At 65.8% G+C, this 53,390-nt stretch carries 61 protein-coding genes and 1 tRNA gene (1 of these 62 cut by a window edge); 14 read left to right on the top strand and 48 right to left on the bottom strand.

Features of this window, described 5'->3' with window-relative positions:
* The first annotated feature begins 62 nt into the window (after positions 1-62).
* The gene (locus P73_RS25640) at positions 63-1,061 is read left to right on the top strand and encodes a nitroreductase family protein (protein ID WP_043869692.1); all 999 of its coding nucleotides are present in this window, start codon (positions 63-65) and stop codon (positions 1,059-1,061) included.
* 144 nt (positions 1,062-1,205) lie between these two features.
* On the opposite strand, the gene P73_RS11710 is transcribed toward P73_RS25640, so the two are convergent.
* From P73_RS11710 to ctaA, 3 genes are read right to left on the bottom strand one after another with little or no spacing between them, the layout of a single operon-like run.
* Positions 1,206-1,628 (bottom strand): PaaI family thioesterase, encoded by a 423-nt coding sequence (locus P73_RS11710; protein WP_043869691.1) that lies wholly within the window; start codon positions 1,626-1,628, stop codon positions 1,206-1,208.
* Positions 1,628-3,112 carry a carboxypeptidase M32 gene (locus tag P73_RS11705; protein WP_043869690.1) on the bottom strand — a complete coding sequence of 495 codons (1,485 nt, stop codon included), beginning with the start codon at positions 3,110-3,112 and terminating at the stop codon, positions 1,628-1,630. Before P73_RS11705 ends, P73_RS11710 begins: the two co-directional genes overlap by 1 nt.
* A gap of 1 nt (position 3,113) precedes the next feature.
* On the bottom strand, positions 3,114-4,259 hold the full coding sequence (ctaA, locus tag P73_RS11700) for a heme A synthase (protein WP_043869689.1): 1,146 nt from the start codon (positions 4,257-4,259) through the stop codon (positions 3,114-3,116).
* 222 nt (positions 4,260-4,481) lie between these two features.
* Between ctaA and P73_RS11695 the strand changes: the two genes are divergently transcribed.
* Positions 4,482-4,904 carry an SH3 domain-containing protein gene (locus tag P73_RS11695; RefSeq protein WP_043869688.1) on the top strand — a complete coding sequence of 141 codons (423 nt, stop codon included), beginning with the start codon at positions 4,482-4,484 and terminating at the stop codon, positions 4,902-4,904.
* Between the two features lie 31 nt (positions 4,905-4,935).
* Here the strand turns inward: P73_RS11695 and P73_RS11690 are convergent, their stop codons facing one another.
* Complete coding sequence (locus tag P73_RS11690; RefSeq protein WP_043869687.1) at positions 4,936-5,685, bottom strand: RNA methyltransferase; 750 nt, start codon at positions 5,683-5,685, stop codon at positions 4,936-4,938.
* A 123-nt stretch (positions 5,686-5,808) separates the two neighbouring features.
* Between P73_RS11690 and P73_RS11685 the strand changes: the two genes are divergently transcribed.
* On the top strand, positions 5,809-6,435 hold the full coding sequence (locus P73_RS11685) for a thiamine phosphate synthase (protein WP_043869686.1): 627 nt from the start codon (positions 5,809-5,811) through the stop codon (positions 6,433-6,435).
* 7 nt (positions 6,436-6,442) lie between these two features.
* Here the strand turns inward: P73_RS11685 and olsA are convergent, their stop codons facing one another.
* The 3 genes from olsA to P73_RS11670 all read right to left on the bottom strand — a co-directional run bounded on the left by olsA (position 6,443) and on the right by P73_RS11670 (position 8,394).
* Positions 6,443-7,288, bottom strand: a complete 846-nt coding sequence (olsA, locus tag P73_RS11680; protein ID WP_052453215.1) for a lyso-ornithine lipid O-acyltransferase — start codon at positions 7,286-7,288, stop codon at positions 6,443-6,445.
* Positions 7,285-8,064 (bottom strand): L-ornithine N(alpha)-acyltransferase, encoded by a 780-nt coding sequence (olsB, locus tag P73_RS11675; protein ID WP_043869685.1) that lies wholly within the window; start codon positions 8,062-8,064, stop codon positions 7,285-7,287. Before olsB ends, olsA begins: the two co-directional genes overlap by 4 nt.
* A 150-nt stretch (positions 8,065-8,214) precedes the next feature.
* A complete protein-coding gene (locus P73_RS11670; protein ID WP_043869684.1) occupies positions 8,215-8,394 on the bottom strand; it encodes a DUF3553 domain-containing protein in 180 nt (59 codons plus the stop codon).
* Positions 8,395-8,438: 44 nt separating this feature from the next.
* Here P73_RS11670 and P73_RS11665 point away from each other — a divergent pair, with 44 nt between their 5' ends.
* Positions 8,439-9,038 (top strand): histidine phosphotransferase family protein, encoded by a 600-nt coding sequence (locus P73_RS11665; RefSeq protein ID WP_043869683.1) that lies wholly within the window; start codon positions 8,439-8,441, stop codon positions 9,036-9,038.
* 27 nt (positions 9,039-9,065) lie between these two features.
* Here P73_RS11665 and P73_RS11660 read toward each other — a convergent pair whose 3' ends face one another.
* The 8 genes from P73_RS11660 to P73_RS11625 all read right to left on the bottom strand — a co-directional run bounded on the left by P73_RS11660 (position 9,066) and on the right by P73_RS11625 (position 15,829).
* The gene (locus P73_RS11660) at positions 9,066-10,334 is read right to left on the bottom strand and encodes a glutamate-5-semialdehyde dehydrogenase (RefSeq protein ID WP_043869682.1); all 1,269 of its coding nucleotides are present in this window, start codon (positions 10,332-10,334) and stop codon (positions 9,066-9,068) included.
* Positions 10,331-11,431 carry a glutamate 5-kinase gene (gene proB, locus P73_RS11655; RefSeq protein ID WP_043869681.1) on the bottom strand — a complete coding sequence of 367 codons (1,101 nt, stop codon included), beginning with the start codon at positions 11,429-11,431 and terminating at the stop codon, positions 10,331-10,333. Before proB ends, P73_RS11660 begins: the two co-directional genes overlap by 4 nt.
* Positions 11,419-12,465 (bottom strand): GTPase ObgE, encoded by a 1,047-nt coding sequence (obgE, locus tag P73_RS11650; protein WP_043869680.1) that lies wholly within the window; start codon positions 12,463-12,465, stop codon positions 11,419-11,421. Before obgE ends, proB begins: the two co-directional genes overlap by 13 nt.
* Positions 12,466-12,490: 25 nt before the next feature.
* Positions 12,491-12,727 carry a hypothetical protein gene (locus tag P73_RS11645; protein WP_043869679.1) on the bottom strand — a complete coding sequence of 79 codons (237 nt, stop codon included), beginning with the start codon at positions 12,725-12,727 and terminating at the stop codon, positions 12,491-12,493.
* Positions 12,728-13,022: 295 nt separating this feature from the next.
* The gene (locus P73_RS11640; protein ID WP_052453214.1) at positions 13,023-13,571 is read right to left on the bottom strand and encodes a GNAT family N-acetyltransferase; all 549 of its coding nucleotides are present in this window, start codon (positions 13,569-13,571) and stop codon (positions 13,023-13,025) included.
* A 226-nt stretch (positions 13,572-13,797) separates the two neighbouring features.
* A complete protein-coding gene (gene rpmA / locus P73_RS11635; RefSeq protein ID WP_043869678.1) occupies positions 13,798-14,067 on the bottom strand; it encodes a 50S ribosomal protein L27 in 270 nt (89 codons plus the stop codon).
* A 22-nt stretch (positions 14,068-14,089) separates the two neighbouring features.
* The gene (locus P73_RS11630) at positions 14,090-14,674 is read right to left on the bottom strand and encodes a 50S ribosomal protein L21 (protein ID WP_043869677.1); all 585 of its coding nucleotides are present in this window, start codon (positions 14,672-14,674) and stop codon (positions 14,090-14,092) included.
* Between the two features lie 270 nt (positions 14,675-14,944).
* Positions 14,945-15,829 carry a DUF2059 domain-containing protein gene (locus P73_RS11625; protein WP_052453213.1) on the bottom strand — a complete coding sequence of 295 codons (885 nt, stop codon included), beginning with the start codon at positions 15,827-15,829 and terminating at the stop codon, positions 14,945-14,947.
* Positions 15,830-16,013: 184 nt separating this feature from the next.
* On the opposite strand from P73_RS11625, the gene P73_RS11620 reads away from it, so the two are divergent.
* A tRNA-Ser gene (locus tag P73_RS11620) sits at positions 16,014-16,103 on the top strand.
* Here the strand turns inward: P73_RS11620 and P73_RS24965 are convergent.
* From P73_RS24965 to P73_RS11605, 3 genes are read right to left on the bottom strand one after another with little or no spacing between them, the layout of a single operon-like run.
* Positions 16,065-17,723 carry a recombinase family protein gene (locus P73_RS24965; protein ID WP_074743233.1) on the bottom strand — a complete coding sequence of 553 codons (1,659 nt, stop codon included), beginning with the start codon at positions 17,721-17,723 and terminating at the stop codon, positions 16,065-16,067. The genes P73_RS11620 and P73_RS24965 overlap by 39 nt on opposite strands.
* Positions 17,720-18,106, bottom strand: coding sequence for an HVO_A0114 family putative DNA-binding protein (locus P73_RS24410; protein ID WP_052453212.1), 387 nt, complete (start codon positions 18,104-18,106; stop codon positions 17,720-17,722). The genes P73_RS24965 and P73_RS24410 overlap by 4 nt, the downstream gene beginning before the upstream one ends.
* Positions 18,107-18,125: 19 nt before the next feature.
* Positions 18,126-18,437: a hypothetical protein gene (locus P73_RS11605; RefSeq protein ID WP_043869674.1), complete on the bottom strand. Its 312-nt coding sequence runs from the start codon at positions 18,435-18,437 to the stop codon at positions 18,126-18,128.
* Positions 18,438-18,814: 377 nt separating this feature from the next.
* On the opposite strand from P73_RS11605, the gene P73_RS11600 reads away from it, so the two are divergent.
* Positions 18,815-19,798: an SDR family NAD(P)-dependent oxidoreductase gene (locus tag P73_RS11600; protein ID WP_043869673.1), complete on the top strand. Its 984-nt coding sequence runs from the start codon at positions 18,815-18,817 to the stop codon at positions 19,796-19,798.
* Between the two features lie 50 nt (positions 19,799-19,848).
* Entirely contained in the window at positions 19,849-20,358 is a 510-nt protein-coding gene (locus P73_RS26320; RefSeq protein WP_074743235.1) for a TetR/AcrR family transcriptional regulator, read from the top strand.
* Between the two features lie 87 nt (positions 20,359-20,445).
* Here P73_RS26320 and P73_RS11590 read toward each other — a convergent pair whose 3' ends face one another.
* The 15 genes from P73_RS11590 to P73_RS11520 all read right to left on the bottom strand — a co-directional run bounded on the left by P73_RS11590 (position 20,446) and on the right by P73_RS11520 (position 34,754).
* Positions 20,446-20,679 carry a DUF2274 domain-containing protein gene (locus P73_RS11590; RefSeq protein ID WP_043869671.1) on the bottom strand — a complete coding sequence of 78 codons (234 nt, stop codon included), beginning with the start codon at positions 20,677-20,679 and terminating at the stop codon, positions 20,446-20,448.
* A 2-nt stretch (positions 20,680-20,681) separates the two neighbouring features.
* Complete coding sequence (locus P73_RS11585; protein WP_043869670.1) at positions 20,682-21,821, bottom strand: TraB/TrbI/VirB10 family type IV secretion system protein; 1,140 nt, start codon at positions 21,819-21,821, stop codon at positions 20,682-20,684.
* A complete protein-coding gene (gene trbG, locus P73_RS11580; RefSeq protein WP_043869669.1) occupies positions 21,818-22,837 on the bottom strand; it encodes a P-type conjugative transfer protein TrbG in 1,020 nt (339 codons plus the stop codon). Before trbG ends, P73_RS11585 begins: the two co-directional genes overlap by 4 nt.
* Positions 22,834-23,523, bottom strand: a complete 690-nt coding sequence (gene trbF / locus P73_RS11575; protein ID WP_043869668.1) for a conjugal transfer protein TrbF — start codon at positions 23,521-23,523, stop codon at positions 22,834-22,836. The genes trbG and trbF overlap by 4 nt, the downstream gene beginning before the upstream one ends.
* Positions 23,520-24,893: a P-type conjugative transfer protein TrbL gene (gene trbL, locus P73_RS11570; RefSeq protein WP_043869667.1), complete on the bottom strand. Its 1,374-nt coding sequence runs from the start codon at positions 24,891-24,893 to the stop codon at positions 23,520-23,522. The genes trbF and trbL overlap by 4 nt, the downstream gene beginning before the upstream one ends.
* 3 nt (positions 24,894-24,896) lie before the next feature.
* Complete coding sequence (trbK-alt, locus tag P73_RS11565; RefSeq protein WP_043869666.1) at positions 24,897-25,184, bottom strand: putative entry exclusion protein TrbK-alt; 288 nt, start codon at positions 25,182-25,184, stop codon at positions 24,897-24,899.
* A 14-nt stretch (positions 25,185-25,198) separates the two neighbouring features.
* On the bottom strand, positions 25,199-25,972 hold the full coding sequence (gene trbJ / locus P73_RS11560) for a P-type conjugative transfer protein TrbJ (RefSeq protein ID WP_052453211.1): 774 nt from the start codon (positions 25,970-25,972) through the stop codon (positions 25,199-25,201).
* Entirely contained in the window at positions 25,969-28,503 is a 2,535-nt protein-coding gene (gene trbE, locus P73_RS11555; RefSeq protein WP_043869665.1) for a conjugal transfer protein TrbE, read from the bottom strand. The genes trbJ and trbE overlap by 4 nt, the downstream gene beginning before the upstream one ends.
* 10 nt (positions 28,504-28,513) lie before the next feature.
* Positions 28,514-28,795, bottom strand: a complete 282-nt coding sequence (locus tag P73_RS11550; RefSeq protein WP_043869664.1) for a VirB3 family type IV secretion system protein — start codon at positions 28,793-28,795, stop codon at positions 28,514-28,516.
* The gene (locus P73_RS11545) at positions 28,795-29,127 is read right to left on the bottom strand and encodes a TrbC/VirB2 family type IV secretion system protein (protein ID WP_043869663.1); all 333 of its coding nucleotides are present in this window, start codon (positions 29,125-29,127) and stop codon (positions 28,795-28,797) included. Before P73_RS11545 ends, P73_RS11550 begins: the two co-directional genes overlap by 1 nt.
* Complete coding sequence (gene trbB, locus P73_RS11540; protein ID WP_476727301.1) at positions 29,124-30,071, bottom strand: P-type conjugative transfer ATPase TrbB; 948 nt, start codon at positions 30,069-30,071, stop codon at positions 29,124-29,126. Before trbB ends, P73_RS11545 begins: the two co-directional genes overlap by 4 nt.
* A gap of 194 nt (positions 30,072-30,265) precedes the next feature.
* On the bottom strand, positions 30,266-30,727 hold the full coding sequence (locus P73_RS11535; protein WP_043869661.1) for a ribbon-helix-helix domain-containing protein: 462 nt from the start codon (positions 30,725-30,727) through the stop codon (positions 30,266-30,268).
* A gap of 11 nt (positions 30,728-30,738) precedes the next feature.
* On the bottom strand, positions 30,739-32,718 hold the full coding sequence (locus P73_RS11530) for a conjugal transfer protein TraG (RefSeq protein ID WP_043869660.1): 1,980 nt from the start codon (positions 32,716-32,718) through the stop codon (positions 30,739-30,741).
* 119 nt (positions 32,719-32,837) lie between these two features.
* Positions 32,838-33,920, bottom strand: a complete 1,083-nt coding sequence (locus tag P73_RS11525) for a LysR family transcriptional regulator (protein ID WP_245629160.1) — start codon at positions 33,918-33,920, stop codon at positions 32,838-32,840.
* A gap of 18 nt (positions 33,921-33,938) precedes the next feature.
* The gene (locus P73_RS11520; protein WP_043869659.1) at positions 33,939-34,754 is read right to left on the bottom strand and encodes an NAD-dependent epimerase/dehydratase family protein; all 816 of its coding nucleotides are present in this window, start codon (positions 34,752-34,754) and stop codon (positions 33,939-33,941) included.
* Between the two features lie 242 nt (positions 34,755-34,996).
* Here P73_RS11520 and P73_RS11515 point away from each other — a divergent pair, with 242 nt between their 5' ends.
* A complete protein-coding gene (locus P73_RS11515) occupies positions 34,997-35,602 on the top strand; it encodes a TetR/AcrR family transcriptional regulator (RefSeq protein ID WP_043869658.1) in 606 nt (201 codons plus the stop codon).
* A gap of 51 nt (positions 35,603-35,653) precedes the next feature.
* On the opposite strand, the gene P73_RS26115 is transcribed toward P73_RS11515, so the two are convergent.
* The 9 genes from P73_RS26115 to P73_RS11470 all read right to left on the bottom strand — a co-directional run bounded on the left by P73_RS26115 (position 35,654) and on the right by P73_RS11470 (position 42,618).
* Positions 35,654-36,775, bottom strand: a complete 1,122-nt coding sequence (locus P73_RS26115; RefSeq protein WP_245629281.1) for a DUF3363 domain-containing protein — start codon at positions 36,773-36,775, stop codon at positions 35,654-35,656.
* Positions 36,776-38,021: 1,246 nt separating this feature from the next.
* Positions 38,022-38,930 carry a lytic transglycosylase domain-containing protein gene (locus P73_RS11505; RefSeq protein ID WP_043869359.1) on the bottom strand — a complete coding sequence of 303 codons (909 nt, stop codon included), beginning with the start codon at positions 38,928-38,930 and terminating at the stop codon, positions 38,022-38,024.
* A 4-nt stretch (positions 38,931-38,934) separates the two neighbouring features.
* The gene (locus P73_RS11500; protein ID WP_043869360.1) at positions 38,935-39,279 is read right to left on the bottom strand and encodes a DUF736 domain-containing protein; all 345 of its coding nucleotides are present in this window, start codon (positions 39,277-39,279) and stop codon (positions 38,935-38,937) included.
* Positions 39,280-39,346: 67 nt separating this feature from the next.
* The gene (locus P73_RS11495) at positions 39,347-39,892 is read right to left on the bottom strand and encodes a S26 family signal peptidase (protein WP_043869361.1); all 546 of its coding nucleotides are present in this window, start codon (positions 39,890-39,892) and stop codon (positions 39,347-39,349) included.
* The gene (locus P73_RS11490; RefSeq protein ID WP_043869362.1) at positions 39,889-40,407 is read right to left on the bottom strand and encodes a DUF2840 domain-containing protein; all 519 of its coding nucleotides are present in this window, start codon (positions 40,405-40,407) and stop codon (positions 39,889-39,891) included. Before P73_RS11490 ends, P73_RS11495 begins: the two co-directional genes overlap by 4 nt.
* Complete coding sequence (locus tag P73_RS11485; protein WP_043869363.1) at positions 40,404-40,658, bottom strand: hypothetical protein; 255 nt, start codon at positions 40,656-40,658, stop codon at positions 40,404-40,406. Before P73_RS11485 ends, P73_RS11490 begins: the two co-directional genes overlap by 4 nt.
* Complete coding sequence (gene parA / locus P73_RS11480; RefSeq protein WP_043869364.1) at positions 40,655-41,308, bottom strand: ParA family partition ATPase; 654 nt, start codon at positions 41,306-41,308, stop codon at positions 40,655-40,657. The genes P73_RS11485 and parA overlap by 4 nt, the downstream gene beginning before the upstream one ends.
* On the bottom strand, positions 41,305-42,345 hold the full coding sequence (locus P73_RS11475; RefSeq protein ID WP_043869365.1) for a replication initiator protein A: 1,041 nt from the start codon (positions 42,343-42,345) through the stop codon (positions 41,305-41,307). The genes parA and P73_RS11475 overlap by 4 nt, the downstream gene beginning before the upstream one ends.
* Positions 42,346-42,618 carry a helix-turn-helix transcriptional regulator gene (locus P73_RS11470; protein WP_043869366.1) on the bottom strand — a complete coding sequence of 91 codons (273 nt, stop codon included), beginning with the start codon at positions 42,616-42,618 and terminating at the stop codon, positions 42,346-42,348.
* 469 nt (positions 42,619-43,087) lie between these two features.
* On the opposite strand from P73_RS11470, the gene P73_RS11465 reads away from it, so the two are divergent.
* Entirely contained in the window at positions 43,088-43,375 is a 288-nt protein-coding gene (locus P73_RS11465) for a DNA -binding domain-containing protein (protein WP_043869656.1), read from the top strand.
* Positions 43,376-43,410: 35 nt separating this feature from the next.
* Here the strand turns inward: P73_RS11465 and P73_RS11460 are convergent, their stop codons facing one another.
* The 4 genes from P73_RS11460 to P73_RS11445 all read right to left on the bottom strand — a co-directional run bounded on the left by P73_RS11460 (position 43,411) and on the right by P73_RS11445 (position 46,420).
* Positions 43,411-44,049 carry a DUF2285 domain-containing protein gene (locus tag P73_RS11460; RefSeq protein ID WP_082033209.1) on the bottom strand — a complete coding sequence of 213 codons (639 nt, stop codon included), beginning with the start codon at positions 44,047-44,049 and terminating at the stop codon, positions 43,411-43,413.
* A complete protein-coding gene (locus P73_RS26485; protein WP_043869654.1) occupies positions 43,976-44,191 on the bottom strand; it encodes a transcriptional regulator domain-containing protein in 216 nt (71 codons plus the stop codon). Before P73_RS26485 ends, P73_RS11460 begins: the two co-directional genes overlap by 74 nt.
* 313 nt (positions 44,192-44,504) lie before the next feature.
* Positions 44,505-45,701: a hypothetical protein gene (locus P73_RS11450; protein ID WP_043869653.1), complete on the bottom strand. Its 1,197-nt coding sequence runs from the start codon at positions 45,699-45,701 to the stop codon at positions 44,505-44,507.
* A gap of 401 nt (positions 45,702-46,102) precedes the next feature.
* Positions 46,103-46,420 carry a DUF736 domain-containing protein gene (locus P73_RS11445; protein WP_043869652.1) on the bottom strand — a complete coding sequence of 106 codons (318 nt, stop codon included), beginning with the start codon at positions 46,418-46,420 and terminating at the stop codon, positions 46,103-46,105.
* 781 nt (positions 46,421-47,201) lie between these two features.
* Between P73_RS11445 and P73_RS11440 the strand changes: the two genes are divergently transcribed.
* From P73_RS11440 to P73_RS11430, 3 genes are read left to right on the top strand one after another with little or no spacing between them, the layout of a single operon-like run.
* Positions 47,202-47,543, top strand: coding sequence for a type II toxin-antitoxin system TacA family antitoxin (locus tag P73_RS11440; RefSeq protein ID WP_043869651.1), 342 nt, complete (start codon positions 47,202-47,204; stop codon positions 47,541-47,543).
* Positions 47,531-48,061, top strand: a complete 531-nt coding sequence (locus tag P73_RS11435; protein ID WP_043869650.1) for a GNAT family N-acetyltransferase — start codon at positions 47,531-47,533, stop codon at positions 48,059-48,061. Before P73_RS11440 ends, P73_RS11435 begins: the two co-directional genes overlap by 13 nt.
* Positions 48,062-48,078: 17 nt before the next feature.
* Positions 48,079-49,038: a hypothetical protein gene (locus P73_RS11430; RefSeq protein WP_074743507.1), complete on the top strand. Its 960-nt coding sequence runs from the start codon at positions 48,079-48,081 to the stop codon at positions 49,036-49,038.
* 242 nt (positions 49,039-49,280) lie between these two features.
* Here P73_RS11430 and P73_RS11425 read toward each other — a convergent pair whose 3' ends face one another.
* Together P73_RS11425 and P73_RS11420 are read right to left on the bottom strand one after the other, a co-directional pair.
* Positions 49,281-49,697 carry a hypothetical protein gene (locus P73_RS11425; protein ID WP_043869648.1) on the bottom strand — a complete coding sequence of 139 codons (417 nt, stop codon included), beginning with the start codon at positions 49,695-49,697 and terminating at the stop codon, positions 49,281-49,283.
* A 182-nt stretch (positions 49,698-49,879) separates the two neighbouring features.
* Positions 49,880-51,982, bottom strand: coding sequence for a ParB/RepB/Spo0J family partition protein (locus tag P73_RS11420; protein ID WP_043869647.1), 2,103 nt, complete (start codon positions 51,980-51,982; stop codon positions 49,880-49,882).
* A 391-nt stretch (positions 51,983-52,373) separates the two neighbouring features.
* On the opposite strand from P73_RS11420, the gene P73_RS25630 reads away from it, so the two are divergent.
* Together P73_RS25630 and P73_RS11410 are read left to right on the top strand one after the other, a co-directional pair.
* Positions 52,374-52,802 (top strand): hypothetical protein, encoded by a 429-nt coding sequence (locus P73_RS25630; RefSeq protein WP_139267242.1) that lies wholly within the window; start codon positions 52,374-52,376, stop codon positions 52,800-52,802.
* Between the two features lie 232 nt (positions 52,803-53,034).
* Positions 53,035-53,390, top strand: partial view of a gluconokinase gene (locus P73_RS11410; RefSeq protein ID WP_043871647.1) — the 5' portion only. 172 nt of this gene lie beyond the right edge of the window; only the first 356 of its 528 coding nucleotides appear in the window; the start codon lies at positions 53,035-53,037; its stop codon lies off the right edge, out of view.

The raw sequence follows: 53,390 nt of genomic DNA, 5'->3' as shown, positions 1-53,390 counted from the left end.
TCTCTTGCGAGTACGCTGAACAATTCACAGACTCCGCCTCATATCAGAACGGAGTCTCAACCATGCCCCGGACCTTTCCCGAACGCCGACCGCCCTTTCGCGAGCGCTTACGCCTTCTTACGGAACTGATTGGCAACAACCTGTACGACGCAGGCCGGTTCTGGCGCGCGTCCTTTACCGATGCGGCCAAGACGCGGGAAAACCTGCGGGCGCGCATTGCCATCGGTCTGCATTTCCTGGAATACGGCATGTCGCTTCGTGATACGGTGCAGGGCCGGGGGCTGGACCGGGCACAGCAACTCGCCGAGGATGTCGACACCTATCTGGCGAGCTTCGGACCCGACGCCACGACTGAAATCGCGCTGCGCACGCTGGAAAGCTACCTGCGACACAACGCGGGCGCCGAACTGGACCTGAGCCGCCTGACGGAGGTGGTGGAGGGATATGCAGCGCTCGAACGCAACGGGCTGCGCGGCGGCAGCGAAGAGGTGAGCGCCGAAGACATCCGGGCCCGCGGCAGGATGGACTTCCTGAGCTTTGCCGAGGCCCGCCACTCCATCCGCAACTATGCGCCCGGCCCCGTCCCCGCCGATTCCATAGAACGCGCGGTGCAGGTAGCCCAGCAATCGCCGTCCTCCTGCAATCGCCAAACCTGCCGCGCCCGCATCTGGACCCGGCCGGACGCCTGTGCCCGCATCCTCGCATTGCAGTCCGGCAATCGCGGCTTCGGAGACCAGCTTGGCGGCGTGGCGGTCATCACCTCCGACCTGGCGCACTGGGAGCAGGCGACGGAGCGCTACCAGGGCTGGATCGATGGCGGTCTGTTCGCCATGAGCTTCGTCTACGGGCTTCATGCCGAAGGACTTGGTGCGGTCATGCTCAACTGGTCGGAGTGCAAGGGACGCGACCGCGAGCTCCGCCGCCTGATCGGTCTGCCAGAGAGCGAACTGATCGTCACGCTGATCGGTTTCGGCAACCTGCCCGATACACTGCGCGTGCCGGTCTCGCAGCGCAAACCCCTGTCATATGCGGCCAGCTTCGATCAGCCGCTTGCGGAATGATCCGGATGTGCGGGAACTTCCGTATCGGAAATCTCCGACGGGCAATGGCTTCATTCCTCCGCACAAATGACAATGGTGGCGATGTCCTGGCGTACCGCGGCAGGTCCGCCACATCCACGTTCCGAAGATGCCGGGACCGAACGCCTAACGCACCGGCGGGATCGAATAGGTCATCGAGGCATGGGCGAGGATCGCCGCCTCGTCCGGATTGCGGATCGTCGCCTGCCCCACCGCGAGGCTCCGCCCGAGCTTCATGAGCCGCGCCTCGCCCAGTAGCGGCACCCCCGCGGCGGGCTTGCGCATGAAGTCGATATGCGCGTTGGTCGTGACCGCGAGCGCGACCGGGCCGAGTTTCGCGAGGATCGCGAGGTAGATCGCCACATCCGCGAGCAGGAACATCGACGGCCCCGACACGGTGCCGCCGGGCCTCAGATGCCGCGCATCCGGCGTGAGCCGCAGCGTCACCGCCTCCTCGCTCACCGACTCGACGCCGAGAATGTCGGCGACCTCGCCGAACTCCGCGGCGAGGAAGGCGCCAAGCGCCGCCCTGTCCGTCACGTTCTTCATCAGACCCCGTAGATCGCGCCGAATTTCTCCTCGAGATAGTCGAGGAGCGGGAGTTCCGAGGGTTCGAAGCCGCAGGCGTGCACGACGGTCTCGCGCGGCGCGCGCAGCCCGCCGTACTGCTGGAGGTTGTCCCTGAGCCAGCCGGTCGCGCCCGTCGTGTCGCCGCGCGACAGCTGCGCGTCGAGATCGGGCACATCCGCCCGCAGCGCCTTGTGAAGGCATCCGGCATAGACATTGCCGAGGCTGTAGGTCGGGAAATAGCCGAAGAGCCCCACCGGCCAGTGCACGTCCTGAAGGCACCCGTTGGAGATCCGGTCCACCGTCACGCCGAAATCCGCCGCGAACCGCGCGTCCCACGCCTCCGGCAGGTCGCGGATCTCGAGCGTTCCGTTGACGATCTCGCGTTCCAGATCGAAGCGCATGAGGACATGCAGGTTATACTGCACCTCGTCGGCCTCGGTGCGGATGAAACCGGGGGTGACGCGGTTGACGGCGGCAAAGAACGCCTCCGCGCTGTCGATGCCGAAGTCGCCGAAGGTCTCGCGCATCTGGCCGTAGAGATATTCGGTGAAGGCGCGCGACCGGCCGAGCTGGTTCTCGTAGATCCGCGACTGGCTTTCATGCACCCCCATGGAGACGCCCGCGCCCAGCGGCGAAAGCAGGTAGTCGGGCGAGATGTTCTGTTCGTAACAGGCATGCCCGGTCTCGTGGATCGTGGAATAGATCGAGTTGAGCGGGTCTTCGGGATTGGTCCGCGTCGTGATGCGCACATCGAGGCCCGAGCCGGAGGAGAAGGGATGCACCGCCTTGTCGATCCGCCCGCGGGAGAAATCGTAGCCGAAGACGCCCGCGAGCCCTTCGGTCAGCGCCATCTGCCGGTCCTCGTCGAAGCTGCCGGACAGCGCCTTCGGTGCCTCCGCGCCGAGGATGCGGTCGCGGAGCGCCACGAGACGCGGGCGCAGCGCGCCGAACATCGCCTCGAGCGCCGCGCCGGAGGAGCCCGGCTCGTAATCCTGATGCAGCGCGTCCCAGAGATCGGCATGATCCGTCCCCTCCCTGAGCGCCGCCGCCTCCTCCCGGCGCAGGCGCACGACCTCCTCGAAGGTGGGGGCGAAATGGGCGAAATCATCGCGGGCGCGGGCCTCCGCCCAGATCCCCTGCGCGACCGAGGTGACGCGCGCGATCTCCGCGGCGAGCCGGGCGGGCACCTTCGTGTTGCGCGCGTAGTCGCGGCGGATGTGGCGCATGTAGGCGCGCCCGAAATCGTCGAGCGACGCCTCGTCGATCGCCGCGATCCAGTCGCCCAGCCGCGGATCGACCCGGCGGGCGTGGAGCACCGCCTCGAGCGCGGCCATCTCCTCGCCGCGCTGCTCGGCCGCACCGCGCGGCATCACCGTCTCCTGGTCCCAGGACAGCCGCCCCATGATCGCCGCGAGCGCCTGCGTCTCCCGGTCATAGGCCATCAGATCGTCGAAATGTGCCATGTCAGCGGGCCTCCCGGACGGATTGGGATTTCGGATACTGGCTGAGGAAGCGTGCGTGCAGGATCGCGACGAACAGCGCCACCGCCCCCACCTGATGCGCGAGCCCGAGCGCCAGCGGCGCGCCGTGCAGCACGGTCATGATCCCGAGCACGACCTGAAGGAACAGCACCGCTCCCATGAGCGTGAACGCCCCCGCCGTCACGCGATAGGCCGATTTGCGGCCCTTGAGCATGACGACGATCCCATAGGCGAACAGAAGATAGCCGACGCAGCGGTGGATGAACTGCACCAGCGCGGGATTCTCGAAGAAATTGCGCCAGACCGGCGCGAGGTCGAACGGATCGGGCGGCAGCACCTGCCCGCCCATCAGCGGCCAGTCCGTATAGCCGCGGCCCGCGTCGATGCCGGCGACGAGGGCGCCGAGGAGGATCTGGAGGAAGGCGAGGTGCAGCATGCCCGTGGACATGCCGAAGAGCTTGCCGTCGCGCGCGCGCCGGGCCTGCATCAGCTCCGGCTCGCTGCGCCCCAGAAGGAAGACATACCAGGCGATGAACCCGAGGATGACGAAGGCGAGGCCGAGATGGGTCGCCAGCCGGTAGGAGGCGACGTCGAGCCTTTCGCCCTCGAGCCCCGAGGACACCATCCACCAGCCGATCGCGCCCTGAAGCCCGCCGAGCGCGCCGATCAGGATCAGGCGCCTGTGCCAGCCCGCCGGCACCCGGCGCGCCAGGGCGAAGCCGGCATATCCGACGGCCCACACGAGGCCGATCACCCGGCCGAGCTGGCGATGGCCCCATTCCCACCAGTAGATCGACTTGAACTCCGACAGCGTCATGCCCGCGTTCTGGATCTGGTATTCGGGGATTTGCTGGTATTTCTCGAATTCCGACTGCCAGGCGGCCTCGTCCATCGGCGGGATCGCCCCGGTCACGGGCTTCCATTCGGTGATCGAGAGGCCGGAATCGGTGAGCCGCGTCAGCCCGCCCACCGCGATCATCGCCATGACGAGCGCGAAGATCACCAGAAGCCAGAGGCGGATGCCCCGGCGCGCGCCGCCGCGGCCCTTTTCGATGAGTCCGCCCCGCGGCGCGGCGGCGGGTTTCTCATCCGTCGTCACCTCCTCGAAAATGCTGCGTTTCTGCGCCATGTGCGATCCCTTCTGCGAACCCCGCGTTGCTGCGGCAGACCCTAGGCAGGCGGCGCGCGGAGGGCAAGCACTCATGGTGGCGCACCGGCCTGCGACGGCGTGCGGGAGGCGCCGCGCGGCGTCACGAAATCGTGGGAGGCGGCCGGGGAACGCGCGGGCGGGGTCGCGGCGTTCTTCCGTCAGACCGGCTCCGCACGAGCCCCATGCGAAAAGGAGGTCGACATGACCCGACTGACCCGCAAGCTGACCGCCTGTGCCCTCGGCGGGGCGCTTCTCGCCGCCCCCTTCGCCGCCGGGGCGCAGAGCGTGAACCAGAACTACATCGGCTCGAACGCGCCGCAGGCCTATCAGGACGCGGCCAATCCGCAGGGCGACTATGTCGTGCGCGGCGTGACGCTCAACGCCCGGTCCGGCCCCGGCACCGGATATTCTGCGGTGCGCACCTTCGCGCCGGGCACGGTGCTCTACGAGCTCGACCGCCAGGGCAACTGGGTGCAGGTGGTGCCGACGCCGAACGCGAACCCGCTCTGGGTCTCGGCCTCCTACCTCTCGCCGGTGACGGCCCCGCGGGTGGTGACCCCGCGGCCGCTCGACCAGGGGCGGCCCTATGACGGGCCCTATCCGCTGGTGATCCAGAACAACTGACGCGGGCCATTGCCCTGGCCGGGAGCAGGTGTCATCCCCGCTCCTTCCACCGCCTCATCTGGCGCATCATGCCGTGGAACACCTGCACGTCCGATTTCGTGAGCGGCATCCGGCTCCAGAGGTTGCGCAGCACGAGCTTCATGCCCTCGGCCTTTTCCGGCGGAAAGAAGAATCCCGCCTGCTCCAGCGCCTCCTCGTAGTGATCCCCGAGCTTTTCGACCTCGAGATGACCGGCCCAGTCGGTCTTGGCCATTTCCGTCACCTCGGGCGCGGCCTCGCTCGTCTGCCGCCCCCATTCATAGGCCATCAGCAGCACCGCCTGCGCGAGGTTGAGCGAGGGAAAGAGCGGGTTGACCGGCACGGTGACGATCGCATTCGCCTCCACCACATCCTCGTTCTCGAGGCCCGCGCGTTCCGGGCCGAACATCACGCCGACCCTGCGCCCCTGCGCGGCGAGCGCGCGGGCATGTTCCATCGCGCGTTCGGGCGTCATCACGGGTTTGGTAATCCCCCGCATCCGCGCCGTGGTGGCAAAGACATAGTCGCAATCCGCCACCGCCTCGCGCACGGACCCGAAATGCCCCGCCTCGTCCAGAAGCCGCCCGGCGCCCGAGGCCATCGCCACCGCCTTCGGGTTGGGCCAGCCGTCGCGCGGCGCCACGACGCGCATCCGGTCGAGACCGAAATTCCACATCGCCCGCGCGGCCCCGCCGATATTCTCGCCCATCTGCGGACGCACGAGGATGAAGGCGGGCGCAGGCCCCGCGAGCGGTTCGGACATGAGGATCTCCCGGACAGACGGCATTCGGCCCGCGTGATAGGCGCAAATGGGCAGGGCGGCAAGGCTTCCGCCCGCCGCCCGGCTGCGCTATAGGGGGCGAAACCCTTCGAGGACCGACGAGAAATGCCCGAGCCGGGAAAAGACCTGCCGCAGATCTACCTGCTGACCCCCACCGCCTTCGACCCCGAGAGCTTCGCCCCCCGGCTCGCCGCCGTGCTCGAGGCCCATCCCGTCGCCTGCGTGCGCCTCGCGCTCGCCTCGAAGGACGAATACGAGCTCGGCCGCGCCGCCGACGCCTGCCGCGAGGTCTGTCACGCCCGCGACGTGGCCATCGTGATCGAAAGCCACGTCGGCCTCGCCGAACGCCACGGGCTCGACGGCGTGCACCTCACCGACGGCCCCCGGTCGATCCGCAAGGTGCGGAAGGTCCTGGGCGAGGATGCCATCGTCGGCGCCTTCTGCGGCGCATCGCGGCACGACGGCATGACCGCGGGCGAGATCGGCGCGGATTACGTCGCCTTCGGGCCGGTGGGCGAGACCGGTCTCGGAGACGGCACGCGGGCGGATCGCGAGCTGTTCGAATGGTGGTCGGCGATGATCGAGGTGCCGGTAGTGGCCGAGGGCGCGCTGTCGGCCGATCTGGTGCGCGATCTCGCCCCGGTGACCGATTTCTTCGCCATCGGGGACGAAATCTGGTCTCAGGACGATCCGGTCGGGGCCTTGGGCGCGCTGATCGCCGCGATGGGATGAACGGCCCTCAGGCGTCGCGATAGGGCGCGGGAACCTCGGGCAACCCCGCGCGCACCGCCGCCTCGCAGCGCGCCGCCATCTCCTTTCGCCCCGCCACGTCCTTCACCGCGATCGGATCGTGGAAGATCACCTCCACCCGCCCCTGCGGCGCCGCGCGCAGCACCTGCATGAGCGACGGGCCGAAGGCCATGTCTCCCCACCAGCCGTAGAAGCGGGGATCCTCCCCCGCGGGCGCGACATAGCGCACCGTCACCGGCTGCACCCAGACCTCCTCGCGCAGCTCCGGGGCGAAGAAGGCGGCGAACAGCGTCGGCTTGAACGGCAGGACGCGCAGGCTGTCCGAAGACGTGCCCTCCGGGAAGAACAGCAGCTTGTGGCCGAGGTGCAGACGCTCCTCGAACAGCGCCTTCTGTTTGCCCGCCTCGCGCGGATCGCGGGTGATGAACACCGTGCCCGTCGCCCTCGCGAGGGGGCCGATACCGGGCCAGCCCGCGACCTCCGCCTTGGAGACGAAGAACACCCGCTCCACCGCGTTCAGCACGAAGATATCGAGCCATGTGGAATGGTTGGCGACGACCGCGCCATGTTGGCGCATCGGGCGGCCCGTCACGGTGAGCCCGATCCCCATGAGGCGCAGGGCATTGCGCGAGACGACGCGCGGAAACACCGGGGACCAGGGTCGCCGCCGGCCCACCAGCAGCGCCTCGACCGCGCGGGTCGCGAGCATCGCGAGGAGGCAGAGGAGGATCATCAGAACCACCGGCAGGCCCCGGCGCACCGCCCGCCAGGTGCCGAACCGCACCGCGCGCGGCGGCGCGGGCGGGATCGGGCTCTCCCAGGAGGGTGCGCTCATGCGAGCGCCTCCTGCGTGTAGAGCGCGCGCTGGCGCGGGGAGATCTGCGCCGTGTCGAGGATCAGGAGCACGTCGACCGTGTTGAAGGCCCGGTCGACATAGGCGCCCTCGCCCACCGTCCCGCCGAGGCGCAGATAGGCCTTGATCAGCGGCGGGATCGCGAGCATGGCGCGCCTGCGGTCGATCTCCGCCTCGGGCACGAGGTCCATCCTCTGGAAATGCTGCGGCAGGGCGCGGGCGCGCAGCGCCTCGGGCGCGAGATGGCGGTGATGCAGCAGCGACAGCGCCTCCGCGTGCCGCGCCACATCCGCGCCGAAGAAGGAAGCCGTGCCGAAGAGCACGTCATAGCGTTCCTCGATGACATAGCGCGCAAGCCCCGCCCACATCTGGAACAGCGCCGGTCCGCCGCGATAGTCCTTCGCCACGCAGGAGCGCCCGAGCTCGAGCAGCCGCTTGCCCGACCGCTTGAGCGGCGTGAGATCGTATTCGCCTTCGCTGTAGAACCCGCCGAGCGCCTCCGCCTTGTCCTGCGACAGGAGCCGGTAGACGGCGACGCAGGTGTCGAGCGGATCCGCCGAACGCGCCGGATCGACGAGCATCAGATGCCGGTAGGCCGGGTCGAACCGGTCCGCCTCGAGCTGTGCCGCGTGATCGACCATCTCCCCGTCCGAGCCCAGCTCCTCGACGAAGACGCGGTAGCGCAGACGTTGCGCCGCCCGCAGCTCCGCCTCGGTCTCGGCGAATTTCAATCGAAATCGCGGCTGCTCCAAACTCATTCTCGCGCCGGTCCTTTCTCATCGGTGGACGGGTTTTAAGGTTTTGTTGATCTTGATGCAACAAAATGGGAAAAGCGCAGCGCCGCCTCGCGTCAAGGTTGATCTGACATCACGGCTCAGCGACCATGAGGCGAAAAGGGGTTTCGTGCCTCACCCGAACACAGGAAGGAGCGCCACCCGACGGCTGTCGAGCACGACCTTGCCGGCATGCTGGAACATCACGGTGATCTTGCCGCCGATATTGGACTGCACCTGCCCGAGGCCCCAGTCGCTTTGGGTCGGATGGCGGACCATCTGCCCCGGCTCCAGCATCGCGTTGAGATCGTCCATGGCCATCCCGCCTTTCCCAGGTCATCCCCGAACGAGGAGACAAAATGACTGACACACTTGCCCGCGACATCGCCGCCATGATCGGCTCCCGCATCTGCCACGACCTGATCAGCCCGGTGGGCGCGATCTCGAACGGGGTGGAACTGCTCGCGATGTCCGGCGCCGCCGCCGGTCCCGAAATCAGCCTTATCTCCGAAAGCGTGGAGAATGCAAATGCCCGCGTGCGATTCTTTCGCATCGCCTTCGGCATGGCCTCTCCCGGACAGATGACCTCGCGCAGGGAGATGGCCGGCGTTTTCAAGGGGATCGCCACCCCGCGCCTCACATATCGCTGGGAGGTGCCGGAGGACATGCCGCGCGAAGAAGTGAAGCTCGCCTGCCTGATGACGATGTGCGTGGAGACCGCCCTGCCCCGCGGCGGCGAAATCCGGATCGGACGGACCGGAGGGCAATGGAGCGTGTGCGCCCAGGCCGAGCGGCTTGCCCCCGCGCCCGATCTCTGGGCCCGGCTCGACGCCCTGTCCCCGGCGGAGGGCCTGCGCCCGTCCGAGGTCCAGTTCCTGCTCGCCCCGATGCAGGCGGCCGCCCTCGGGCGGCGCATCGGCCATGCGACGGGCGAAGGACAGCTCACGCTGACGGCCTGAGCCGTCCCGCCCGCGCGCCGCTCCGCCTCAGGATCGCGTCGCGCCCTCGGAGGTCACGAGATACTTGAAGCTCGTGAGCTGTTCGGCCCCCACCGGTCCGCGGGCGTGCATCTTGCCCGTGGCGATGCCGATCTCCGCCCCCATGCCGAATTCGCCGCCATCGGCGAACTGGGTGGAGGAATTGTGCATCAGGATCGCGCTGTCGAGGCGGGAAAAGAACCTGTCGACGTTCTCGGGGGTTTCCGAAATGATGCAATCCGTGTGGCTCGAGGAATAGCGCCGGATATGGGCGATCGCCGCGTCCACGTCATCGACCACCTTCGCGGCGATGACCGCGTCGAGATATTCGCGCCCCCAGTCCTCCTCGGTCGCGGGCGTCACCGCCCCGTCCAGCGCCTGCACCGCCGCATCGCCGCGCACCTCGATGCCCTTGTCCACCAGCGCCGCGATCAGGTCGCGCCCCAGCGTGTCGGCGATGTCACGATGGATCAGCAGGCATTCCGCCGCGCCGCAGATCCCGGTGCGCCGCGTCTTCGCGTTCACCACCACGCGCATCGCCTTTTCCGGATCGGCGGAGGCATCGACGAAGATATGAACGATCCCCTCGAGATGGGCAAATACCGGCACCCGCGCCTCGCGCTGCACCAGCCCCACGAGCCCCTTGCCGCCACGCGGCACGATCACGTCGATATACTCGACCGCGCGCAGCATCTCCTGAACCGCCGCACGGTCGCGCGTCGGCACGCGCTGGATCGCGTCCTCCGGCAGCCCGGCCTTGCGCAGTCCTTCCAGGAGACAGGCGTGGATCGCGCCGGAACTGTGGAAACTCTCCGACCCGCCGCGCAGGATCACCGCATTCCCGGCCTTCAGGCACAGCGCGCCGGCATCCGCCGTCACATTCGGACGGCTTTCATAGATCACGCCGATCACACCCAGCGGCGTGCGCACGCGCCGGATATGCAGCCCGTTCGGACGGTCCCATTCCGCGATCACCTCGCCCACCGGATCCTTCTGCGCCGCGATGGCGCGCAGCCCGTCCATGATGCCGCGGATGCGCGACTCGTCGAGCGTGAGCCTGTCCATCATCGCCTCCGTCAGGCCCTTTTCGCGCCCGAAGGCGAGATCCTTCTCATTGGCCGCGATGATCTCCTCCCGCCGCGACCAGAGCGCATCCGCCGCCGCCAGAAGCGCGGCATCCTTCTGTTCGGCAGGCGCGCTGGCAAGCTCCGCGCTCGCCGCCTTCGCCTTTTGTCCGAGCCCGGCCATGAGTTCCTTCACGTCGATATCACCCGTCATAGCACCAGATCGTCCCTGTGTATCAAGGCGGCCCGGCCCGGATAGCCGAGGATCGCCTGTATGTCTTCGGAATGCGCGCCCTTGATCGCTTCCGCCTCCTCCGAGGTGTAGCGCGACAGCCCGAGCCCGATGCGCACACCGTCGGGTCCGAGTATCACGACCGGTTCGCCGCGGCCGAAATGGCCGACCACCTCCGTCACGCCGACCGGCAACAGCGACCGCCCCTGGCCGAGCGCGCGCACGGCCCCCGCGTCGAGATGCACCTCGCCCTTCGGCTTCATCGCCCCGATCCAGCGCTTGCGCGCCCGGTCGGGATCCTCGTGGGCGAGGAACCACGTCGCCCGCGCACCGTTCTCGAGCGCCCGAAGCGGGCGGTCCACCGCACCCTGGGTGATCGCCATCGCGCAGCCGCCGCCGATGGCGGTCTTCGCGGCCATGATCTTCGTCTTCATCCCGCCCTTGGAGACGCCGGAGACCGGCTCGCCCGCCATCGCCTCGATCGCGGGGGTGACATGGTCGACCACCGGCAGGTGGCGGGCCTGCGGATCGACCGCCGGATTGGCGGTGTAGAGCCCGTCCACATCGGACAGGAGCACGAGCCGGTCCGCCCCCACCGTCACCGCGATCTGCGCCGCCAGCCGGTCGTTGTCGCCATAGCGGATCTCGTCCGTGGCCACCGTGTCGTTCTCGTTCACGATCGGCACCACGCCGAGTGCCAGAAGCGCGTCGAGCGTGGCCCGCGAATTGAGATAGCGCCGCCGGTCCGCCGTGTCCTCGAGCGTCAGCAGCACCTGCGCCGTGGTGATCCCGTGCGGCTCCAGCGCCTCCTGATAGGCGCGCGCCAGCCGGATCTGCCCGACGGAGGCCGAAGCCTGCGACTGTTCGAGCGGCAATTCCCCCGGCGGAAGGCCCAGGATGCCGCGCCCGAGCGCGATGGAGCCGGAGGAGACGAGGATCACCTTCGCCCTGCGAGCCCGCAGCATCGCCACATCCGCCGCCAGCCCCTCGAGCCAGTGCGCGCGCAATTCGCCCCGCTCGACGAGCAGCGCCGAGCCGATCTTCACGACGATGCGTTTCGCCTCACTCAGGGTTGCCAAGGCTGGTCGTCCTCTTCCCCGTCCCCGGCCTGTTTCAGCCTGAGCCGGTCCATGGAAATCTCCGCCTTGAGCGCGCGCAGCACCTGGTCGACCCCGTCGCGCGACACGCCCGACATGGTGTAGACGCGCCCGCCCGAGGCCGTCTCGAGCGCCGCGCGCTTCTCCGCGATCTCCTCCTCGAGCAGCGCGTCGGTCTTGTTCAGGACGGTAATCCGCGGCTTGTCCCCGAGCACGTCCGAGTAATTGCTGATCTCGGTGATGATCGTGTCGTAATCCGCCACCACATCCTCCGACGTGCCGTCCACGAGATGCAGCAGCACCGCGCAGCGTTCGACATGGCCAAGGAACAGGTCGCCAAGGCCCCGCCCCTCGGACGCGCCCTCGATCAGGCCGGGAATATCGGCCACGACGAATTCCGCCCCGTCGATGCCGACGACGCCGAGATTGGGGTGCAGCGTGGTAAAGGGATAATCCGCGATCTTCGGCCGCGCGTTCGAGGTCACCGACAGGAAGGTCGACTTGCCCGCGTTCGGCAGGCCCAGAAGCCCCGCATCCGCGATCAGCTTGAGCCGCAGCCAGATCGTCCGGTCGATCCCCGGCTGGCCCGGATTGGCCTTCGCCGGCGCCTGGTTCGTCGAGGTCTTGAACCGCGCATTGCCCCAGCCGCCGTTGCCGCCCTTGGCGAGCACGACGCTCTGGCCCACCTCGGTCAGGTCCGCGATCACCGTTTCCTCGTCCTCGTCGAGGATCTCCGTCCCCACGGGCACGCGCAGCACGATATCCTTGCCGTCCTTGCCGGTGCGGTTGTTGCCCATGCCGCCCTGCCCGTTCTGGGCGAAGAAATGCTGCTGATAGCGGAAGTCGATCAGCGTGTTGAGCCCCTCGACCGCCTCCGCGATCACCGAGCCGCCGGTGCCGCCGTCGCCGCCGTTCGGGCCGCCGAACTCGATGAACTTCTCGCGCCGGAACGACACGCAGCCGTTGCCGCCGCTGCCGGAGCGAATATAGACCTTTGCCAGATCGAGAAATTTCATCGCGACATCCTTTGGTTCAGATGCGCTATGTAGCCCGTGCGCGGGCCAAACTCAATTGCCGTTTCGCGCCGCAAAGCCCGCGCGCGGGGATCATCTCGATGCGCGCGGCCTCCTGCCCGCGGGCGAGGCAGGCAGAGAGGGCTTGACCGGTCCCGACACGGCCCATGGCGCGCCGCGCCTTCTCTGCGACCCCGCCTGCGCCGGTCTCTTCCGCCCGGTCGCGGAAATGGCCGGCCGGCTCGGCCTCCGCCGCCTTGGGCATGACGCCGCGCCCCCGGCATCAGCACCCCCGTCAGGAGCCGACCGCGGCCTCCGCGGGCGGTGCCCGCGATCCGCACCGGACGTCGCCGCGAAGACGAGAAACAGCGCACGACAGTCCCTGCGCACCCGTCGCACCGGGACCGGACAACGGAAAGGCGCGCGGGACAGCCGTCTGCGCTCCCCGATCACGTCAGCGCAGGCGGCACATCCGGGCCGCCCGTGGCACGGGATCATGCGAACCGCGGCACGTGTCGCGTCGCGCATGTCGGGGGCGTTCCGACCGGAGGCCCCGAGCCTCAGAGCTTGCGCAGGTAGGTCCAGGTCGGCACATGCGCGCCGCGGGACACGGAATAGGCCTCCGCATCGCCGATATAGGCGAAGCCGCAGGCGGTGACGACGCGCGCGGAGGCCTGATTGTCCTGGAAGATCGCCGCGAACATCGTCTTGCAGGCGAGCGGGTTCGCCTCCACGATCGCGCGCAGCGCGGTGCGGGCGAGCCCCGTGCCCCAGAAGGAGGGCCCGACCCAGAAGGCAACCTCGCACTGGTCGCGGTCGAGCGGCTTGAGGGAAATCACGCCGAGCACTTCCGACAGGCCGTGATCGGAGCCGTCGAGGATCCAGACCTTTTCCTCCGTCTCGGGCTTCAGCGCACGGGCGACGAAGGCCTCCGTCGCGCCCGGCGGCATCGGGTGCGGCAGGGAGCGCGAGTTGCGCGCCACCCGCAGATCGCCCGCATACATCGACAGAAGCCCCGCATCCGACGTCCGTGGCGGGCGCAGCACGAAGCGCTCTGTCTCGATCACCTGTTGGGCGGGACGCTCCGGCGCCTCCGTCAGAACCTGCATATCCATTTCCTTCCTCCCGAAAACCTCATTCCGCGCCGCGTTGGCCGCGCCGCGAAAGCCACATGTAAGCATCCCCCGAATGTATGACAGCCCGGTTAACGCGATGTTGATCGCCCGAAGATGGCGCGAAGACCGCATCGCGACCCTGCGCACCGGGCGCCTCATATGCGAAAGGGACCGGCCTGCGCCGGTCCCCCGATGTCGTCGTCCCTGTCTCGGGGTCGGCTTACTCGGCGGCCTCCGCCACCGGAAGCACGTCCACGAAGGTGCGGTTTTTCAGACCCTTGCGGAAGGTCACCGTGCCGTCGGTGGTCGCAAAGATCGTGTGGTCGCGGCCAAGGCCGACGCCCTCGCCCGGCCAGAACTTCGTGCCGCGCTGGCGCACGATGATGTTGCCGGCGATGGCGGCCTGGCCGCCGAACAGTTTCACGCCAAGACGGCGACCGGCGGAGTCGCGACCGTTCCGGGACGAACCGCCTGCTTTCTTATGTGCCATGGTGTTCTCTCCTTACGGTAACTTACTTGGCCAGCTCTTTGGCCTGTTCAACCCATTCGGGCTTCACTTTGGTCGCTTCGACCGTGTCGGCGTCGAGCTGCGCGAGCTGCGCATAGGTGGTGATGCCGGCCTCGTTGAGCTTTTTCGCAGCGGCCGGACCGACGCCGGTGATCGCGGTGAGGTCGTCGCCCCCGGCGGCCGCCGGAGCTTCGGCCTTCGCGGCGGCCTTTTTCGGCGCCGCAGTCGCCGTCGGAGCGGCAGAGCCCGCACCCACCGCGGCCTTCACGCCGGATTTCTCCGCACCGGCTTCGAGGATGTCGGTGATGCGGAGCAGCGTGAGCTGCTGGCGGTGGCCCTTCTTGCGCTGCGAGGAGTGCTTGCGGCGACGCTTCACGTAGTGGATCAGCTTCTCGCCCTTGATCTGGTCGATCACCTCGGCCTGCACACCCGCCCCTTCGACGAGGGGGGCGCCGATGGTGCCGCCGACCATCAAAATCTCGTTGAACTGGATTTTCTCACCAGCATCGGCCGCGAGCTTTTCCACGCGCAGGACGTCGCCCGCCTGCACCTTGTATTGCTTGCCGCCGGTTTTCAGAACCGCAAACATGCAGTCTTCCTTTCGATTTACCCGCGTCCTGTGGCCCCGGTCCGTCCCGGTGTTGACTGCCTCGAACAGCGCGCCCCTCGGGGGGACGAGATTGTCATTTTCTGCCTTCCGCGGGGCCTCGCGCGCCGATGGCGACACATCCGTCCCCCGAAAAACACATCACCCGGTCGCACCATCTCGGTCCGCCGGGTGGCGCGTATATCCTGAATCGCGGCCGGAAAGTCAAGCCCGATCGGGCCGACCGCCGCCGCCGCGGCCGAAGCCCCGGCCTCAGAGCTGTTCGCCCTCGTAATCCCGCATCAGCCGTGCCGTCCCCGCCCCGAGGCCGCGGGACAGATCCTCATAGACACCGTCGAAGGCCGCGAAGAGCGCCGCGTTGAGCCGCTGGCCCGGCTCCGTCCGCGCGAAGGCGATGTAATCGGCGAATTCCGCATCGCTCAACGTGTCGTAGGCCAGGGTCGAGAACCCGTAGACCCATTCGGAGACATCGGCCCGCACCTCGGGTTCGGAAGCCCAGATCTCGCTCAGGATCTCGCCGTCCGTCATCCCCTCCTCCTGCGGCATGCCGTCCATCCAGAGGCCGCGGTAATAGGCGATGTCGCTGTTCATCGCGCCGACCACGTTGAGCTCCACCAGGTCGTTGACCTGCACATAGGATTCGATGAGCCGCGCGCGTTCGGTGTCGGGATCGAGCTCCGCCCAGGCCTCCCCCGCCGCCGCCTGCGCCTCCTCGGTCGCCAGCGCCTTGCGCGTCTCCAGTTCGAGCCGCGCGATCCGCTGGCCGAGATCGGAGCGGTAGAACTCCACCATCGGCGCGAGATCCGCGCCCTCGAGCGCCGCGCCCATCTCCCTGCGGAAGGCGCGCGCCATCACCGCCGGATCGTAGAGCCGGGTCAGCATCTCCCGCCACGCGACCTCCGGCACGCCATAGCCGGCCTCGGCGAAATCGTCCGCCATGTCGCGCCCCTCCGCCGCCAGCACCTCCGAAACCTCCCGGAAGAGCAGCGCCTCCATCAGCGCGTCGAGATCCGCCCCCTGTTTCGCGGGTTCGGCCATCGCGGCCCGGCCGGTCGCGACGGCGAGCAGCGCCACGAACAGGAAGACGGCGAGAGCCCTCAGCCCGGAGGCAGGCGATATGCGTGCGGTGTCGGTCATGTGATCCCCATTCTGCACCCAATCCGTTACCAAGAGGTAACCGAAGCCCCACGCAAAAGCCATGCGATCTTGGCCGGGGGCCGCATGCCGGCGGCGATCGGCACGGTTTCGCCCAAAAGAAAGTCACGAAAGGGGGTTGCACCGCCCCGAAAGCGCGGCTAAATCACCGCTCCAGACCCTTCGCGGAGAGGTGCCGGAGCGGTCGAACGGGGCGGTCTCGAAAACCGTTGTCCCTTCACGGGGACCCAGGGTTCGAATCCCTGTCTCTCCGCCACTTCAGTCCGCCTCTGGGCACGCCAATCGCCGCCGATTGCCGCACTTTGCCGCCCGCGAGCGTCCTCAGCAGTTCCGTTTTCGATCCCATGATGCGGATCGCATCGTCTGCGACCTCGACTCGCTGCGCCAGGGCGCGCAAATGATCCCGCCGATAGCCGCCCTCACGATCCCGGATACGGTCGCGGGCGATCTGCGAGAATTGCCGGATCATCGCCGGGCTGACGACGCTGTGACCGGGACTGTCGAGCAGCGCCTGTGCCCGGTCGGCGTCGGCCCGCGCCTGATCGCGGATGACCTTGAGGCCGGCGATGCGTTCGGTCAGCGCCGGATCGTCCAGATCGGCGACCCCCGCCTCGATGGCGTCGTAGAGACGCTTGAGGCGCAATTCCGATTCGGTGGCTCGCCGCTGCAATTCGGCGATATGCTGGCGGCGGCGCTCGGCCTGATCTTCTCGGCGGCCGAGGACGCTGCCAAGCAGCTTCTCCAGCCGGTCGGGATCGAGCAGGCGTTCCTCGATATGACCGGCAACCATGGTGTCGAGCTTGTCCATGGGGATGGCGCGCCCCTTGCAGCCGGTTTCGCCCTGACGCGCCCGGATCGAACAGGCATAGTAGCGATAGCGGCCGCTCTTGCCGGTGCGGATGGTCATCGCGCCCCCGCAATTGCCGCAATAGCAGATGCCGGTCAGCAGCGTCGGACCGATCACGACGCGCGCGGGCAATTCGGTCTTGGGGTTGCGGGCCTGTAGGAGCTTCTGCACCGCCTCGAAGGTATCGCGGTCGATGATCGGCGGCACCGGCACGATGACGATTTCATCGGCTTCCTTGTCCGCCTTGTTCTTCCGGTTCTTGCCCCATTGATGCTCGCCCATATAGGTGCGCCGGGTCAGGATGCGGTGAACCTGGCCGACGCCCCAACGGCCGCCGTCGCGGGTGAAGATGCCCTTGCCGTTCAGATGCTTGACGATGGCCTTGACGCCCATCTGGCCGGAATCGCCGTCGCCTTCCAGCGCCAGACGATAGATCAGGCGGATGGTGTCGGCGTGCAGCGGGTCGATTTCCAGCTTCTTCTTGACCTTCGCGCCGCGCTGCTCGGCCGCGACGACGCGATAACCGACCGGCGGCAGCGAGCCGTTCCAGAAGCCTTGCCGCGCGTTTTCCTTCAAGGCGCGCAGGACGTGCTTGGCGTTCTCCTTCGACTGGTATTCGTCGAACAGCGCCATGATCTGCCGCATCATGACGTGCATGGGATCGTCGCCCATCTCCTGCGTGATGGAGACGAGGCGAATGCCGTTCTTCGCCAGCTTCCTGACGTAGAACTCAAGCTCGAAGTGATCGCGGAAGAACCGCGAGAAGCTGTGGACCACGACAATATCGAAAGGCGCGGGCTTGGACGTTCCCGCCTCGATCATCCGTTGGAACTCGGGGCGGCGGTCGTTGGTCGCCGATGCGCCCGGCTCGACGAAGGTTTCCACGAGCTGATAGCCGCGAGACTCGCAATAGGCTTCGCCCTGCTTGCGCTGGTCGGGGATCGACACGTCATGTTCGGCCTGTCGGCTGGTCGAGACGCGCAGGTAGAGTGCGGCCCGCAGGGCGACATTGGGATTGTGGAGGTTCATTTGCGGGTTCCTTTCCTGCGAGGCTCGATCAGGGGCAAGACCAGTTCCACCCGGTCATGAACGAGCTTTGGGACCAGTCTCAGACCCCGGCCTTTTTCCATGCGCACAAGGCCGTATCCGACCATGGCCTTGAGGGTTCTGGACAGGTTGGACTTGGCGCGGCCGGTCATCTGCGCCAGGTCTTCCAATGAGGACGGCTGTTGTTCGTGGATGATGCGCAGCATCTCGCAATTGCTCGCTGACATGAATTTGGCGAAGGATGTCGTGGAAACGAACCAGACGGTCGGCTCGCCGGGCCTCGGCTTTTCCTCGCCACGCGCGATACGCATGGTGCGGGCCTTCATTTCCTCGGGATCGGCGATCCCGACTTTCAATGTGGACATGGCAAGACTCGATCTTCGTTCAAGGCTTTTCATTATCATAATACGATAACGATTTTAAGTCATCTGGCAAATCGAGCGAGCCGAACATCTCATCGAAAACGTCGGCGAACCAGCGCTCGAACACCTGAATCTCGGCTTCGGTGATCGGCACTTCATCGGGCCAGTCGTCGATGACCGGCAGCCGCTCGACATCGAAGAGATGGGGCCGGCGTCCACGAGGCGGACTGACGCGCGGCGTCGGATCGTCGTCGTAGTCGTAGAGATCGTCGGGGAGCGTTTTGGGGACTGGCTGGCGTGGGCGGCCCCTGCTGCAATGGCGTTTCGTGGACATGGAATCCTCCTCGTTCGCGGGATTTCCGGGGGGGCTGGAAGGCCCGGATCAGGCGAAGCATGGAGGGGGATCGGCGGCCTGTAGCGTGCCGCATTTGCGGGAGTGCGCTGGCGGCACCCCTACTGCGAATGTCGCCTCGGAGCCTTTCCGCGACATTCGATACAAACTCATGCGCGTTCGTTCGTGGGGATGGATCGGCTTTCCGAAGCGGCCAACCAGGGATTTCATAAGGGGCGTCCAACTCCCATTGGCCGGGCACTCTCACGAATCGGCAGTATCTCAATCTGTGGTATTCCGCTGAAGCGAACGACACACAGGTTGACAACGTCAACCTTACTCCCATATTGGTTGACAGTGTCAACCTGAGGGAACTTAGCATGCCTATTGCTCTCATCACCGGCGGTCACACAGGAATCGGATATTCCTGCGCGCGCCACCTCGCCTCGCACTTCAAATGGGACCTCTTGCTGGCGGGGCGCAGTCCGGCGCGGATGAAGGAAGCCGCCGCCGAATTGCGCCGCGATTTCGGGATCGAGGTGACCTGCGTCGACCTGGATACCTCCTCGCTTGCGTCCGTGCGAAAGGCCGCCGCACATGTGACCGGCCTCATGGATAACGGAGAGATCGGGCGCCTGGACGCCCTCCTCTGCAATGCGGGCGGGCGCTTTGATGGCCCGGTCGCCTTTTCGGAGGACGGGTACGAGGTGACGTTCGCCACCAACTGCCTGGGCCACTTCCTGCTTGTCGATCTTCTCAAGGACTGCATCGCGGACAATGGCCGCGTCTTGTTCACGGCCAGCGGCACCCACGATCCCGATACCGCGGACGGCAGGATGGTCGGTGCGGCGGTCGAACCGGATGCGACGGTGCTCGCCGGCATCGGCAAGGACGGCAATGCGCCGATATCGGCAGGCAAACGTTATACCACGTCGAAACTCTGCAATGTCCTGAACGCCTATGAACTGCACCGCCGCCTCCGCGCGTCGGGGCGCCCGGTCTCATCCATCGCGTTCGATCCGGGGCTTGTCTCCGGAACCGGATTTCTGCGCGGCATGCCCATGGCGGTGCAATGGCTGTCGAGAACGGCCTTCCTGAACTGGGTTTTCAGGCGTCGCGGCATCACGATGGGGTCGTTGGATTTTTCGGGTGCATCACTGGCCCGGCTCGCGGCCGATCCCGAATTTGCCGACGCCTCCGGGAAGTATTTTCAGTCCAAGGACGGAAAACTCCTGGAGACACGCTCTTCGACATTGTCGTATGACGAAACCCGCGCCGCAAGGCTCTGGAACCAGATGGACGAGCTTGCAGGGCTGCATCGGAAGGAGAATGAGATATCAACAAGACGACAGGCGAAAAGCTGATCGAGGTTGCGGCAAACCTGCTCGATTCCGGAGGTGAGAAGGCCGTAACCTTGCGCGCGGTGGGCTTGGCCGCCGGCTTGTCCCATAACGCACCCTACAAGCATTTTGCCAGTCGCAATGCCCTCCTTGCAGCAGTGGCTGCTGCTTCCTTCGAAGACCTCGCAGAAGCGGCAGATGCTATTCGCACATCATCCCGGCCGCCTGCCGAGAAGATGTCACAAGCCATCAGGCTCATCATCGACTACAGCCGCCAGCGGCCCGCCCGATACAGATTGTTGTTCAACAATCCCGACACCGCCGCCGGCGGCGGTGAGCTGAATGCCAAGGCCCTGGCAACCTTCGAGCAATTCCGTTCGATCGTGCAGGAATGTCAGGAAGCGGGCGTTCTGCCCGACACCCCCAGTCAGGCCCTGGCCAGCCTCATCTTTGCCAGCGCCCAAGGTCTTCTGGCGATGGAAGGCAATGGACAGATGCACCCGGACAAGGGCCTCTCGAATGTCGAGACCAGCATGGAGCTGTTGCTCAATCTCCTCCACCCCGGAAAGTATCCCCGGACATAAACCGTTGGAGAGGTTCATCGGGACGGTGGGGTCTGGGCTTTCGTTCCCGACGCCGCGAAAGTTCGCTTTGTCCCTGACAGCCGCCATTCATCCCGCCGCGCCACCTCCTTCCCGCCTCGCCTTGGCGAAACCGCGATCCGTGGCGATGAACCGCTCCAGCATGGGCACGATCAGCCTGACGGGATCAGCGGCGGCTTGGCCGCTCTCGCGGGCCAGGACTTCGGCATAGGCGGCAAGATCGCGGTGGAGCGGCGCGGGCAGCTCTACCGTGACTTTCACGGGCTTGTCGTCGGGGATTGCGCCGAGTTTCAGCTTGGTCATGGTCAACCTCCTGTCTGCTCGAATACTAAATCGCGGGTAACAATTATCCTGAGCGGGAAGCCCGGTCGGATGGTGAGCGTAGGCGCGACCTGCAACTGGCGCTGGACGATCTGCTGGCCGGCCTGATTGACGGTATCCTGCGCGCCGTCGCGGATGGCGCGGATCAGCCGGTCCTCGTCACTTGTCGCAAGCTCCGTGCCGACCGCGAGCAGCGTGGAGAGGCCAGCCGCTTTCATCAGATCCCACCAGTGATAATCGACGCCATCCTCAAGGCCGGCGTAGCCGCTGGCGTCCGTGCCCGGCAGGCGCTCAAGGACGATGGAACGGCCGCCCGGCAGGATCAGGCGATTCCAGACAAGCAGGACGCGGCGCTGGCCGAAGGTCACGCCGTCGTCATACTGGCCGATGATGCGGGTTCCTTGCGGGATCAGGAGCAGGCTGCCGGTCGGGCTGTCATAGACGTTCTCGGTGACTTGCGCTGTTGTCTGGCCCGGAAGGTCGGAACGGATGCCGGTGATGAGCGCGGCCGGGATCACGGCCCCAGCCTGAAGTATCCAGGGCGATGCGGGCGGCGTGACACGATCCGGCGCGACGGTCTGCCGGTCAACCGGGCCGCCTAGGAAGGCGGCATGACGATTTTGGCCTGCGGTTCCGTCCGGTTGACCGCCGAGACCGGCCAGGCCGGGCATGGCCGTTCCGGCTGTCGATCCGGGACGCGGGCCGGTCTGGAAGAACACGTTGCTCAGGCGCGCGGCCTCTTCCTCGGCGCGGCGGCGTTCTTCCTCTGGATCGACCGCGGGCGTTGTGATCGCAGGCGTTGCGACCGGCTGGCCCCGGTTCTGCGCGTCGAGGATCGGACGGCCAAGGTCGCCGGGCAGCGCGGGGCCGAGCACCGGGCCGGTGTAGTCGGAGGGCAAGCCCGTGAGTCCGTCCGCCGTGGGCCGGTTTTCTGTCGAATAGAGTTCTTCGCCGCCCGGTCCTGCATCGCGGGTCTGGAGCGCGTAGATCAGCGCGCCGCCGATGCCGAGCAAGGCGACAGCGCCAACGCCTGCCAGCATCTTGCGCGACAGGCGCGTGACACGGGGCGGTTCTGCGCGCAGCCGCATGGGCGCTGTGGTGTCGGTGATCGGGTTGTCTGTCATGACGGCGAGTCTCCGGTGGCTGCGGGCTGAGCGGCGGCCTGTCGTTGCTCTATACGGACGATCCTGACGACCTGCTGGCGGTTGCCGCCGAGGCGCAGTTCGGCCGCGCCAAACAGACGGTCCACGATCAGGACGTTCCGGTAGATGCGGGAATTGACGATCTGCGGCTCGCCGTCCGACCCGAGCACGAAGATGGGCGGCATTTCGCCCTGCACGATCCCGCGCGGGAAGACGACATAGACGCGCCGGCCATCGTCGAAAACGGAAACCGGCCGCCATGGCGGGCTGTCGCCCTGCACCTGCAATCCGTAGCGATAGTTCCGCGCCGCCTCGGCCGGGATGACCGGCGCGGCCGGGACGGCCCGGTGCTGGCCTGCCGGTGGCGCTGGATAGGCCCAGGCCACGGCGGGCATGTAGAGCGCGTCCCGCGCGCGCAGCTCGATCATGTAGGTTCGCCGGTCGGTGGTCACGACAAGGTTGGTCGAGATGTCGTCGCGGGTCGGTTTCACGAGGATATGGACGCGCCGGTTGGCACCGCTGCCGCTCTCGGTGTCGCCGATGATCCAGCGGGCGGTGTCGCCGGCGGCGATCGGTCCCGCGCCGGTCAGGCTTTCGCCCGGCTCCAATGCGATATTGGTGATCTGACCAGGGGCGGCATAGACCTGATAGAGCGCGCCTTCCGACCACGGGTATATCTGGATGGCGTTGTAATAGCCTTCGCGGCGCGGCTCGACGCGGGCGGCGGCGTTGGCGTTCTCGACGCGGCCGGTCGGTGTGCCCGCCCTCTCGCCGCCTCGCGCGACGGTCCATGCCGGTGGGACGTGCAGCGGTCGGGGCCGGTCCTCAGTCGAAGTCGCAGGCGGCGTCGACAGCGGCGGCACGGCGTCGTCATAGGAGAATTGCGGCGTCCGGTTGGTGGCGCAGCCGGCCAGCACGGTCGCGGAAAGCAGCAATGCCGCCAGTGCGGGTTTACGGAAAACCGGAAAGCCGGCTTTACGGAACGTCGTGCTGGTCATTGGCTCATCTCCCGCGACCATGAGATTGCATTGACGTAGATGCCGAGCGGATTGGCGCGCAGCCTCTCGGCGTCGCGCGGCGGCTGGATCACGATGGTCAGGATCGCGGTCCATCGCTCGGTGCCGGAAAGCTGGCCGTTTTCGTAATGGCGTTCGGTCCAGGCAATACGGAAGGAATCCGGCGATGCCCGGATGACGCTGGACACATCGACGGCGATCTGTTGGCGGCCGACGCGCGTGAACGGATCGTTGGCGCGGGCATAGTCGTTCAGGGCCGCAGCGCCCCGGTCGGTGGTGAACTCGTAGGCGCGAAGCCAGTTCTGCCGGACGATGATCGCATCGGCCGGGATCGCGCGGACCTGCTCGATGAAACGGCCGAGATGGAACGCGATCTGCGGATCGGTCGGGCGATAGTCGGCGTTCGCCGGTGCGACGGTCTGGGCCTCGCCGAGCGCATCGACCTGCACGACCCAGGGCACAACGGTCCCGCGCGCCGATTGCCATACGAGGGCAGCAGCGAAACCCATTGAAAGGATCAGCGAACCGAAGGCCATATAGCGCCAGTTGCGGGCCTGCACGCGGGCCGAGCCGATACGCTCGTCCCAGACCTGCGCGGCCTTCTGATACGGGGTCTCGGGTTCCGGCGTCTTGCCGTAATGGGCTGCGGGTCGTTTGAAGATGCTCATGAGCGGTCACTTTCGGAAAGGTTGACGGAAGAGCCGGGGCCGTGGCTGTCGCCGGAGCGGACGGCGTGCGCGGCCATGGTCGTGCCGTGGTTCATGGCCTGCGAGCGCCGCATCCGTTGCGCCCATGCGGGCGGACTGCCGGCCGGGCCGGAAGGCGCAGCGGCGGGATCGGCGCTCGCGCCGCCGACCGTGCCCATGGAGGACGTGCCGCCCGTCGCGCCAAAGCCGGCCCGTGCGCCTTCGGTGAAGCTGGATGTGACAGATTCGCTGGCGCGCGCGGCGGCGCGCTTGAGCGGCGAGATAGCGGCCGATCCTGCCGCGCGGGCGACACCGCCAAGGCCGGAGGCGACGCCGGTCGCGCCGGTCTGGCCGAGCGAGCCGAGGCTGTAGGCTGCGGAAGCGGCTCCTGCGGCCGTCGCGCCGCCGCGAACGGCCGCGGCCGCGCCGGACAAAGCGGCTGCGCCGCCTTTTGCGCCGAGCATCGCCGCGCCACCCGCCGCCGCGCCGCCCGCCAGCGCCATGCCGCCGGCGGCGAGGCCGGTGCCCACGGCCGCGCCCGCGCCGAGCTGGGGGCCGCCCGAGACAAGGCCGGTGGCGATGCCGGGTCCGAAGATGCCGAGGCCGAGCAGCGACAGGGCTGCCAGCACGATCGCCATGGCGTCGTCGATGGTCGGGGTCGCGCCGCCGAAACCGGCCGTGAATTGCGAGAACAGCGTCGAGCCGATGCCGATGATGACGGCCAACACCAGAACCTTGATGCCGGAAGAGATTACGTTGCCAAGCACACGCTCGGCCATGAAGGCGGTCTTGCCGAACAGGCCGAAGGGGATCAGCACGAAGCCGGCCAGCGTGGTCAGCTTGAACTCGATCAGCGTGACGAAGAGCTGCACGGCGAGGATGAAGAAGGCGAGGATCACCAGCGCCCAGGCGAACAGCAGGCAGGCGATCTGGATGAAGTTCTCGAAGAACGACCAGTAGCCCATGAGGTCGGAAATGGAATCGAGCAATGGTCGGCCGGCATCGAGGCCGGTCTGTGCCACCCGGCCTGGCCGCATGAGGTCGGCAGCGGAAAAGCCCGTGCCCGACGCCATGAGACCGAGACCGGCGAATGAGTCGAAGACGATGCGGGCGAGGTTGTTCCAGTTGCCGATGATGTAGGCGAAGACACCGACGAACAGGGTCTTCTTGACCAGCCTTGCGATAATGTCGTCATCCGCGCCCCAGGCCCAGAAGAGCGCGGCAAGCGTCACGTCGATGACGATCAGGGTGGTGGCGATAAACGCCACTTCCCCACCGAGCAGGCCGAAGCCGGAATCTATGTAGCTGGTGAAGACCCCAAGAAACGAGTCGATGACGCCGGTTCCGCCCATGGATCACTGTTCCTCGTTCTGTCGCGGAGCGGTCTGCGCGGGCGTCCGGCCAAGAAAGCGGTCGCGGCTCTCGGCCCATGCGGCGAGACAAGCCGGATCGCTCGTCGCCGTTTCCCCAAGCTGCTGGCACCGGCGGAGCGTCGCGCGGAGCGGATCGGTCGGTGGTTGCAGCGCCGGTGCGGTGCTGGCCGGCGCGGGATCGTCCTTGCGGGCCATCTCGATCACTGTGGCGGTGATGGCGATGGCGACGAATACGACAGCCCCGAGCCGGGCCAGCATCTTGCCGTCCATGGCGAGCCTCCCGGTCAGTTGTTGCCGTTGAACATCTGCGCATTGCCCGGCTGGTAGCCGCTGCCGGGGGTCAGGAAGCGCTCGCGCTGGACGCGGCCCTGTTCGGCGGCCGTGGCGCGCTCGGCCTCGATCAGCGCTTCCGACCGGCCGTTGGCGGCAAGCATGGCGATCAGGTCGGAAAGCTGCTGCGACTGGAGGGCGAGGATCTGATTGCCGGCCTGCGTGGCCTGTAATGCGCCGGTCGCGCCCTGGCTCCGGCCGACGAGCGCGGCCATCTCGGCGCGGTTGCTGTCGATATTGCCGACGACACCGGCTTGCACCTTCATGGCGTCTTGCAAGCCGCCGACCGTGTTTTGCCAACGGTCGCGCGCATCGGCGACAAGCTGGGCGTCGGTCGCCGACTGCGAGACGTTGCCGTATTGCTGCTGAAACGCCTGGTCGATGTTTTGCACATCGAACGCGATGTTCTGCGCGTCGCTGAGAAGCTGCTGGGTGCGGCTGACGTTCTGCTGGAGCTGCTGGAGCGCGCTGTATGGCAGGCTCGCCAGATTCCTCGCCTGGTTGATAAGCATCTGCGCTTCGTTTTGGAGGCTGGTGATCTGGTTGTTGATCTGCTCCAGCGTCCGGGCCGCCGTGAGGACGTTCTGCGCGTAGTTGCTCGGATCATAGACGATGCGGCCGAAGCCGAATTGCGCATGGGCCGGGCTTGCCAGCATAGGCGACAGCGCGACGGGCACGGCGAGCGCCAGCGCGAGGGCCGAAGCCCCGACGATCTTGGGATGGGTCATGGAAGAATCTCCTGTGTGGGGTGGGTATCGAGCCGGGCCGGCGCGGCGAATTCCGGCCGGTCGGCAAGATTGGTGAGGTTGGGGATCAGCTCGGCCGCCCAATCGACGCCGCGCTCGCGCAGCCATGCGGCGAGGAAACCATCGCGGCCGTGCTCCGCAACGATCTGCGCAATGAGGGTCTGGTCGGATTTGGCGGATGCGGCGCAGAGCGCGAGGCCGACTTCGGACAGGCCCAGCTCGAACAGGCGATTGCCCCTGCGGCTTTGGCAGTAATAATCCCGCTTGGGCGTGGCCCGTGCTAGGATTTCGATCTGCCTGTCATTGAGGCCGAAGCGGCGATAGATGGCCGTGATCTGCGGCTCGATGGCGCGCTCGTTCGGCAGCAAGAGCCGGGTCGGGCAGCTTTCGATAATCGCGGGCGCGATGTTGCTGCCGTCAATGTCGGACAGGCTTTGCGTGGCGAAGATGACGCTGGCGTTCTTCTTGCGCAGCGTTTTTAGCCATTCGCGGAGCTGGCCGGCGAACCCCTCGTCGTCCAGCGCAAGCCAACCCTCGTCGATGATGAGCAGCGTCGGCCGCCCATCGAGCCGATCGCCGATGCGATGGAACAGATAGGCGAGCACGGCCGGGGCCGCGCCGGTCCCGACAAGCCCCTCGATCTCGAACGCCTGCACGTCCGCCGCGCCAAGATGTTCCGTCTCGGCGTCGAGCAACCGGCCATAGGCGCCGCCGACGCAATAAGGCCGAAGGGCTTGTTTGAGGTCGTTGCTTTGCAGCAGGACCGCGAGGCCGGTGATGGTGCGCTCGCCGACCGGCGCGGACGCAAGCGAAGTCAGCGCCGTCCAGATGTGCTCTTTCACCTCCGGCGTGATCGCCAGCCCCTCGCGCATGAGGATGGCCGCAATCCAGTCCGCCGCCCATGCGCGTTCATAGGTATCGTGGATGCGGCCAAGCGGCTGGAGCGAGACGGAGGCCTCGTCCCCTTCCGTGAGGCCGCCGCCCAAATCGTGCCAATCCCCGCCCATGGCGAGCGCGGCGGCGCGGATGCTACCGCCGAAGTCGAAGGCGAAAACCTGCGATCCCGCATAGCGCCGGAACTGCAAGGCCATGAGGGCGAGCAGCACGGATTTGCCCGCGCCGGTCGGGCCGACGACAAGGGTGTGCCCTACGTCGCCGACATGCAGACTTAGCCGGAACGGGGTTGAGCCTTCGGTCTTTCCAAAGAGCAAAGGGGGCGCACCGAAATGCTCGTCCCGTTCCGGCCCCGCCCACACCGCCGAAAGCGGGATCATGTGGGCGAGATTCAAAGTGCTGATGGGTGGCTGGCGGACATTGGCGTAGGCGTGTCCGGGCAGGCTGCCGAGCCATGCGTCAACCGCGTTGACGCTCTCGGGCATGGCGGTGAAGTCGCGGCCCTGAACGATCTTCTCGACCAGGCGCAGCTTCTCGTCGGCAATGCGCGGGTCGGTATCCCAAACGGTGACGGTCGCCGTGACATAGGCCATGCCCGCCACGTCTGCCCCAAGCTCCTGCAAGGCCATGTCGGCGTCGAGCGCCTTGTTCGCCGCGTCGGTATCCACGAGCGCGGACGCCTCGTTCGTCATCACCTCTTTCAGAATTGCCGCGACGCTCTTGCGCTTGGCGAACCATTGCCGCCTGATCCTGGTGAGCAGTCGCGTCGCATCGGTCTTGTCGAGCAGGATCGCGCGGGTGCTCCATCGATACGGAAACGCCAGCCGGTTCAAATCGTCGAGCAGGCCCGGCGTCGTCGCGGTCGGGAATCCCACGATGGTCAGCACGCGCAGATGCGCGTCGCCAAGGCGCGGTTCCAGCCCGCCAGTCAACGGCTGGTCGGCGAGCAGCGCGTCGAGGTGCATGGGCACCTCGGGCACGCGCACGCGATGGCGGTTGATCGAGATGGTGGAATGGAGATAGGTCAGCGTCGCGCCGTCATCGAGCCAGCGGCACTCGGGCATGAAGCCGTCGAGCAGCGCGAGAACGCGGTCGGTGCGGTCGATGAAGCCGCGCAGCAGCTCCCACGGGTCCACGCCCGTTTTCTCGCGGCCCTCATAGAGCCATGTTTCTGCGCGGGCGGCTTCCTCGGCCGGGGGCAGCCAGAGGAAGGTCAGGAAGTAGCCCGACACGAAATGCGTGCCGTTCGGCCGGTGATCGTCCCACCGGGACGATCCCTCGTCGGCCTCACCCTCGAAATCGGCTTTCCGCTCCGCATCGACCAGCGCCGATGCGGGATCGGGAAATGTGCTGTCCGGATAGGTCGAGGACGGATTGCGCTGCGCCTCGACGAAGATGCTCCAGCCGGAGCCGAGACGGCGCACTGCGTTGTTGATGCGGCCGGCAACGGCGACCAGCTCGGCCGCGACGGCGGAATCCAGATCGGGACCACGAAACTTCGCCGTCCTCTGGAAACTGCCGTCCTTGTTGAGCACGACGCCTTGGCCGACCAGCGCGGCCCATGGCAGATAATCGGCGAGCTGGGTGGCGGTGCGGCGGTATTCGGCAAGGTTCATCATGGCCGCGCCCTCACACCGCCAGATGGCCGGGGACGCGCAGATGCCTGCGTCCGACCTCGACGAACTGGGGGTCGCGCTTCGCCGCCCATACGGCTGCGAAATGGCCGATGGCCCATATGGCGAGGCCGACCAGCCAAAGGCGCAGGCCGAGGCCCACGGCCCCGGCAAGCGTCCCGTTCATGATGGCGATGGCGCGCGGTGCGCCGCCGAGCAGGATATGCTCGGTCAACGCCCGATGGACCGGGACCGAGAAACCCGGCACCGCGTCGAGCTGTTCGAGGCCGCCCGCCATCAAACGAGCGCTCCGCCGCCGAACGAGAAGAACGACAGGAAAAAGCTCGATGCGGCGAAGGCGATGGACAGGCCGAACACGATCTGGATCAGGCGGCGGAAGCCGCCGCTGGTATCGCCGAAGGCCAGCGTCAGGCCGGTCACGATGATGATGATGACGGCGATGATCTTCGCGACCGGCCCCTCGATGGATTCGAGGATGGATTGCAGCGGCGCTTCCCAGGGCATCGACGACCCCGAGGCGTGGGCGGCCGGGGCCATGAAGAGGCTGACATAGGTGACGGCCGCGGCCGTGGCGACGTGGCGACGGATGCGCATGGCATGACGGATCATTCGGGGTCTCCAGTTCTGGTGGGGGTTGCCAAGGGGCTGAGATGCGTGATGCGGTAGTCGCCGTCCGGCCCCAGCCCTTCGACGCGGGCGAGTTCGGCCAGCCGGCGCGCGGAACCGCGCCCGGAAAGGACGGCAACAAGGTCGATGGTCTCGGCGATCAGCGCGCGCGGGACGGTGACGACGGCCTCCTGAATGAGCTGTTCAAGACGGCGGAGCGCACCGATGCCGGTGCCTGCATGGATGGTGCCGATGCCGCCGGGGTGTCCCGTTCCCCAGGCTTTGAGCAGGTCGAGGGCTTCCGATCCGCGCACCTCGCCGATGGGGATGCGGTCGGGGCGCAGGCGCAGCGAGGAACGGACCAGATCGGAAAGCGTCGCCACGCCGTCTTTCGTCCGCATAGCGACAAGGTTGGGCGCGGCGCATTGCAGCTCGCGCGTGTCCTCGATGATGACGACACGATCCGCGCCCTTGGCGACTTCGGCCAGAAGCGCGTTGGTCAGTGTGGTCTTGCCGGTGCTGGTGCCACCCGCCACGAGGATGTTGGCGCGGGAAGAAACGGCCGCGCGTAACGTCGCGGCTTGGTCGGCAGACATGATGCCGGCCGCCACATAGTCATCGAGGCTGAACACCGCGACAGCCGGCTTGCGGATGGCGAAGGCCGGCGAGGAAACCACCGGGGGAAGCAAGCCTTCAAAGCGTTCGCCGCTCTCGGGAAGTTCGGCCGAGACGCGGGGACTGCGGGCATGAACCTCGACGCCGACATGGTGTGCGACCAGGCGCACGATGCGCTCGCCATCGGCCGGCGACATCGTTTCGCCCGTATCCGCCAGCCCTTCGGAAAGACGGTCGATCCAGATGCGGCCATCCGGGTTCAGCATGACCTCGACCACGGCCGGGTCTTCCAGAAACCGGGCAATGGCCGGGCCGAGCGCGGTGCGCAACATCCGCGCGCCGCGCTGGATTGCCTCCGGTCTGTGATGTGTGGCAGTCATGTCGGCCCCGCTTTCGACGGGGCGCGCGACAGTCGGTCCCCGCATCGGGGTCGATTAAAAGAACCTGATTTTTGGCCGACTCAACAACTATTTACGCGCGTGCGGCCATCGGCGGTGATCGGCGGCAAATAGGACGGTTTGAAAATTCAGGGTCGGTCGCCATCGGCATCGGACGGCCCCTGCGCGGGAGTGTCCCCAAGCGAATCGACATCGCGCGACAGCTCCTTGAGGAACCTGTCCCCGGTGGCGAGGCGCTTGCCGAGAGTCTGAATGAAACCCTCGAACCGTTCCACGCCTTTGGCACGGGCGGAGGATTGCGCGGTGTCGGAGATCGGCGGGGTGATGGTTAGCCAGAACTGGACGAATAGCGAAAGCGTCTCGCCGAGCACGGCGAGATCTTCGTCGAGGCCGTCCATCTGGCGGCCGAGCCGGTCCATACGGCGCGACATGGCCGCTTCCAGCCGATCCGCCGTGTCGCCGGACAGGAAGGACGCGACGGACGCCTCCACGATTGCGGATTTGGAGACATTGCGGTGCAGCGCCAGCATCTCGACCTGTTGCAGCAATTCCGGGTCGAAATAGACGTTCATGCGGGTTCGCGTGGTCATGGGCAGTTTCCTCAAAGCTCGATCCCGTCATCGGGGTTCATCGACGCCTGCCGGGCAACCGCGCGCATACGCTGACGCAGGGCGCGGGCCTTGACCGCGTCCAGGTCCGGCTCGTCGTCAAGGATGTCGAACTCCCGCGCCGGAGACGGCGGCGGAACGATTTCCTCATGCTCGGGCAATTCCGGTTCGCGGCGGATGCCGGCATTGGCCGGATCGCCTTCCGTTCCGCTAGCCATGGACTGGGCATCGCCCTTCGCTGCGACCACGCGGCTCGACCAATCGTCGGATGACGGGTTCGTGGCGGGGTCGGAAGCCGGATCGGGCGGAGCCAGGAGGCGTTCGGTGAAGCGCACATCCTCGTAGTAACGAGCCTTGGTGGCGCGGATCGGCGGCGTGCCCGCGACCATGACGATTTCATCGGTGGGCGGAAGCTGCATGATCTCGCCCGGCGTCATCAGCGGCCGCGCGGTTTCCTGCCGGGAAACCATCAAATGCCCGAGCCAGGGTGCGAGGCGATGGCCGGCATAGTTCGTGGAATCGCGGAGTTCCGTTGCGGTGCCGAGCGCATCGCTCACCCGCTTGGCCGTGCGTTCGTCGTTCGTGGCGAAGCTGACGCGGACATGGCAGTTGTCGAGGATCGAATTGTTCTGCCCGTAGGCGCGCTCGATCTGGTTGAGGCTCTGCGCGATCAGGAAGGATTTGAGGCCGTAACCCGCCATGAAGGCGAGCGCCGATTCAAAGAAGTCGAGCCGGCCGAGCGCTGGAAACTCGTCCAGCATCAACAGTAGGCGATGGCGCTTAGCGGACGTGTTCAAGTCCTCGGTCAGCCGGCGGCCGATCTGGTTGAGGATGAGCCGGATAAGCGGTTTGGTGCGGTTGATGTCGGATGGCGGCACAACGAGGTAGAGCGTGACCGGCTGGCGGCTGCCGACCAGATCGGCAATGCGCCAGTCGCAACGTGCGGTGACGCGCGCCACTACGGGATCGCGGTAGAGGCCGAGAAACGACATGGCGGTGGAGAGCACGCCCGACCGCTCGTTCTCGGATTTGTTCAGCAGTTCGCGGGCCGACGACGCGATGACCGGATGAACGCCGGCCTCGCCGAGATGCGGCGTGTCCATCATGGCGCGCAAGGTCGCCTCGACCGGACGGCGGGGGTCGGACAGGAAGTTGGCGACGCCAGCCACGGTCTTGTCCTTCTCCGCATAGAGAACATGCAGGATCGCGCCAACAAGCAGGCTATGGCTGGTCTTTTCCCAATGGTTGCGCTTGTCGAGGCTCCCTTCCGGGTCCACCAGTATGTCCGCGATGTTCTGCACGTCCCGGACTTCCCATTCCCCTTGCCGGACCTCCAGCAGCGGGTTGTAGGCCGACGATCTGGCGTTGGTCGGATCGAACAGCAGCACCCGGCCATGCTTCGCGCGAAAACCCGCTGTAAGCGTCCAGTTCTCGCCCTTTATGTCGTGGACGATGCAGCTTCCCGGCCATGTCAGCAGCGTCGGCACCACCAGCCCGACGCCTTTGCCGCTGCGGGTCGGGGCGAAGCATAGGACGTGCTCGGGGCCGTCATGCCGGAGATAGTCCCGGTCGTATCGGCCGAGCACAACGCCATCCGGCCCGAGCAATCCGGCTGCGCGGATTTCCTTGTCCTCGGCCCATCGCGCTGAACCGTAGGTGGCGACGTTCTTTGCCTCCCGTGCCCGGATGATGGACATGAGGATGGCGGCGGCGATGGCGATGAAGCCGCCCGAGGCTGCGATGATCGCGCCTTCGACGAAGATTGCCGGCGCATAGGCGTCGAACGAAAACCACCACCAGAAGAACGCCGGCGGGTAATAGACCGGCAGGCCCGCCAGATCGAACCATGGATTGCCGAGCTGGAGCTGAAAGCCGAGGCGGAACGCCACCCATTGCGTTGCTGCCCAGGTCATCACCAGAACGATGGTGAAGACGACAGCAATCTGACCCCAAAGGATTCGGCCTCCGCGCATACGGGCTCCTGTCTGCAAAAAGGGACGGAGCCGATCAGAGAATAGGCAAATCCACGACAGGCAACAGGAAAACGGATGCGGGAGGGCTGTAGGATACTATCGGCGGCAAATAGGATGGATTACCTTGACCGCCATCCGGCCGGGCGGTTGTCGCCGCGCAACTGGCCGGGCGAATCGCCGCAATGGCTCATATAGCTTGCGAGGTTGAGCAGGTTTTTCAGAGTCGGGCTGCGATTGAACGGCGACCAGACGGCGCTAAAGGCAACCGGTTCGGGCTCATCGGCGAAGGGCAGGAAGATGATGCCTGTCGTTGGCAGCAGCGCCGTCGCGGCTCCGACGATGGTGATGCCAAAGCCCTGTCCGACCATGGATAACAGCGTGCTGCGCCCCACGTCGAAACGCAGGATTGACGGCGTGGGCCAACGCCCGGCAAGGCGCAGCACGATATGGTCGTGGACTTGCGGGCCGGTGCCACTATAGCGGACAAGAAAGGTCTCGCTGACCAGATCGGCCCAAGTGATTGCCGACTGTCCGGCGAAGCGATGCCCATCCGGCAACACAGCTACCAGCGGTTCGGTCCAGATCGGTCGCGTGTGGCAGTCGGGCATCTCGGGTGTGCCGGCGACAAATGCCACGTCCAGCCGGTTGGCGCGAAGCTGCATCGCCGCATCGCGGGCGGTGCCTTCGGTGATTTCCACTTCAATGTCCGGGTGCTCTTCCCGGTATCGCTCAAGCAGGTTGGCGAGGAAACTGCCGGGGATCAGTCCATGGATGCCGATGCGCAAGCCGCCTCGCTCGCCGCGTGCAACCATGCCTGCGGTCTTCACCGCATGGTTGAGTTGATCAACACCGGCCGACACCTGCGCGACAAAGTGCCGACCGGCCTCGGTTAGCCGGACGCCGCGTGCATGACGCTCGAACAGAAGAATGCCAAGGTCCTCCTCCAAGGCTTTTACGCGCGTGCTGACGCTAGAAACGCTGACTCCGAGCGCGTTGGCAGCATGACGAAAATTCAGGTGCTCCGCAACGGCAAGCGCCTGGATCAGCGACGCGAGGGGAATGCGCGACCCTAGCGGGGTCGGCATCCCCGATTGACGATCCATCATTGGCGCTGATCGCCGCCGACGCATCAGCATCTCCCTGTCGGATTGAATCCGTTCGGCGTAAGTCAAATCACAGCCGCTACCGGTGCGCTCGCTCAATGCGTTGCCGGTGGCAGATCACATCAACTTCTCTTGGACGGCTTGGTAGACGGTTCTCACCGTGGGCTGAAAACCGAGACTGCGGGCGAGCGATCCATCGACATGAAGATGCCACGGATTCTCCAGCGGGGCGGATGATGGCTCCAGCGTTTCGCCTACCAGTGCCGCCAGCTCGTAAATGGACGTAGCTGCTTCGTCTGCAATGTTTACGATGCGGCCATCGAACGTGCCCTCAAGGGCAAATTTAATGCCTGTTGCGAGGTCGCGGTGGTGGATCGTGCTAACCTTCTTTGCCGGGTGCCATTTGCCCGCTATCGCATACTTTGGCAGCTCCTCAAGATGACCATCCCGGTCGCCATAAACGAATGGAAAGCGAAGCACCGCCCAGTTGAGTCCGCTTTCCTGCAACTCCTTCTCGGCCGTAACCTTGCTGGCTGGATATGCCTGCTTTGGATCAATCGGATCATCCTCGCGCCCGGGGTGCGTGCCGTCTACGTCATAAACATTGCTGGTGCTGGCGAGGATGAAACGAGCTTTCGGTGCATGAGTCTTCACCGCAGCGATCAGATTGCGCGTCCCCTCTACGTTGCTCTTCCAGATGAGGTCGGTGTCTTGGGTGCGAAAAACCGCAGCGAGATGAATGATGTCGGAGGCGCCTTTCACGGCCCCCACCAAAGTCGAGGGATCAAAGAGATCGCCTTCGACCGGCGTTACGCCGGAGGCAACCTCTTTCCCTCCCCGCACGAGGGCGCGGCAATCCACACCCGCCTCCACGAGACGGGGAAGAAGTCGGGCTCCTACCAGCCCGGTCACACCAGTTATAAAGACCGCCATACGTCAGCTCCTTTGCATAAGTTTTCAAGTTGATCGGTCTCGGTTTTAGAACCTCAACCGTGGAGGTGAGGCGGTGACCATCATTCCGGTCCGCCCGAGCAAGCGGTCACGCATGCTTGTTTCCTCTCGCATTCGATGCTGGAAAAATCCTGCCAGCTAAGGTATCTGTGTAAACGGAATACGATTCCATATATACGGAATCCGATTCCGTTTAGCAAGGCCCGACGAAATGCGGGAAGAAGATGGGCGACGATCGGGAAAGTGAAAGCGACGGCAGACCGGTTCGGGCGGACGCACGACGCAACATTGACGCGCTCCTGCGCGCAGCAGCGGAGGTGTTCGATACGTCAGGCGTGGACGCACCGGTAAAGGAGATTGCCGATAAGGCTGGTGTCGGTGTCGGGACACTGTATCGCCATTTCCCGCAACGGCCAGACCTCATCAAGGCGATCATCCGGCAAGAAGTCGATGCCTGCGCTGACGCGGCCTCGGCGTTTGCAACGAGTCGCCCGCCGGGCGAAGCCCTTGCGGTATGGATGCAACGGCTGGTGGATTTGGTTGCGACCAAACGGGGCTTGGGGGCCGCCCTCCATTCGGGTAACTCGGCCTATCAGTCGCTCCCCGACTATGTGTTCAGCCGGCTGACGCCCGCGTTGCGGGGGCTACTCGATGCGGCCTCGGCTGCCGGCTCGATACGAAGCGGCGTGGACGCCCATGAATTGTTGCTCGCCAGCATGCGGGTCGCAACGCCGGCCAGCGAGGGTGATACTGCGCAGGCGCGGCGCATGATGGAATTGATAGTGGACGGCCTGCGCTTCGGGGCTACGAACACCGGCCCTGGAGACTGATAAAAATCCGAATATCAGACCCTGTGCATCACGGAAACAGACTACGATGCACTAAAGGCTAATCCCTCTTTGCCGCCCCATCTGCCACGATACTGAACCGCCCTGCACGACACCCATGACCTCGCGGCCGAGCTGACGGTCGATGACGGGGCGCCACGGAACAAGCGTAAACTCATGGCTCTTCTCGACGATTGCGAACTTGCCGCTCGATAGCTGCACGGTGCCGGTGAACTTGCCGCTGACGTTCTCGCCGTCCATGGCGGCGCGGAACGGCAGTCCCTTGCTCTCAGCCATCTCCGCGCCGGCGCGGCCAACCTCGCGCTCGCGCAGCGTGGCAAGAAGGTTGGCCCGGTAGAACACGCGGCCGTCCCGCGCGCGGGTAGCGTCGCCCTGTTCAACATGATGCTCGCGGCGGCGGTCGATGGCCTCGCGCACCTCCTGACCGAAACCTGCCGCTGCAAGGTCAGCGACCTCGCCATGGATCATCCGGCGGTCCAGCCAGGTCACGCCGTCTGCCCCGATCTGCTTTTCCAGATCGAAGGCCGACAGGACGCGAACGCTAGCCCGCCGGGTGCGGCGGGCATCATAGGCGGCGGCACGGCTCTCGAAGTCCTCGGAGATGCGCCATTGGTCGGCGTCGATCCGCTCCGCGATCCCGGCCCGGCGCAGCGCCTCCAGCCGGCGGACATGGGCATCGACATAGCCCTCGTAGTCGCCGCCCGGAACGCGGCCCTCGAACTTCGCCTGCTCCAGATGCCGGCTCGGCCGGTAAATGCCATCCTCGGCGATTGTCGCAATGGTGCGGTCGGACGGCCGGGCCGTCGCCTCGGCACGTCCGATCTCGATGACGCTGCCGATCCGGGCGTCCTCCAACTGCATGGGGTCGATATTGGCGATGTGGTGCGTGCGCCCGTCGATCCCGTCCACGACCACGGTGAGATTGTCGCCCAGCTCGTTGGCGAGATATTTGTCGAGGACGCGGCCGGTGACAGGCGTTGCGGGTGCGCCCTCATGGATGCGGAAGGTCATGGGATCGCGCTCAAGCCCATCGGCGGCGAGCGATCTTTGCATGGTGCGGATGATGTCGCCGCGCTCGCCCAGCTCGCGCAGGGTCGGTTCCAGCCGCTCGTTCAATTCCCAGACACCGGGGGCATGTTCGGTGGCGAGGCCCATCCGCCCCAGCTTGGAAAGCCGACGCAGGCGAAGCGTGCGCTCGAACTGCCGCTTCGGCTCTCCGGGTTCATGGCGCAGGTCAAGGAACCGCCCATCGGCTTCCTCGACCATCGCCCGGTCGATGCGGGTGAAACGGTCCTGATCTATCTCGGCGGTGAGCTTACGGGTTTGCTCGATCTCGCTGACATGACCGAGTTCCAGCGTCGCCAACTCGCAGGCCCGCTCGCGGATACCATGAACGATGTAATCGCCGTTGATGACCAGATCCTCCCCCAGATCGTCCTTGCCGCGGAGGATGACATGCACATGGGGATGGCCGGTATTGTAGTGATTGACCGCCACCCAATCGAGTCGGGTGCCGAGGTCGGCTTCCATCCGGCCCATGAGGTCGCGAGTATAGGTCGTGAGGTCCGACAGCTCTGCCCCGTCCTCGGGGGAGACGATGAACCGGAACTGGTGACGGTCGTCCTGGCCGCGTTCAAGGAAGGCGTCACCATCGGCTCGGTCTTCGGTGCCCGAGTAGAGCTGGCCGCGCTCGCCGTCACGCGAGGTGCCGTCGCGCTGGATATAGCGCAGATGAGATTGCGCCTTCCGGCCCTTTCCAGGGTGGAGGATGTAGCGCTGCTGCACCATGACGCGCCGCGCGCCCGGCTGGCGGTGGCTCCAGCCGCCGCCGAGATTGCGGGTGCGGACGAAGACCGCGCCGCGCCCGCGCTTCACGCCCTTGCCGCTCGACAGGACAACTTGGGAACCGGCTGGCGTTGCTGGGGTGAACGCCGCCGTTCCGAAACCGACGCGGGGTGAGGTGCGGCGCTGCTGCCGGGCGAGTTTCTTCGCCTGCGTCAGAAAGCTCTTGGCCTTGCCCGCGCGTGGCGCATCGGAGCGGATACGGCCGGGCCTTGGCCGGAAGCGGTTTTCGTCATCGGCGCTCATGGATGCGCCTCCGGCCGAAATCGCGGAAAATCGGGCAATCGGCGGCCATAGTGCCGAACGAAACCCCGCAAAGCCAAGACGTTACACGAAGTCGCGGCACTCCGCCGCCCGAAACCTTGGTGCCGGAAACGGTCGCCTAACCAGTGTGCAGACAACAACAATTTCCAAAACTGGCCCGTCATGGTGCCATGTTCTTCAATCTTGCCCTCCCTTCTTACCGCCCTTTCCGTCCTTCCCGCCGGGATTCCAGACGGGCGCAAACCTGCCTGACTGGACACCGGAACGGATCGCGCCGTGCGCTGGATCGCCGTCCTCATGGCGTTCCCTCGTCGTCGGCGCGGGCCACGAAAATGCTGCCGGTTTCCGGCTCCGCATCGACGGGACCGCGCACCGGAACGGTTGCGCGGCCGTCGCCGGATTGCGCCCCGGATGGCGGCGCGGCGACAATCGGCGCGTCGGCCGGGCGCGTGACGAAGAGCGGGGCTTCGCGCCAGTCGGGCGGTGGCGGCGTTGTATCGGGAGATGCCTCGCCGCCGAGGATCGGCGCAAGCGCGGCGACATAAGCCCGCGTCTCCGGTGGCAACGCGCGGCCGGTCGCAAGGTATTCATCGTAGCGACCGGGACCGGCGTTATAGGCCGCCAGCATCGCCGCGACATTGCCGTAGCGGTCGAACATCTCGCGCAGATAGGCCGTGCCTGCGAGGATGTTATCGCGCAGGTCGTAGGGATCGCGGCCGAGCCGATGACGGATGCGCAGGCCCGCCCAAGTGTCGGGCATTACCTGCATCAACCCCATCGCGCCGGCTGATGACACCGCGCGCACGTCGCCCGCGCTTTCGGCGCGCAACACGGCGACAATCCAGTGCTCGGGAATTCCGAAGCGCCGCGCCGCTTCGGCAATGTGGGGGGCGTGGGGATCGACGGCGGACTGAACGGCCGGCGTCGTTTGCGCGATCGCGAAACCAGATGCGCCGCCGAACGACAGAACACCGGTCAATATCAGAACGGCATAGTGCCATACCGCCCTGTCTCCGCCACGACGCCAGCCTGCCAGCGTGCTCGCTGCGGTCAAGGGCAAGGCGCAAGCGCCGGCCGATGGCCGCCCTTGACCTTCGGTGCGCGCGCCGGCCGTCTTGCGCCTGAGCGGGACGGCGGGATGAGACGGCTTTTCCGCGAACAACGGGATGAGGGTTTTGAGCGCGGGGATGACGCGGGATCGCATGGCCTTAGTCCCGCTCGTCGCGCGGTTTCGGACGGTTCCAGTGCAGCGACCACGACGCCTTGTCGTCACCATTCTGGAAGAGATTGGCGCGGATCGGATGCGGGAATGTGGGATCGTCGAGCAGCACGGAAAGGTATTCGCCGGCCTTCTCGCCGGTGCGTTTCCAGGCTGCGCCGACCTCCGGGCCGGTTTCGTCGCTCATGCCGTCGAAGAGGTGAACACGGTAATCCGGCGCGTTCTCCGCGTCTGACGGGTTTGCGACGATGATGATGTCCTGATGCAGCAAGAGCGTCCCGAGGTGTCCGATGAAGCCGGCCTCGTCGCGCGTGAAGTCACCAATCTGGGGCATGACAGTCTCCTTGGCGGTGAGGTTGAAAAACCATCGGCGGGCACCGCTCCCGCCGATGGGGAAGCGGTCATTGGATCGGCGCGCGCCATTCGTAGCGGCCGTCGCCTTCCTCGTCGGTCCAGAGCGGCATCGCCCGGCCGATGACGGAACTTGCGGGGATGGGTCCGAAATAACGGCCGTCGAGACTGTCGCGGACCTCCCAGTTCATCAGGAAGAGTTCGCCGTCGCCGATGGTCCGGCAGCCCTGCCAGACGGGCAGATCGCGGCCGATCCCGTCGCGGTCGAGCGCCTCGCCCATCTCGATCCCGTCCACCGTGATCGTGGATCGCAAACGGCAAACCCGCTGTCCCGGTAGTCCGAGGACGCGCTTCAGGAGCGGCACGCCGCGCCTGACATAGCCGCGTTCGACCATGAATCGCTCCAGCGGTTCGGGCGGCATGACGGCGACCAGCTCCGGCACGTCGAGCGCGTCGGCCGGCCCGACCGTGTAGAAGCCGATGGGCGCGCTGGCCGTGGCGTTCCAGATCAGTTTCGTCGGAAGATCGGCGGCGCTGGCGGCTGCGATGCCGGTGACGGCCAGCGCCGTTACCGCGAGGATACGGCGGCGCGTCACGGGTCAATCCTCTGGCGGCCGAGCCAGGCGGCGTGTCGCTCCGGCGTATAGGCGTGCGGCTCCAGACCGGCAGTCAGACGGTTGTGGACATGCCGCCAGTGCTCCGGGGATATGTCGGCCGGATCGAGGCCGAGCGCTTCCACGGCGTCAATAGCCTGCAAGGCGCGCTGCACCTTCGCCCAGCTATCGAGACGCAACAGGATGTCGCCGCCGGGACGGACGAAGGGCAGCGTCTGGAACGGTTCGCCGCGGCCGATGGCGCGCACGATGTCGATGCGGGAAAGGGTCGTGCCATGCTCGCCGGACGCCCATCGGACAAAGGCGAAGATGCTGCCCGGCGCGAAGCCGACGATGCTGCGGCGGCGGTCGAGGATCTGTTCGTAGCTCTTGCGGCCGAAGCGTATCCAGTGCTCGACCTTGCGCTTCTGGAAGGTCAGTTCGACCAATGTGGTGAAAGGCGCCGGTCCGTCCGGCAGCGGACGGCCGTGCAAGCGGTGGGCCGCATTGCCGGTCATGGTTGATCTCCCTCGGAGGATGGAAATTCGCGCGCCAGCAGATCGCGCAGCATGTCGGTGACGGTGATGCCGCGCCGGAAGGCCGCGACCTTGATGCGGCCGCGCAGCTCGGGCGTGATGTCGATGGTCAGGCGGGCGGTGAACGCCTCGCCGGCGGGCTTGCCTCCCGGCGGCGTTTCGGCCGCCCTGATCCAACTCTCGGGATTGCCCGGCCGGGATGCGAAACCGGGCTTGCGGGTGCGCCCGGTCATGGCGCGGCCCTCCCGATGTGCAGCCGGTCGATCTCGGCGGCCAGCGCCGCGATCTCGCGCGCGGCGGGGCTGTCGTCGTCGATCTCGGATGCAAGCCGGCCGGACTGCGCGGCGTCGGCGAAGACGACGCGCTGGCCGATGGTGGCTGCGAGCAAGGGCGGGTCATGGTCAGCCAACGTCTCGGCCGTCTCGCGGGCGATGATGGTGCGCGCGCTGCAGCGGTTGAGGACGAAGCGGGCGGCCAGCACGGGTCGGTAGATGCGCGCCTCCCTGAGAAGCGCCAGCATCTCGGCCGAGGCCCAGCCATCGAAGGGCGATGGCTGTACCGGGATCAGCACGAGGTCGGCGGCGAGCAGTGCCGAGCGCATGAGGCTGGCGACACGCGGCGGCCCGTCGATGACGATCATGTCGGCATCGCGGGCCAGCTCCGGGGCTTCCCGGTGCAGCGTGTCGCGGGCCAGGCCGATAGTGCTGAACAGCCTCGGCAACCCCTCATGGCTGCGCCGCTGCGACCAGTCGAGCGCGGAGCCTTGTGGATCGGCGTCGATCAGGACGACACGCTGTCCTTGCGCCGCCCAGGCTCCGGCGAGATGCAGCGCCAGCGTGGTTTTGCCGACGCCGCCTTTCTGATTGAGGAACGCGACGATCATGGCGCACCTCGGCGGCTAAAATCAGCACTGGCACCGGCGCCACGGGTCGCGCGTGCGCGCTTCAAAGAAGAAGAGTTAGATTCTTTGTTAGAGTCTTCTATAGAGTCCGGCGCGCGATTTGCGCCTAATGTCCCGATACTGCGTGCGCCTAATGTCCCGATGGGATTCACAGGCGTTTCCACAGGCACTGTGGATAGATTTTCAGGGACGAAGCGCAGCAGTTCGCACCCGTCTTCCCATTCGATCTGGAGGCGATAGCCGGGCAGCGACTGGCGGGTGGTGAGGCGGCGCAGGTCGAGGGCGAAATCGGAAGGCCGCGCCGCGCTGCCGGACTTCCGGTGCAGGTGGGAAATCTCGAACGCCCAGCCCTCGGGCTGGCGTCCGGCGTGCTTGCGGGCGACGCGATACAGCCACCGCTCAATGCCGCCGGTCAGCCGGAAATAGGCCGGGTCGATGGTCAGCACCAGCGAGCGGTCGATGACGCTGTTGTAGAACCATTCGGGCAGGACGAACTCCATGCCCTCGACGCGCCCGGTGCGCGTCGTCATTTCCTCCCACTCGTTGATCCATGAGAATTGCCGTCGCCGCCAATGCTTGCCGTTGCGGATCGTCGTAGCGATGACGGTAGATTGCAGGCGGGCGAGCGCGGCCTTGAGCAACAGGTAATCCCGGTTGCCGGTGGCCCGCCCCACAGCGCGCAGGACCTGGTAAGGCATGAAGCGGAAGAAGCGCGACGTGGCGAAACCGCTGTTTTCGGCCGCGACGATCTGGCTTGCAGCCCAGATCAGCAGATCGGCATCCCAGATCGTCGCCATGCCGTGTTCGGGCATGGCGAATACCTGCACCTCTACATCAGCGGCCCGGTAGAGGATCGGTTTTGTGCGGGGCCGCTTCGCCAATGAGAAGAACGGCCGTTCCATCAGATCGCGCTGGTCGCGCGGGGCAGCGTCGCCGGTCGCGACCACAAAGGGGTCGAGGCGGCTGCGCTCGCTGGTGTCGGTCGGCTGCGCGGGGCTGTCATCGTCGTCGCGCAGCATTCAGCACTCGTCCCGCTCTTCGGGGGTGAGCGGGCGCGCGGCAAAGACGGTGCCGGCGCTTGTGTCGCTGGTGGATTTGCGCGTGCCGATGGCGCTCCAGTCTTCCAGATCGCGCAGGGTATAGAGGACACGGCCGCCGATCTTTCGATAGAGCGGGCCGGTTCCGTAGGTGCGGTGCTTTTCAAGGGTGCGGATCGAAATGCCGAGGAAGCGTGCGGCTTCCTTTGTGCGCAGAAGGCGCGGCGGCAGGTCCGCATTGCGGCGGTTCGCCATGGATTACCTCCGGTTCGTCAGCGGATGGCGCTGCCGATGACGGCGGCGCGCTATGGCGAACCATGGCGAGGGACCGGCGGCCTGTAGCGTGCCGCATTTGGGCACGCGCGCTGGCGGCACCCCCCTCCGGGGCGGGATCAGACTGAAAAGATGGAGAGATTCAGCGTGACAGCGGGGATCGTGCCAATTCGGCGAAGACAATCCGGTGTGGGTCGGTTAAGACTGAACGCGGAGCAGACGCGCTGCTCTGGGGCTTAGTAACCCCTCACGAATGGCTGGTGCTGGCCATGACGGCACCGCACTCCTTGACCTTATGGTCGGGGAGCCCGTGGCGCATGTCCAGGGCTGCCCGCCTAAAGGCCACGGGGCCGTTTCGTGACGGTTACTAACTCCCCGATCACCAGGTCAGAGGGGCCAATTGCGGGGGCGCACCGCAAGCCGCGGCTCTTCCGGTAGAAGGGGAATGACGATGCGAACGCCCGTCGAACTCGATCCCGATGTGGACGATGAAGCGCCAGCGGGAAACGACATCACGCCCTACGACGAAGCGCATTTCGTGACCTATCTGCGGCTGCTCGACGCGAAGGCGGAAGGCGCGGACTGGAAGGAAGTGGCGCAAATCGTGCTGCACCGCGATCCGGTCGGCGACGAGTTCAGGACACGCCGATGCTGGCAAAGCCATCTCGAACGCGCGCAATGGCTTTCGCGTGAGGGTTACAAGCGGATACTGGAACAGGCCGTAGCCAACAAGGCGTGAGATCATCCATAGATGACGGTAGGTCTTCGGCGCGACTACGAATCGATCTTGATCGGATAGTGCAGCAGGAGCCGGTAGCCGCCGCGCATCATGCTGATGCCGTGGGCGACGAGGCGACGCGCCTTGTTCTTGCTCGGGTCGCTCTCGAAATCTTCCTTTGCGCCCCGAAAGCCAAGCAGGACTTCGGCAATCGTCCGATAGCTCTCGCCGCGCAGCCGGGCATCGAGCGCGCGCAGGGACAGGATATGCCATTGCCGGAGCTGGGCGGGCATGTTGCGGAAGTCGGGGCCAGGCGTTCGGCCCTTGATGGACCGCCAGAAACGCCGCGCCGCATGGGCGCGAAGCTCCATGAAGTCGTCCAGAGGCAGTTCGACGGCGTAGAACGCCGCCGCATCCGGCACGGTTTGGGACAGCCAGAATTGATGTTCGATACCATCCGCCTGCCAGATGCCGTGCCAGCCATCGGCGGCGCGGCGCAGGTCGAGGCCGTCGAGATGGGCGAGAACGACGGTCGGCTGGCTTGCCGTCTCATCCGGCTCGGCCGGCACGAGTTTGACGGCTTGGGGCTGAAACCGGGGCGACCAGAACAGCGGGTCGCGGTCAGGCGCGGCGTCGGGATCGTGCGGGAAATCGCAAGCCCCAGCGTCGGGCGAAGGCTTCCAGCTCGGTCGCATCCGGGCGCTTCGCGCGGATGAGAAGCCGGAAATCCTCTCGGTAGTCGTCGTTGCGACGCAGATACTCCCAGGCGAATCCGGCGGCGGGAATCTTTCGCGTGTGCCTGTAGGCCGCCGGCGCCCGCCAATTGATCTTCAGCATGGCGCACCCTCCCTTTACTCACGGGTGCTTGGGGAGACACCCGGACCAAGGAGTTTCGGGCAGGACCTATGCGGGAAATAGTCTGTATGATCTGAATTGTTGTTCGTATATCCAGAACACTTATAGTTATTTTCTTCTTAACAGTGTTTGCGTGATTTTGCGAGCCGGGCGCAGCCCGGCGAGCGCGGCCATGTTTTCGGGCATGGCCGCAACGCCGATCCGCGACACCGGATCGGCGGAAAATTTGTGAACCCTGAAAGCCTGAAAAGCGGAAAGCCGCGCAACCGGGTTTCCGGCTGCGCGGCTCTGCCGGTTATGCGGCCTTCTCCAGCAAGGTCTTGGCTTTCGCCTCCAGTTCGAGGCGGCTGTCCTGATGGGCCTTGCTGCGGGCATGGGCCGTCATGCCCTGCACGAAATCGAAAATGCTTTCGGGCGGGCGGCCTTCTTCCTGCAACACGGTTTCGATGATCTTGCCGGTCTCCGCCTTTGAGAACCCGCGCTTGCGCAGGAAAGTTTGGCGGTCCTCGTCGGTGCGGGCGACGATCCGCTCCCGCGCCGCCCTGATCCCGGCCACGAATGGCGCGGGCGAGGAATTGGCGAAGCCGGTCAAAGCCGGGGCCGCTTCATGGGCGAAACGCTGTGCGGCAAACTTGCTGTGCCGGATGCTGATTTCCTCGAACCCTTCCACGCCCCAAAGGTTGCGGTTCATGCAAACCGCCCGGAGATAGAAGGAAGCGATGCCGAGGGTCTTCGATCCGACTTCGCTGTTCCAGCAATAGAAGCCCCGGAAATAAAGGTCGGGGTCGCCGTTCGGCAGGCGTTCGGCCTCGATGGGGTGCGTATCGTCCACCAGAAACAGGAAAACGTCGCGGTCGCTGGCGTAAAGCGTGGTCGTGTCCTTGGTCACGTCCACGAATGGATTGTGCGTCATGGTCGCCCAATCCAGAACGCCCGGCACCTTCCACATGGTATCGCCGACGCCATTGCCCGCGATCTTCATGACGGCGGCGACAAGCTCATGGTCCCAGATGCGACCATAATCCGGGCCGGTCACGGCGCGAAGCTCAACGCGCCCGTCCTCGGTTTCCAGCGTCTTCACCAATTCGCCGCGATGGCTCACAAGGCCATGTTGCAGATTGATGCCCGCCAGCGGTGCGGGAAGGTCGCGCAGGTAGCGGGCGGGTGCGCCGACAAGGCTGCAAAGCTGCCCGAAACTCCAATGCGTCGGGGCGACGGGCTGCTCCTGTCCGGGGACGATCAGCGAAAGCCGTTCCGCATCGTCGCGGCTGGCTTCCACGCGCACGGCGCGACTCTCCACGGTGCGGGCCTTGGCGCGATCCGCGCGGGACTTCACGGCGTCGTAAAGCTCGGTCAGCGACAGATAGCGTTCATCATCCGGGCGCGAGAACCATTCCGACGAAACGCGGCCGATATTCTCGCCGCGTGAAATGTCCACACGGTAGCCCTTGGAAACGGGCTGCTGCTGATGGTTCAGGGTCATTGTGTTCATGGTCTTTCCTTTCATGGGCTTGGGTTGGAGCGCAGCGCTGCGCTGCAACCCTGCCCGTCGGCGAGACCGGGGGGTGCAAGGTGCAAGGGTGGACGGGCGGAGGGGGATCACCCGGCCTGCACAAGCGGATCGAAGTGATGACGAAGATGCGAAGCATGTATCCGCGCGGAAGGGTGGGGATACCGCCCGGCCGCCCTTGTGCCGCGCCAGGGGGCAGCGCCCCCAAGCAACCGGCCCGGCCAAAGCGAAGCAGCGGCCGGGGGAGAAAATCTGATCGGGATACGCAAAGCCTGATAATCGGAAAGCTGCCTATCCCGATCTCCTTGTTCCTTGAGAGACGGCGGCCATGAGCAAAAAAAGAAGCCCCGCTCGGATGAGCGGGGCAGTCCGGGGTTTCGGTCTTAGTCGCCGTTGCGGCGGGACCAGATGAGGTTGTGGGACTTTCCGTCCTCGGCTTCGACCAGGCTGGCGTAGATCGGTGCCGGGAAGCTTGGATCGTCCAGCTTGACGGAGAGGTATTCGCGCTGCGTCTCGCGGGCGACCTTCTTCCAGGCCGCGCCGAACTCGGTGGCACCGGCGAAGATGCGGAAGTCTGGGCCGCGCTCGCTGTCGCTCTCGGTGGCGGTGAACTTGGCCTTGACGTTGAGGGTCAGGGTCTTGACCGCGCCGGTGAAGCCCGCGCCGTTCTCGTTCTGGGTGAAGGTGCCGATGGTTGCCATTGTCGTATTCCTTTTCCTGTCGGGCCGCACCATTGCGACCTCGATGGCGGTCGTGAGACCGGGGACGATCGGCCCCGCACCCCTTGGGGCTGGAACATCGTGGAAGGCGGCCGGCGACGGCTTTTTTGTTTCGCGCTGCAAAGCCGAAGGCGGCGGAAAAAAGCTGGCAACGGACGTTGCGGGAAGACAAGCGAGGCGAAGCCGGTCGTCGGTCAGACCTTGCCAGATCGAGGACGCGGATGGAGCGCCCATAACAGGAAATCGCGTGGAATACGGCAATGGCGGCCGTCCTGTGCCTTGCCGGAATTGGGGACTTTACGCGGGTTTATTGGCTGCGGTTTTCCCTGATCCGACCGGAAAGGCCGATTCGCCCTGTCGCCAGCGGGGGCCTGCGGGTGTGGCCTCGTCTGACCTTCGCGGGTGCTGCCGTGTCCGATGCGGCTGGAAGATCGCATGCGGGCATTTCGCCATGCTCGGCCAGGTGGATGGTTCGAGCTTCCCGGCGCTGATCCGCCTGCCGTTTGGAGTGGATGGAAAGCCGAACCTCATGGGCCTGCCGGGGCGACCAAGGCGGAAGCCCGAGACTGGCTTGCTCAACCGGGTGGGGCTTGCCGCGAAATGGCCGCTGCCGCCCTTGCGTTAGGGATTGAAGCCGAATGGCGGAAACGCGCCAAAGGCGTGGTTCCGGCGCAGCCGAAAGCCCGGCCCGTAGGGCAACGCCCAAGCCTTTCCTTCCTCCTGCCGTATTGACATTGTGGATACGAGCACTCATATTGCGATCATGACCAAAGCTCGTATCGCCCCTTCGGAATCTGCCCGTTCTGCGACCACCGCCGTTGCAGTTCGTGCCTCTACGGCTGACACCAAGGGCAGCATCAATCTGCGGATCGAGACTGGCACGCGCCAGCTCATCGACGATGCGGCGGCGGTGCTCGGCAAGACGCGCACCGAGTTCATGGTGGAAAGCGCCCGGCGGCAAGCGGTCGATGTGCTGCTCGACCAGCGCTTGTTCACGCTCGACCCCGAGCGCTACGACGCCTTCATGCAAGCGCTCGACAATCCGCCCGCACCGGGGCCGAAGCTCAAAGCCCTGCTGCGCCGGACCCCGGCATGGCAGAAATAGACGACACGCCCGACCATCCCGAATTGCCACTGTCTGCTCCTGTTCCTCTGACGGCAGAGCATGATCTTTCGGCATTCGACTGCGGTGAGCCTGCATTGAACGACTGGCTGCGCCACCGGGCCTTGAAGAACGAAAGCCGGTTCTCGCGCACCTATGTCGTGTGTGCGGGCAATCAGGTCGTCGGTTATTTTTGCATTTCGGCCGGGTCGGTCGAGCGTGGTGCAGCGCCCGGCAAGGTGCGGCGCAACGCGCCCGACCAGATTCCGGTCTCGATCATCGGCCGGCTGGCCGTTGACCTCGACCACGCAGGAAAGGGCCTCGGTGCGGATCTTTTGGCGGACGCGCTGCACCGGATCGCTCTGGCTTCGCAAAGCATCGGCATCGGAGCTGTGATGGTCCAGGCGAAGGATGAGGCGGCCAAACACTTCTATCTGCGCTGTGCCGAGTTCGTCGAATACCCCGAAGACAGCCGGACGCTGTTCCTGCCTATCGAAACCGTGGTCGCGGCGTTTAGCTAGAGTTTGGGAGAAATGCGATGGGTGAAGCCAAGCGAAAGAAGCAAGAACGGGCTGCTTGGCCGGATTCTGATCGCTACAACGGCACGATAGATCTTCACGTTCTGCCGCCGGCGGCGGAGATTGACGGAGCACGCATTCGCGAACTGACAGGTGATGATACAATACCGGACACGACGCAGGTCATCTTGCGCGCGTTCAGAGCAGTTGTTGGTGAGCGGACCTTCCATGTCGGATTCTGCCTCGGTGACGGAGAATCCTTCAGCGCTGTTGGTATCGCTGTCATCGAAAGACTGTCGATGGAAGCGCCGGGAGCCGCACTTCACATTGTGCCTATCGTCCACGACGACATCGCATGGGATATCGTGATGCGGCATCTGCGCAGCTTCACGGGGCAGGTATTGTTGTTCGCATTCCCGAATTCAGATGTTTACGACGCGGGCACCGCTGAAGTTTCCTACTCGAAACATATCCGTCAGTTCGATCCAAGCGGCGCCTTGCTTGGCCGATTGACCGAAGCGCAGCGGCGCAAGATACGCGAACAAAAAGCTTCGATGCTCAATCGACCGCCGCCGCCCAGATTCTATCCAGCATCCGGTGTCACGCAGGAAGACTCGCCATGGATATTCCGGGTTGGAACTCCTGCCGGAAAAGTCATCAGAACCGCCGTTTGGGATGGCCGTCGTAACTATGCGCATGAACTCCCTGAAGACATCGTGCGATGGGTGGGCGGCGACAGGATCGCCATCGTGCAGGTGGACAGTCCTGTTGGGGTCAATCGGCGGTCTTCACTCGACTTGACGCACAAGCTCGCCAAAGATTTCGATGGCGTCATTCACTGGGCGCGGGATACGGACACGTTTCAGTCGATTCTCAAGTCGTTTATCCGCCTCGATCTGGACTCGGTGAGTCCACCGGAGCTTCCTGCCGGTTGGGAGCCTGAAATCGTGATCTTCGCGGCAAACGGGGACCACGCGTGAAAAAAGCTGAATGCGAACAGGCTGTCCGGCATTTGTGCCATCAATGGCGGAAAGAATGTGGCTTTTCGTCCACTCCGGCAGACCAGTTGAGCTTCGGCAGCTTCCTGTCATGGGTCCAGCAGAATTATTCATCTTACCTTGATTTCCGCACCACCACCTCCGTCTCTTATGACGTGGAGATGTGGTTTGACGATGAATTCAAACAGAACTGGCGAAGGTAGGATCAGCATCGCGCGACACGGCTAACCCGAGGGCTGGCCGACGCCCGCCGCCAACCGCATCCATGCCGCGATGCCGACGCATCCGCCCCCGACGATGCAGAAGATTTGCCGCCAGATTTCGGACGGCACCGCCTCCTTGGTGATCCCATGGACCAGTGCATAGCCCGCGACGGCGGCGGGCGCGGCGAAGACAAGCGCCACGATCAGGCGGATGACGGGTGTGCGGATCGTCTCGAACAGCACGGCCAGGACGCCGAAGGCAACGCCAGCCGAGAACAGCCCGACCAGCCCCGCGCCGATCAGGCCGGAGCCGGTCTGATAGGCGAATTGCGCGGCGGCCAACCCGACGAAAAAGGGCAGCGCATAGATGGCGAGCGTATAGGCGAGAACGCAGAGAAGCGCGATCAACGCAACGCTCATGAACATGACGGCGACCATGATCTTGTTCCTTTGACTTTGCAGCACCGCCTTTCGCGCAGTCGTCAACACTGTCGCTGCACATCTTTATGGTGCCGTTATTGTTCCAATCTGTCGAGGTCATCCGGCCGCGCGGGAAAGCCGCGCGGCCGCGATTTTTTCGGGTGAAAGGCCGGGACCGCTTGTGCGCTCCCGGCCCGCCTTCATTCCGCCGCGACGGGAAAAGCCTCGTCCTCCGTGGCCTCGGCGCTCTCGGCCTCCGGCATGTCCTCGGCGGCGGGAATTTCCCGCTGCTCGTCGGCCAGCCATCCGGGCCGCTCGGTGCGCAGCACGGGCGGCAGCCAGCCGGTCCCGGCCAGAAGCTGCCCGGCGGCTTCCGCCATTTCCGGCTTCTTCCTGTCCGCGATCCGCTCCGCCGCCTCGTCGCCAAGGGCATCGCGCACGGCGGCGAGGATTTGCGCCTTGGTGACGCGCCCGAGATAGGCCCGAACCGTGGGCGTCCAGTGCGCCGTCATGTCGAGCGCAACCGCCGTCGCCAGCCTGTCGGCGGTGGCAAGGGCATGGCGCTTGTGAGCCTCCCACGGCTGCTTGACGGCATTGACGGTCAGCGAAGCGCAATGGGCGAACAGGGCCATGACGCTGGCATGATCCAGTCCGGCGATGAAGCCCCAAAGCTCCGCCACGTCGCGCGGCATGTCCGCCGCCCATCCGGCATGGCGATCCTCCAACGCCTTCGCCGCCGCCGTGTCCTCGATCCCGTCCGCGTGGCTGGCGAGATAGCCGCTCGTCGGGCGGATTTCGAGGCAATGGGCATCCCCGCCGCCGCGATAGAAGGTCTGCGCGGCGAGCGCATGGGTGACGGCGATCAGGGCCATGTCCGGCTGCTCGCCAAGGGCGAGACGCAGGGCAAGGGTGCGATGCGCGGTCAGGTCGCGGATGAGCGAGTCCGACAGCGGTTTGCCGTCTTCCTCCGCATCCTCGTCCTCCGGCTCATGGTCGGAAACGGGATGGCCGTCCCCATCATGTTCGCCACCGTCCATGATTTCGCCATCGCCGTTGACGCGCACCCCGTCGATGACGGTGCTGCCGTCCTCCGCTTCGGGTTCCTCCGGTTCCGGGGCTTCGTCCTCGGGCCGGATGAACCCGCGCTCGATCCGGGCTTCCCCGTCATGGTTCAGAACCACGAACACGCCACCGCGCGCGATCTCGTCGGCCTCATAGGCATAGCGCTTGGCGTCGATCCGCTCGATTTCGGCTTCAAGCTCCGCGAAGCGCTGATCCACTTCCGGCGGCAGGTCCACGTCCGCGTCCTCCCATTCCGCCGACAGGCGTTCAAGTTCCTCCTGCGCGGCGTCGTAGGCGGTTTCGTCTTCTTCCGAAAGCTCTACCGGCTGCGGATAGCTGCGGCGCAGGCCGTGAGCGTGGGGCCAGTCGATATGGGTCGAGACCCATTTCCACCCCTCGGCCTCCTGAACCTGCGCCGCGATGCCTTCCAGCTTGTCGAGGGCCAGCCGATCCAGCAACGCGGCATCTTCATAGAAGCCGCCACGATCATCGGTGAACAGATCGCGGATGATGGTGCCGCCCGCCTCCGTATAGGCTTCCGCCCCGACAAGGATTGCGCGCCGGTCGGTTGCCACCACATTGCTGGCGGTCAGGTCGCGGCGGATGATCCACGGCTCGCGGTTGTAGGACAGGTTCTCGAAAACCTGTTGCTGCCGGGCATGGTCCTCGGTGATGGCGAAGGCCATCAACTGATCCAAGGTCAGATCGCCGTCACGGTAGACCTGCATCAGCTTGGGGCTGACCGCGCCGAGGCGAAGCCGCTGCTTCACCACATGCGCGGTGACGCCGAAGCGGGCGGCGATTTCCTCCGCACCCCATCCGCGCGTTTCGGCAAGCTCGCGGAAGCGCTCGAACTGGTCGGCGGGGTGCAGGTCTTCGCGGGTCACGTTCTCGTCAAGGCTGATCTCGGCAGGGTCGTTCGCCGTGTCGATGACGCAGCGGATCGGCTCGGTCCGCTTGATCTCCTTGCGCTTGGCGCGCAGCAACTGCGCCAGCCTGCGGCCTTCGCCGACACTCACCAGATAGCAGCCGGTCGGCTCGCCTTCCGCGTCAAGTTCCGGCTCCACCACCAGATTTTGCAGGATGCCCTTGGCGGCGATGCTCGCCGCCTTCGCCTCGATGGACGCTTCGCTGTGCGGGGTCTTCCGGGCGTTCTGCGGGTGCTTCTTGAGCTTGTTGAGCGGGATGAAAACCGTTTCGCCATGTTCGGGAACGGTCGGGGTCTGTGTCTTCGTCGTCATGGTCTTTCCTTTCATGGGCTTGGGTTGGAGCGCAGCGCTGCGCTGCAACCCTGCCCGTCGGCGAGACCGGGGGGTGCAAGGTGCAAGGGCGGACGGGCGGAGGGGGATCACCCGGCCTGCACAAGCGGATCGAAGTGATGACGAAGATGCGAAGCATGTATCCGCGCGGAAGGCTGGGGATACCGCCCGGCCGCCCTTGTGCCGCGCCAGGGGGCATCGCCCCCAAGCAACCGGCCCGGCCAAAGCGAAGCGGCGGACGGGCACATGAGCTGGATCAGGATATGGGAACGCGGATGGCGTGAAGCCCTGCCATCCTGATCGCATCTTCATCTGGTAAGCAAAGAGAGTAGTATGCCGATACTGTCAGAGTAGTTGGCGAGGTGGCTTCGCCATGGTCGAGAAACGCAATCGGGAGATTCTAAGACGCCGGCGAGCTGGCGAGACCTTCCCGGCCCTTGCGCGGGATTACCAGATCTCGCGTGAGCGTGTGCGCCAGATATTCGAGCGGGAGGACAGGAAGGAACAGCGCCGGACGGAATTGGCCGAGGCCGATAGCCGTCCGGATCAACCGAACCCGCTGCATCTTGAACCGTATGAACGGAGAATCCTTGCCGAGTTTTGCGGCAAGGTGGAGTTCACTCCCGATGATGTCGAGGATCGGGGGTTTTGGCGAAGCAATCTCCCTTGCGAAAATAGAGCCTGGCGCGCAATCGTGAAATGGATGGCACTCGCGGGCAAAGAACCCACAAAGCCGCCTGGAATGTGGACGATTGAGGAATGGCAGCAGCACGATTTTTCTCATGCCAGCAAGCGCGACTAAGTGGAAGCTGCTCTCCTGTAGCGGCCGTCAACGCCATGCGAACGTCTATTTTGTAGGGTCATGGAGGGCTATGGAGTAGACATAGTTCTCATCGCTATCCCGCGTGCCCCGCCACTTATCCCTTTCGATATCACGGATGCAGGCCCACGCGGCCGCCTCCCCTCCGCGTGCTTTCGCCTTGCTCCTCCCAGCCGGACGCGGCATGTTCGGAGGCCCGGAGAGGGAGCAGGCCATGCCGGAGAAGAGACCAGCCACGGAACGCGCGCCCCGGATCGTCGTCATGGGCGTGAGCGGCTGCGGCAAGTCCACGTTCGGCGCGCGGCTGGGGGCGGCGCTGCGGCTGCCCTTTCTCGAAGGCGACCTGTTCCATCCGCCGGAGAACCGCGCCGCGATGGCGGCGGGCCGCCCGCTCGACGACGCGATGCGCGGGCCGTGGCTCGACCGGCTCGCACAGGCGCTGACAGCCTATCGCGAGACCGGCTGCGTGCTGTCCTGTTCCGCCCTCAAACGCGCCTATCGCGACCGGTTGCGGCAGGCCGGGCCGCTCCTCTTCCTCCATCTCGCGCTCGACCCGCAGACCGCCCGCGC

Origin of the sequence: Celeribacter indicus, from assembly GCF_000819565.1 — a bacterium.
Classification (GTDB): Bacteria; Pseudomonadota; Alphaproteobacteria; order Rhodobacterales; family Rhodobacteraceae; genus Celeribacter; species Celeribacter indicus.
Note: the sequence above shows the minus strand (reverse complement) of the source record. Positions and strands in the feature narration are given on the sequence as shown.

Excerpts from the sequence above, each read along its gene's own strand:
- P73_RS11535 (WP_043869661.1), bottom strand. The coding sequence starts at position 30,727 with ATGACCACGCGAACCCGCATGAACGTCTATTTCGACCCGGAATTGCTG.
- P73_RS26115 (WP_245629281.1), bottom strand. The coding sequence starts at position 36,775 with ATGGGCCTCGCCACCGAACATGCCCCCGGTGTCTGGGAATTGAACGAG.
- trbL (WP_043869667.1), bottom strand. The coding sequence starts at position 24,893 with ATGGGCGGAACCGGCGTCATCGACTCGTTTCTTGGGGTCTTCACCAGC.
- P73_RS11445 (WP_043869652.1), bottom strand. The coding sequence starts at position 46,420 with ATGGCAACCATCGGCACCTTCACCCAGAACGAGAACGGCGCGGGCTTC.
- trbG (WP_043869669.1), bottom strand. The coding sequence starts at position 22,837 with ATGACCAGCACGACGTTCCGTAAAGCCGGCTTTCCGGTTTTCCGTAAA.
- P73_RS26485 (WP_043869654.1), bottom strand. The coding sequence starts at position 44,191 with ATGCTGAAGATCAATTGGCGGGCGCCGGCGGCCTACAGGCACACGCGA.
- P73_RS11470 (WP_043869366.1), bottom strand. The coding sequence starts at position 42,618 with ATGGCGAACCGCCGCAATGCGGACCTGCCGCCGCGCCTTCTGCGCACA.
- P73_RS11645 (WP_043869679.1), bottom strand. The coding sequence starts at position 12,727 with ATGCCCAAGGCGGCGGAGGCCGAGCCGGCCGGCCATTTCCGCGACCGG.
- P73_RS11625 (WP_052453213.1), bottom strand. The coding sequence starts at position 15,829 with ATGACCGACACCGCACGCATATCGCCTGCCTCCGGGCTGAGGGCTCTC.
- parA (WP_043869364.1), bottom strand. The coding sequence starts at position 41,308 with ATGATCGTCGCGTTCCTCAATCAGAAAGGCGGCGTCGGCAAAACCACG.
- P73_RS11505 (WP_043869359.1), bottom strand. The coding sequence starts at position 38,930 with ATGCGATCCCGCGTCATCCCCGCGCTCAAAACCCTCATCCCGTTGTTC.
- P73_RS24965 (WP_074743233.1), bottom strand. The coding sequence starts at position 17,723 with ATGAACCTCCACAATCCCAATGTCGCCCTGCGGGCCGCACTCTACCTG.
- P73_RS11460 (WP_082033209.1), bottom strand. The coding sequence starts at position 44,049 with ATGCGACCGAGCTGGAAGCCTTCGCCCGACGCTGGGGCTTGCGATTTC.
- P73_RS11530 (WP_043869660.1), bottom strand. The coding sequence starts at position 32,718 with ATGCGCGGAGGCCGAATCCTTTGGGGTCAGATTGCTGTCGTCTTCACC.
- ctaA (WP_043869689.1), bottom strand. The coding sequence starts at position 4,259 with ATGGCGCAGAAACGCAGCATTTTCGAGGAGGTGACGACGGATGAGAAA.
- P73_RS11630 (WP_043869677.1), bottom strand. The coding sequence starts at position 14,674 with ATGTTTGCGGTTCTGAAAACCGGCGGCAAGCAATACAAGGTGCAGGCG.
- P73_RS11640 (WP_052453214.1), bottom strand. The coding sequence starts at position 13,571 with ATGCAGGTTCTGACGGAGGCGCCGGAGCGTCCCGCCCAACAGGTGATC.
- P73_RS11685 (WP_043869686.1), top strand. The coding sequence starts at position 5,809 with ATGCCCGAGCCGGGAAAAGACCTGCCGCAGATCTACCTGCTGACCCCC.
- rpmA (WP_043869678.1), bottom strand. The coding sequence starts at position 14,067 with ATGGCACATAAGAAAGCAGGCGGTTCGTCCCGGAACGGTCGCGACTCC.
- P73_RS11605 (WP_043869674.1), bottom strand. The coding sequence starts at position 18,437 with ATGTCCACGAAACGCCATTGCAGCAGGGGCCGCCCACGCCAGCCAGTC.
- P73_RS11430 (WP_074743507.1), top strand. The coding sequence starts at position 48,079 with ATGGGTGAAGCCAAGCGAAAGAAGCAAGAACGGGCTGCTTGGCCGGAT.
- P73_RS11545 (WP_043869663.1), bottom strand. The coding sequence starts at position 29,127 with ATGATCCGTCATGCCATGCGCATCCGTCGCCACGTCGCCACGGCCGCG.
- P73_RS25630 (WP_139267242.1), top strand. The coding sequence starts at position 52,374 with ATGGTCGAGAAACGCAATCGGGAGATTCTAAGACGCCGGCGAGCTGGC.
- P73_RS11435 (WP_043869650.1), top strand. The coding sequence starts at position 47,531 with ATGGCAGAAATAGACGACACGCCCGACCATCCCGAATTGCCACTGTCT.
- P73_RS11695 (WP_043869688.1), top strand. The coding sequence starts at position 4,482 with ATGACCCGACTGACCCGCAAGCTGACCGCCTGTGCCCTCGGCGGGGCG.
- P73_RS11490 (WP_043869362.1), bottom strand. The coding sequence starts at position 40,407 with ATGACCGGCAATGCGGCCCACCGCTTGCACGGCCGTCCGCTGCCGGAC.
- P73_RS11690 (WP_043869687.1), bottom strand. The coding sequence starts at position 5,685 with ATGTCCGAACCGCTCGCGGGGCCTGCGCCCGCCTTCATCCTCGTGCGT.
- P73_RS11600 (WP_043869673.1), top strand. The coding sequence starts at position 18,815 with ATGCCTATTGCTCTCATCACCGGCGGTCACACAGGAATCGGATATTCC.
- P73_RS25640 (WP_043869692.1), top strand. The coding sequence starts at position 63 with ATGCCCCGGACCTTTCCCGAACGCCGACCGCCCTTTCGCGAGCGCTTA.
- P73_RS11550 (WP_043869664.1), bottom strand. The coding sequence starts at position 28,795 with ATGGCGGGCGGCCTCGAACAGCTCGACGCGGTGCCGGGTTTCTCGGTC.
- P73_RS11590 (WP_043869671.1), bottom strand. The coding sequence starts at position 20,679 with ATGACCAAGCTGAAACTCGGCGCAATCCCCGACGACAAGCCCGTGAAA.
- obgE (WP_043869680.1), bottom strand. The coding sequence starts at position 12,465 with ATGAAATTTCTCGATCTGGCAAAGGTCTATATTCGCTCCGGCAGCGGC.
- P73_RS11465 (WP_043869656.1), top strand. The coding sequence starts at position 43,088 with ATGCGAACGCCCGTCGAACTCGATCCCGATGTGGACGATGAAGCGCCA.
- P73_RS11710 (WP_043869691.1), bottom strand. The coding sequence starts at position 1,628 with ATGAAGAACGTGACGGACAGGGCGGCGCTTGGCGCCTTCCTCGCCGCG.
- P73_RS11585 (WP_043869670.1), bottom strand. The coding sequence starts at position 21,821 with ATGACAGACAACCCGATCACCGACACCACAGCGCCCATGCGGCTGCGC.
- trbB (WP_476727301.1), bottom strand. The coding sequence starts at position 30,071 with ATGTTGCGCACCGCGCTCGGCCCGGCCATTGCCCGGTTTCTGGAAGAC.
- P73_RS11670 (WP_043869684.1), bottom strand. The coding sequence starts at position 8,394 with ATGGACGATCTCAACGCGATGCTGGAGCCGGGGCAGATGGTCCGCCAT.
- P73_RS11660 (WP_043869682.1), bottom strand. The coding sequence starts at position 10,334 with ATGACGGGTGATATCGACGTGAAGGAACTCATGGCCGGGCTCGGACAA.
- olsB (WP_043869685.1), bottom strand. The coding sequence starts at position 8,064 with ATGAGTTTGGAGCAGCCGCGATTTCGATTGAAATTCGCCGAGACCGAG.
- trbE (WP_043869665.1), bottom strand. The coding sequence starts at position 28,503 with ATGATGAACCTTGCCGAATACCGCCGCACCGCCACCCAGCTCGCCGAT.
- P73_RS11425 (WP_043869648.1), bottom strand. The coding sequence starts at position 49,697 with ATGGTCGCCGTCATGTTCATGAGCGTTGCGTTGATCGCGCTTCTCTGC.
- P73_RS11420 (WP_043869647.1), bottom strand. The coding sequence starts at position 51,982 with ATGACGACGAAGACACAGACCCCGACCGTTCCCGAACATGGCGAAACG.
- P73_RS11485 (WP_043869363.1), bottom strand. The coding sequence starts at position 40,658 with ATGACCGGGCGCACCCGCAAGCCCGGTTTCGCATCCCGGCCGGGCAAT.
- trbK-alt (WP_043869666.1), bottom strand. The coding sequence starts at position 25,184 with ATGGACGGCAAGATGCTGGCCCGGCTCGGGGCTGTCGTATTCGTCGCC.
- P73_RS11440 (WP_043869651.1), top strand. The coding sequence starts at position 47,202 with ATGACCAAAGCTCGTATCGCCCCTTCGGAATCTGCCCGTTCTGCGACC.
- P73_RS11705 (WP_043869690.1), bottom strand. The coding sequence starts at position 3,112 with ATGGCACATTTCGACGATCTGATGGCCTATGACCGGGAGACGCAGGCG.
- P73_RS11475 (WP_043869365.1), bottom strand. The coding sequence starts at position 42,345 with ATGCTGCGCGACGACGATGACAGCCCCGCGCAGCCGACCGACACCAGC.
- P73_RS24410 (WP_052453212.1), bottom strand. The coding sequence starts at position 18,106 with ATGTCCACATTGAAAGTCGGGATCGCCGATCCCGAGGAAATGAAGGCC.
- olsA (WP_052453215.1), bottom strand. The coding sequence starts at position 7,288 with ATGAGCGCACCCTCCTGGGAGAGCCCGATCCCGCCCGCGCCGCCGCGC.
- P73_RS11665 (WP_043869683.1), top strand. The coding sequence starts at position 8,439 with ATGACTGACACACTTGCCCGCGACATCGCCGCCATGATCGGCTCCCGC.
- P73_RS11450 (WP_043869653.1), bottom strand. The coding sequence starts at position 45,701 with ATGAACACAATGACCCTGAACCATCAGCAGCAGCCCGTTTCCAAGGGC.
- P73_RS11500 (WP_043869360.1), bottom strand. The coding sequence starts at position 39,279 with ATGCCCCAGATTGGTGACTTCACGCGCGACGAGGCCGGCTTCATCGGA.
- P73_RS11520 (WP_043869659.1), bottom strand. The coding sequence starts at position 34,754 with ATGGCGGTCTTTATAACTGGTGTGACCGGGCTGGTAGGAGCCCGACTT.
- P73_RS11515 (WP_043869658.1), top strand. The coding sequence starts at position 34,997 with ATGGGCGACGATCGGGAAAGTGAAAGCGACGGCAGACCGGTTCGGGCG.
- trbF (WP_043869668.1), bottom strand. The coding sequence starts at position 23,523 with ATGAGCATCTTCAAACGACCCGCAGCCCATTACGGCAAGACGCCGGAA.
- trbJ (WP_052453211.1), bottom strand. The coding sequence starts at position 25,972 with ATGACCCATCCCAAGATCGTCGGGGCTTCGGCCCTCGCGCTGGCGCTC.